Raw genomic sequence first — 56,708 nt, forward strand, 5'->3', positions numbered from 1 at the left:
TACAGCGTGTGCTTTGTGCCGCAAAACGGAGGGCTAAGACACCGTAATAAAGCGATATCTCGTCCGGATTGGATACTCTCAGAGTAGCGATTCGAGATGAGCAAGTAGGAGATATAAATGTTTGCATGGCTAACCGGCTTGTTTAAGAAAGAAACGATCAAGTCGACAGAGTGGGTTAAGAAGCTCATGCAAGCAAACCGTTCGGGTAGTTACAGCAAATACAAAGAATACTACGACAAGCATGTCTTTCGAATTCATAGCTCCTATCACAAGGACTTCTTAAGATTCGAGCGATTCGCTACCCAAAGCTACAAGAAAAATGACCAACGTGCCTTTATGGCGATTAAAACAGCGATGTATGCACTGAAGCTGGGTCAAGTTAAAGTAGCAGCGTGTTTGACTGCATCGGTGATAAACCTAAATAAGACACTGGTGGAAAGCCAGCAGGTTCAGTTACATCCGAGATTGCAAAGGGCAGCACTGGCACTGCATAAGCAGATTGTTGAAACTCATTCGAAATCAAAGAAGCGAAAAACAGAAAAAGCCTGAATATTCAGGCTTTTTTATTGGGAAGTTTAAGGCTAAGTGATGAACGCCCACCTAACTCATTATGTTATTTGGTGCTCTCAGAAAGCAGTCGGTCAATGGCCGTTGTGACTTGAATACTGCCATCTTCCATTCTTCTAAGATGATCAACCATGGTATGAAAATCACCACGTTTACCTGCATCAAGGGCTTGACGGCCTGATTCATGAACTTGTTTGTGTGGCGAATCGATAGCAAGGAAAGAGGGGAGTGATTTAAAGTGCTTCTCGCCTTCGCCTTCAAAGTACCATTTTCCTAGACGACACTCCGTATGACGGTTTACCTGCTGAGAATAGTCGCTATTACTGACAAACTTGTACACTGAGCTTTTCCAAACGGCATGATCCAGCTTCACGGTATTCAGAAAGGAGGAAACTGCGGCGTTTTGGATGACGCGTTGCATGTTTTTTGATTTATCAATGACTTGATAAACAACAGTTTCAATTTGTGCCGAAGAGGTCGCAACATCTTCAGCGCCATGCTGGCTTTCTTCGACCAATGATTGAATATCACGGTTTTGAATGATCACCTTCTTTACTAGCGCTTCGATCTGGCTGCTTGCTTCGCCGGCTTTTCCCGCCAGTTGTCTGACTTCATCTGCAACAACCGCAAAACCACGGCCTGCCGAACCTGCGCGCGCAGCTTCGATGGCAGCATTGAGGGCGAGCAGGTTGGTTTGTTCTGAGATCTCTTTTACCGCTGCAACAAATCGATTAATCGAGGTGGTGGTTTCTGTCAGTTCAGCCACCGCTGATTGGTTCCGTTGTGCTTCTTGGGTGATGCGATTTGCTCGTGTAGAAAGATTGGATATCGCAGAGAGGGTTTGCACGAACATGTCATCAAGAGCGGCTAACTCGTTTTTTTCAGCAACCAGGGTGTCGGCACTGCTGAGTAGGCCTTCACGAATTCTCTCCAACATTTGCGTACCCTGCTGTTGGCATTGGCTGGTTTTTAGGAGATCGTTGATACGATCTTCTAGTGTGGAAACTTGTGCATTTTTTTCTTCGAGCTGTTGTTCCAACGCGGTTAGCTTTTCTTGATAATTGGTCTCAAGCTGATCGATCTTGGCGGTAAGCGCCATTTCACGCTCTTTGTTATTCCAAAAAGCCATTTTTATTTCCTTTGAGTAGAAATTTTCGTGTCAATGATTTCGTAATTGTATTGCTGTTCTGGTCGCAAAACACGATAAATAACGGAATTATTCCATTTTAAATAGTCGTTGACTCGGTTGGTTGCTGCTAAGTGAAATTGGTGAATTTGTGACAGGGAAGATGTTGATTTTAATCATAATTGCCGCGCTGATATTGTATTGATAGTGTTGGTTGGTTGTGGTTAATTATGTTGTAGTTTTGTTCTGTGGTGGTGGATTATGGATTATCTCGTCAAGCTTTACCAAAACCCGTTTTTAGAAAAGAATTCAAATGAACAAACGGTGACGGTGAGAAAACCAATAGGGCCAGAAAAACACATAGTGCTGAGTTGGATTGAAACGCATTTTAACCAAAAGTGGAGAAGCGAAGCGGATACTGCCTATTCGCGCAATAACAGTCTTTTTGTCGCCGTTGAAAATAACAAGATACTGGGATTTTGTTGCTTTGATGGCACAGCAAAAGGCTTCTTCGGGCCTCTGGGGGTGGTAGACAGTTAGTGTATACAACGCTCGTTGCGATGAAAGATGCTGGCTACGGGTATGCGGTGATCCCCACCACAAGCGTGGATTATTACCGTAAATACTTAGATCTCATTGAAATCAGCGGCTCTGAAAAAAGTGTTTACCATGACATGCTGATGAATTAGTCTTTTAAAACAGTGTGTTGTGTTTGTTTTTTGTGTTTTTAGTGGTCTTTTGTGTAACGAAAATTCATTAGTACACGAATAAAGTGATGGAGATCACTCAATTGTGCTGGTAGAGTTCCATCCCTCACGCCCATAGTGAGAGCAGCATGACTTTTAAATCTCTAATTTCTAGCGATAAACTCGTATCAACATTGACCATTGGTTTCTTTTCCCTATTTCTATTGGCAGCGACGATGGATATCTCGCGCTTTTCTGAAATCATCAACACACTGTTCGCAAAATCCGCGCATTTCTTTGGCCCATTTTGGCAGTGGCTGATGGTTGGTAATTTTTTATTGGCGCTTTTCATTGCCATCTCGCCGGCAGGTCGTTTGACATTGGGGAACAAGAAAAAACCTGACATCAGCACATTTCGTTGGCTATCGATGATCATGTGTACCTTGCTCGCAGGTGGCGGTGTTTTTTGGTCTGCGGCCGAGCCCGTCTACCACTACATCTCTGCACCGCCAGCATTTTCAGAACTAAGCAAGACCACTGATGGTGCAGTGTCTAGCGCATTAGGACAGAGCTTTTTCCATTGGGGCTTTCTGGCTTGGGCAGTACTCGGTACCTTATCGACCATTATTTTGATGCATGCTCACCACAAGAAAGGGTTGAAACTCCGCCCAAGAGCCCTGCTTTATCCCTTGTTTGGCAACAAATTAGAAAACCATTGGTTTGGTGCCGTGGTAGACACCTTTTCCATTGTGGGTGTGGCAGCCGGTACGATTGGACCTATCGGTTTTCTAGCCAGTCAATTGGGTTACAGCATAGATTCTTTGTTTGGCGTAGATAACACGCTAACGCTTCAGATTGGCATCTTGTTCGCCGTTGTCGCTGTCTATTCCATATCCGCTTTTACAGGTATGGACAAAGGGTTGCAGTGGCTGTCAAAAATGAATGTGATTGGTGCTGTTGCGCTCTTGGTTGCGGTGCTTGTTTTAGGGCCCACAATATTCATCTTTAAGCATTTCGGTTCTGCATTCGCTAGCTACATTGTGAGTTTCCCAGCGTTAAGCTTGGGCGATCACGGAACAGGTTGGATGACGGGATGGACCTGGTTCTTCTGGGGATGGTTTATTGGCTTTGCGCCGATGATGGCGATTTTCATTGCTAAAATTTCTGACGGAAGAAGCATTCGAAATCTGGTGTTTGCTGTGGCTATCTGCGCGCCGATTGCAACGAATTTTTGGTTTAGCGCATTGGGTGGTACGGGGATTTTCTTCGAGCTAACACAGCCGGGCACTATTTCGGGGCCTCTTGCTGAAGCGGGATTACCAGCAGTGCTGATTGCCATGCTCCAACAACTGCCGCTTCAAGCGATCTTGGTGCCAGCATTCTTGTTGCTGACAACCACATTTGTCGCAACAACAGGCGACTCAATGGCCTATTCGATTGCGGTGGTTACGTCGCAAGATTCGACGCCATCGAAATATCACCGTTTGTTTTGGGCTGTCATGTTGGGGGTTGTCGCGGCGGTATTGTTGCTGGCAGGTGAGGGGGGCTTAGGTGCACTTCAGTCATTCATTGTTATCACCGCCGTGCCCGTTTCCTTCTTGGTAGCGTCTACATTGATCTGTGCGCCGATCACTATTCGACAGATGATGCTTCAAAAGAAACGTGCAGAGACGCGCAGTCTGACCTCGGCAACCTCTTACTCTTAACGTTGTCATATCCGCACCCTATTAGCGGGCTTACACCTAAAGTAAGCGGTAATGCTCGTTAATAGGAACAAAAAGCCATCCGCTTAGGATGGTTTTTTTTGTTGTCTAGTCATCCCGCTAGCGCGAATTCAAATCACCAATACGATGACATGTTGTTGAGGTAGTGAACGTAGTTATCGAGATCTTCTTGTGTGTCGATATCAATGTTGCATTGGTCTAGCACCAGCTTATCAATTAAGTGCGCTTTATCCATGAGCAATGCCTTTGCGCCTAGGTCACCTTTCAGTGCTTTCAGTTCACTAAACACAGTAGCGCTAATAATAGCGGGCACGCCAATGGTATCTGGATATTGGCAGCAAGCTGCATCAGAGCTATGGCGTTCATAGACCTGACAAAGCAATGCAAGGTTGTCGCCTGTAATAGCGGGCTGATCGGCAAGAAGAAAAAGTAGCGCTTCGTAATCCTCTCCCAGCGTATTTGTCACGCTGGCTATCACGTCACCGATGCCATTTTTCCATTGCTTAATGTAGAGAAGTTGAGCATTCCAGTTGTTGTGTTCGGCGGCCTGAGCGATCTCGTTATGCCAATAACCAGTTGCAACGTAAACGTCTGTTGTGGCTGCGTTCGCTGCTTTGATAGCTGACTCGATTAGGGGGCGTTCGTTAATGAGGGCAAGGGCTTTACAACTGCCAAACCTCGACGCACTCCCCGCAGCAAGAATGACGGCTGCGATTTTTTTCATTCTGATACGGCACCACTGAACGACAAAGCGTTCGCGTTATTAATGATTGCGATACATTCTGAAAGCATAGAGATTGCAATACCTTCTGGCAATGCTGCACCCAGTTGCAATCCTGCTGGGCCATGAAGTTTGCAGGGAAACTGTGACAAAGATAACTTGGCCACAGTAAGGACTTCATCTCGACGATGAGCAGGGCCAAGCATTGCTAGGTAGCGAATGGTTGAGTCTTTTAACGCGTTCAGAGCCCTGGCATCAAGCGTCACACTGTGTGTCATGACTATCGCCGCATCGACATTGTGTTTGTGGCAGTAGGTTCCAAGTGATTCGGCAGGTGAACGCAGAATCGTTTCGACCTGTTTGAAATGTTCTCGACGAGCGTTAGCAGGCCGAGGATCCCATAATGTGATGTTCCAGCCGAGTTGATGGGCGAGGTTTGCCAGTGGTATGGCGTCAAACCCCCCGCCTGCAATCATCAGATGAACGGGCGGTTGAACGAAGGTTTTCAGCCATGTTTGCTCGCCTTCTTTTACCCATTCACCAATGGTGTCTTTATCGCTGCGAAGACGGTGAGTGGCAGCAGAGGGGACAAATGAGGCGTCAATTTCATCACCGTGTCGCGGAATCCTCTGCAAATAATGCCCTGATTTTCTTGTGGAGAGCTGTTGATATAGTGTGTCTAAAGCAAGGTAGTCGTTATCGGCTGCGATTGGCTGAAGCATGATGTGGACAGTTCCACCGCACCCAATACCGAGTTGAAAAGAAAGATCATCTTCGTCCTGACTGTCGTAAACCGTTGTCATGGCTTGACCTGTTGCCATTACCTTTTTTGCATGGCGCTGAATATCAGATTCCAGGCATCCGCCACTCAGCATACCCAATTGCTGTCCATAGCGGTTGAACAACATCATGGCCCCTGCTTTTCGATAGCAAGGGCCTTCTGTTTTGAAGACAGTGCCGAGTACCCACTCGGTATTGTCTTTTTCGGGGTACCACTGACTCAGTAAAGAAAGAAGGTGGTTTGACATGTCTTATGCTTCCGTACGTTGGACGACGATGATCTGTGTTTACACTTTTTCTGCGTTACCGCTGTGGGGAACGGCCTACGACAGTTTCATTGGTAAGTCATAGAGACGTTTACCTGTTGCGGCAAACACGGCATTGGCAACTGCAGGTGCAATTGGCGGCGTTCCCGGCTCCCCGACACCTGTGGGTGCTTCCGCAGAAGGCACAATATGCACTTCAATTTCTGGCATTTGCGGTTCTCTTAGCACCAAATAGTCGTGGAAGTTGGATTGCACCACCGCACCGTCTTGCAAGGTGATTTCACTCATAAGCGCGGGTGATAAACCGAAGCCAATACCACCCTGCATTTGGGTTTTGATGATGTCAGGGTTAATGGCCACCCCACAGTCAACGGCGCAGACCACGCGATCGACTTGAATCTTCCCATTCTCAACGGTGACTTCAACCACTTGCGCGACGTAACTGTTGAACGACTCATGGACAGCCACACCACGTCCACGACCTGTCGGAAGTGGCGTTCCCCAACCCGCTTTTTCTGCTGCGAGTTTGAGCACACCGAGATGGCGAGGATGATTTTTCAATAATCCCATTCTCAGTTCGACAGGGTCTTTGCCGGCCGCGTGGGCGAGTTCATCAAAAAATGTTTCGGTGGAGTAGGCGGTATGAGTATGGCCAACTGAACGCCACCACAATACGGGCACAGGTAATTCAACCGTATGAAGCTGAACAGAAAGGTTAGGAATGGTGTAAGGCAGTGTGGATGCACCCTCAACCGATGTCGAGTCTACGCCATCTTTGACCATAAAGGCTTCGAACGCTGTACCTGCGGCAATGGATTGTCCAACGATGCGTTGTTCCCACGCTTCAATATTGCCATTTTCATCCAGCGATCCGCGAATCTTGTGCACATACATGGGGCGATAGTAGCCCGCTGTCATGTCGTCTTCTCGTGTCCAAACCAGTTTGATGGGCACGCCTTTGTGCGATTTAGCAATATGCGCGGCTTCTTTGACATAGTCTGATTGTGAACAGGCTCTGCGTCCGAAACTTCCGCCAGCAAACAGAGTGTTAATGCTAATGTTTTGCGGTTTTAACCCAAGAACTGTTGCTACGGCAACTTGGTCGATGGTTTGGATCTGCGCACCATACCAAAGCTCTGCTTTTTCGCTATCTGCAAGGATCACGCAGTTCATGGGCTCCATCGGCGCATGGGCGAGGTACGGAAAATAGTAGGTTGCTTCAACGACATTTTTGGCCTTGGACAGCACATCAGGGGCATCGCCATCATTGCGCGCAGGCAAACCGGGTTTGTTGGCTAAAGCGGCATATTCTGTTTTCATTTCGGTGGTGTTTTTCTTGAACGCCGAACGATCCCATTCGATCTTCAATTTGTCACGGCCAACCTTAGCACTCCAGAAATCTTTGGCGATCACGGCGACGCCCGAAGGAATTTGTAACACATCAACAACGCCGGGTGATTGCTTGGCAGCCGTTGAGTCAAATGAAACCACTGTGGCGCCGAATGCTGGCGGGTGGGCAACCAAGGCAGTTAGCATACCTTCAAGCTGGACATCTAGGGTGTAAACCGCGGTGCCGTTGCTTTTTCCTTTGTCTTTTCGCGGCGTGCCTGTTTTTCCAATGAGCGTAAATTGGCCGGGCGTTTTCAGTGTTATCTGCTCATCTGTGGGCACGGTTTGCAGTGCAGCGAGTTCAGCCATTTGACCAAAGGTCGCCGATTGACCTGATGCTGCATGGGAAATGACACCTTGGCTGACAACGATTTCATTGGCAGGGACTTCCCATACTTTCGATGCTGCGTTGACTAACATGGCTCGTGCTTTCGCACCTGCATATCGCATCTGCATGAAAGAGTTTGCGATGGCAGTACTGCCACCTGTGCCTTGAACCGGTCCAAATAAGAGGTTGTTGTATTCCTGTGCATTGGCTGGCGCTGCTTCGGTGGCTACTCTTGCCCAGTCTGCATCCAGCTCATCTGCTGCGATGGTCGCTAAACCAGTCGTGACACCTTGTCCCATATCGAGGTGTTTGATGACAATGGTGACGGTATCATCAGCGCCAATGCGCACGAAGGCGTTCGGCGAGAAAGATGTTCCCGTTGTTTCTTTGCCTATTTCTGCGCTGATAGAGGGTAAATGAATGCCTAGCGTTAATCCCGCACCTGCGGTTGAGAGCAGTTTTATAAAGCCTCTGCGGCTAGCCCCGCCTGCGCGATTGTTTTCCGTCTGCAGCGGGTCATATCCATTAAAAAAATCTCTCATGTTATGCGACCCCTTTTAGTTCGTTAGCAGCATCTTTAATTGCTTGGCGAATGCGAACATACGTCGCGCAGCGGCAGATATTTCCTGACATGGCGGCATCGATGTCGGCATCGGAAGGGGACGCATTATTGGCGATCAATGCACTTGCCGCCATGATTTGCCCGGATTGGCAATAACCGCACTGTGGCACTTCCATTTTTTCCCAAGCAGTTTGAATCAGTTCAGCGGCTTTGGACTCAATGCCTTCAATGGTGGTGATTTTTTGCCCAGCCACTGCCGACACTGGCGTGACGCATGACCGTATGGGTTGGCCTGCCATGTGCACGGTACAAGCGCCACATTGCGCCAGACCACAGCCAAATTTAGTTCCTGTGAGTTTTAGGTTGTCGCGGATGGCCCACAGCAGCGGCGTATCGGCGGGAACATCGAGATCGTAATCTTGTCCGTTAATATTGACGGAAACGGCCATGTTTATCTCCTTCCTGAAGTCGGCGGCGTTGATTTTGTCCTGTTACGAAACAGGGTGGTATTGCTGCAAGTTTTCACTATGGTTGTTATTTCTTGTTTTTGTTATCAAGATGTTCCAAAGTTCTTGCCTAAAACTACGGATGTTCGCGTTAGTTTCACATTAGATGCTCGTTGGATGTCATAATTGTCCGACTATAACCAAACAACCTCACAATACTTGTTCAACGAAAATGTGTTGGTGATGAATCCGATTATTGAGGTTGCTTTGGTATATGAGGAGCAGTAGTACTTATGGAATTTACATCTTCACTTGCCAATCACGTCGTTGAAAGAATGAGCTGCGAAGGCAGTCATCCCACTTCGATTGAAGGGATGAAACTGTATTCATGTTCGTCGAATATCCCGTTGATCCCGCTTGTCCTTCAGCCAACAATTTGTTTTGTGCTTCAAGGGGAAAAGCGTGTCGCGACGGGTAAATCTGTTTATGTTTACGATGCAAACACGTATTTGATCAACTCTGTTACCCGTCCGGTTGAAGCGACCCTCTCCAACGTAAGTAAAGAAAAACCTTATGTGGGGCTGAGTTTGGCAATTGACCAGCATTTGGTGGGGCGATTGATGATGGAGATGGCACCCTGGCAGCGTGATTCGAGCAATGAACAACAAATGGCATTAACCCAATCAACCGAGCTAACCGCACCCATTGCCGATTTGATTAGTCGTTTGGTAGATACATTGGATAGTCCGATGGATCAGAAAATCCTGGCAGATTCACTTCGTCGTGAATTGTATTACCAAGTTCTGAAGGGGCCTTGTGGTGGCTTGCTGAGAAATAGTGTGAGTAATCATGCCGGTGCTAACCGTATTGCCCCTGTCGTGCATTACTTGGAAGAGAATTTTGAACGGAGCTTGGATATTGATGAGATTGCCAGTGTGGCGGGTATGAGTTCGTCGACCTTGCATGAACATTTTAGGAAGGTGACCTCTGTATCACCGATTCAGTATGTGAAATCACTAAGATTGCATAAAGCCCGTTCCATGCTGTCATCGGGGTTTCAAGTCGCGGAAGTATGTTATGGGGTAGGGTACAGCAGTCCTTCACAGTTCAGCCGAGAGTTTAAACGCTATTTTGGATTTACACCGAGCGAAGCGCGTTCGTCTGTCAGCACGTTAAGTTGATTTAAAAAAGGCGGTGTTTACCAACCCGCCGCTTCTGTTTTTTATGAATGTGTTGCTATCACCCTTCGGCTTTGGGCCCGTTTGGATGATGCTATATTGCTTAAAACTCGAATCTTACATTAAAGTAAAACTGCTCTTTGTATAAGCCATTTGCGCGATAGGTTGCACCAACTGATAAGGCTTCTGTTGAATGAAAACGCCCACCTATTTCAACAATACTTCGAGTATCATCAGAATCAAATGCGACCTGCCCAACTGAAGCATTTGCCTCAATTTGCGGCAATATCCAAGCCCTTACACCCACGTTCACGCCGTACGCGAGTTCACCGAAATCGTGTTTGTCATCTTGTGGGAATTTCACTGTATAGATACGAGCGTCCCCATGAATATCGACAAAACCGTTGATTGGCGCATGAAAACCCGCTCCACCTGAAGCGATCCAATCACCTTCGAATTGACTACTTCCGTTCACCACAAAATGGGCGCCATCCATAAAGACCACCCTGCCTGTCGCCGACAAGCCGGACGGATTGCCGGTAAAGCCAATTTCTAAATTGGTGTAGTTAAAGTTAGTCGCCATTGTTGATGCAGAAAAAAGGCTGATCAACATCGCTGCCCAATGTAGGTTTCTTATTTTCTTGATTATTTTCACAGCAATCCTTGCCTTGTTTACAATATTTACACTTTTGAGAGTGTATGAGTTGCGGGTCTAAAAATTTAGTGACGATTCAAATAACTTTGACAGTGATTGCAAACAATTTCTTAGCAACGGATTGCGCTAGCATTTTTTTGCAAACAGTGTGATATCTTTGCATTTCTCGTCGGTGACTCGCGTGCCGAAAAATTAAATAGGTCTTTCCATGCTTTCAACTTCAAAAGCGCTCATGGTCCAGGGCACGACATCCGATGCCGGAAAAAGTGTCCTTGTCGCTGGTCTCGGTCGTGTACTCGCGCGTCGTGGTATTTCTGTTGCTCCTTTTAAATCTCAAAACATGGCGCTGAATAGCGCAGTCACGTCCGATGGTGGAGAAATTGGGCGTGCACAGGCATTCCAAGCATTTGCGTGTGGTGTTGAACCCACGGTGCACATGAATCCTATCCTGCTTAAGCCGAATTCCGACTGTGGTGCTCAAATCATCGTGCAGGGTAAAGCGGGCGAATCCATGAATGCGATTGGCTTTAAATCTTACAAGCAATTCGCCATGAAACCCGTTATGGAATCTTTTTCCATACTTCAACGGCAATTTGAGTGTGTGTTGATTGAGGGGGCGGGTAGCCCTGCTGAAGTGAATCTTCGGGAAAATGACATTGCCAATATGGGGTTTGCAGAAGAAGCCGATGTGCCTGTGATCATTGTCGCTGACATCGACAGAGGCGGTGTGTTCGCTCACCTTATCGGAACGTTGGACTGCCTGTCTCAATCTGAGCGTGATCGCGTCATTGGGTTCGTCATCAATCGCTTCCGCGGTGATATTTCATTGCTTGAGCCGGGTCTTGATTGGCTGGAAGAAAGAACAGGCAAACCTGTAATTGGCGTTGTGCCTTATCTTCAAGGGTTAATGCTTGATGCGGAAGATGCGATAGATGTGAGTCAGGTTGCGTTGGAATCAGGCAAACCATTGAATGTTGTTGTTCCTGTGGTGCCTCGTATTAGTAACCACACGGATTTCGACGTGCTTCGAATGCATCCGCAGGTAAACCTTCAATTTGCTGCTCCGGGAAAGCCACTCCCCGCGTGTGATCTTATCATTCTGCCCGGTAGTAAGAGTGTCATTTCAGATTTGGCCTCGCTGCGCGAATATGGCTGGGATCAACAGATTGAGAAGCACTTGCGATATGGTGGGAAGGTGATGGGGATTTGTGGCGGTTATCAGATGCTAGGGCGTGTGATTGAAGATCCGCATGGCATCGAAGGTACATGCTTACGTGCTGAAGGACTTGGCTATTTAGACACGCATACCATTATTGAGTGTGAAAAAGTGCTGACACACAGCGAAGGGCAATTGCACCTTGGGGGGAAAGTTGCGCCTATTTTTGGCTACGAAATCCATATGGGTGTCACTGAAGCGGTTGGGGATCACCTCATTTCATCAGTAACAGGCTTTGATGGCTTGGTAAATCAGGACAAAAATGTGATTGGTTCATACTGGCATGGGTTATTTGATTCTACTGAAGCGTGTTCATTGCTCCTGGAGTGGGCAGGGCTAGATGGTGCCAAACAGATTGACCTCGTTAAAGAAAGAGAAAGAAGTATCAATGTGTTAGCAGACGCACTAGAAGCCTCCCTAGATCTTGAAAAGCTGTGGCCACTTAACTGACTTGATAGGAATCGCACTTTCATTAGCACATATATTTACTGAGTCAATATAGCATGCGCATAAAATTTTCATTATATCTGTAAAAATAGGTTTGCACTCTGTGTGGAATGGCGATAAGTTAACAACCAACGTGTAGGGAAACACATTGCTCAGCCTCTGGTAGGAGCAATGGTTAGCGAGTAGCAAGGTGAAAAAATGAGCATTTATCAAACAGACGACGTAAGAATTAGCAACATTAAAGAACTCCTGCCACCAGTGGCAATTTTGGAGAAGTTTTCGGCCACTGAAAAAGCGTCTGAAACGGTTTTTAATGCTCGTCAGGCTATCCACAATATTCTAAACGACAATGATGATCGTCTTTTGGTCATCATTGGTCCATGTTCTATCCATGATCCAGAAGCGGCAGTCGAATACGCTAAGAAGCTCAAAGCACTTCGTGATCAACATGCAGACAAACTTGAAGTGGTTATGCGTGTTTATTTCGAAAAACCACGTACAACGGTTGGCTGGAAAGGCTTAATCAACGACCCGTATATGGACAACAGCTTTAAACTGAACGACGGTTTGCGCATTGGACGTAAATTGCTGCTCGATATCACCGATATGGGTCTACCTACTGCAGGTGAGTTTCTTGACATGATCACACCTCAGTACATGGGGGATTTGATCAGTTGGGGTGCTATTGGGGCACGTACGACGGAGTCACAAGTACACCGCGAACTTTCATCTGGTTTGTCATGTCCTGTCGGTTTCAAAAATGGCACGGATGGCAACATCAAGATTGCGACGGATGCTATTCGTTCAGCAGAATCGCCACACCATTTCTTGTCAGTCACCAAGTATGGTCACTCTGCGATTGTTGAAACGGCAGGCAATGAAGATTGCCACATCATTCTTCGTGGCGGTAAAGAGCCGAATTACTCAGCAGAGCACGTTGCAGCCATCACGGAGCAACTCAATTCGGCAAAACTTCGCAATAAGTTGATGATTGATTTCAGTCATGCCAACAGCAGTAAAGACTTCAAACGCCAAGTTGTGGTTGCTGACGATGTCGCCAATCAAGTCGCTGCGGGTAACGATGCTATCTTTGGTGTGATGATTGAAAGTCATCTTGTTGAAGGCCGCCAAGATTTGGTCGATGGCAAAGCACCAGTCTACGGCCAGAGCATCACCGATGCATGTATTGGGTGGAGCGATACTGAGCAAGTGCTCCAGCGTCTTGCCGATGCTGTTCAAGAGCGTCGCGCGTCAAAGTAAGTACATCACTAAATACGACGTAATCTCAAAGCCAGTGGGACATCCTCTGGCTTTTTCTTTGTCTATTGTTCTTGGGTAAAATTAGGGACTTAGTGATAGGTCATCGTGAGAAAATGAAGCCCAAATATTCGCACTACTATGTTGCAGTCATGCACAATATCGAATCACTTATGAAAGCGCTTTCGTTACATTTCTCGGACTGTTCCTAATGACTGCGTTTTTCATGGTTTGATGTAAAATATTGAAATAAAAATAATTTAATAGAATTCTAAAAACATGAATTGCGATGCACAAATCTGTCTTCATATTGATACTCATTGCATTTTCACTCAAATATCTGTTGGTCACATCACTTCTGAGAAACTTACCGTATTGACCTATCAATTTAGTGGATAATCATGTTAAGCGCCCGAAAATCGCGGCTTTGGTGGTGGATGTTCTCATGGGTGGTATATAAAACCAAAGAAAGCGCTTTCAAAATGATTTTTTATGGTCGAGTGTTCTTCGCTGGCAATTTGATGTGTATCGCAACACCTAGTTAATATTGCAATACCAAATTCACAATCGGTTAACAAGTGGAACGATGTCACAGATAGAAGCTACAGAAAGTCCAAAAATGGAAGCGAAAATCAGCGTCCCCACGCCCCAAAAAGGGGCATATGGTGCCGGTACGCTTGTACTCAACCTGCTACCCGGAGCATTGGGTGTTTTCTCGTTCTTCCTCATTACGGCATTTGGTATTGATCCTTTTCTAGCAGGTTTGCTAGGCGGACTCCCAAGGCTGTTTGATGCCCTAACGGATCCCATCATGGGGTTCATTACCGATAACACAAAATCACGTTGGGGCAGAAGACGGCCATACATCGTGGTCGGTGCAATACTAAGTGGTGTGTTTTTTGCCTTACTTTGGCAACTCGATCCTGAAGCATCTCAAGCGTATAACTTTTGGTATTTCCTCATTTTCTCGCTGATCTTCACTATCGGTAACACCATGTTTGCGACACCTTTCGTTGCACTTGGCTATGAAATGACCTCAGACTATAACGAGCGTACTCGGCTGATGGCGTTTGCACAGACAATGGGACAGATAGCATGGATGATCGTACCGTGGTTTTGGGTCCTCATTGCTGACCCCGATCTTTTTCCATCACAAGCTGATGGCGTTCGAGAGCTTTCACTGTATGTGGCAGGTGCATGTATTGTTTTGGGCATCTTACCCGGTTTATTTTGTAAGGGTATCGATGACAGCAAAATGGAAAACCGAGCTGAGATTTCATTCGCAACGCTTTGGACGAATTTGATTGCCGTGTTTGCAGGCATAAGAAAGGTATCTAAGAATAAGCCTTTTGTGAAGTTGTGCGGCGCGACCTTCCTAGTATTCAATGGCTTCCAACTTGTTGCTTCATTTAGCTTCTTTATCATTGTTTTCCATATGTTTGATGGCAACTACGGTGCGACGGGCAGTTGGCCTGCTTGGTTTGCGACGGTTAGTGCTATGACTACGGCATTTTTGGTTATTCCAATTATTAGTTGGATGGCGAGAAAGTTTGGTAAGCGCAATGCTTTCATCATTTCTACCATGATTTCAATCGTCGGTTATTGTTTGAAATGGTGGAGCTTTGATCCGTCTAACCCATGGCTCATCTTTATGCCAATCCCGCTTATGTCGTTTGGTATTGGTGGTTTGTTTACTCTGATGATGAGCATGACTGCTGATGTGTGTGACATGGACGAATTAGACAATGGTATGCCGCGTCGAGAAGGTACGTTTGGTGCTATCTATTGGCTGATGGTTAAGCTAGGTCAGGCATTGGCACTTATTTTGGGTGGCTTAGTGATTAAAATGGTCGGTTTTGACCCTGGCGCAGCAAGCCAGTCCGCTGAAACACTGATTCAATTGCGTCTTGCCGATATTCTTATTCCTGCGTCTACCGCCGCACTCGCTATTTTGGTGATGTGGAAATATGACTTGTCAGAAGAAAAAGCGCGTGCAATCAAAGCGAAGTTGGTTGAACTTCGTGGTGAATTGTAAGTGCTAGATCTTATCTAGATTTAACGTATGACCACGTGAAAGGGATGAACATCTATGTTCATCCCTTTTCTTTATTACTGAGTTGTCAGAGAAGAAAAAGCTATATTGCCTGTCAGTGGTTATTTGAGCCCATTCATATCACGAATGATCTGTTCGAAGATTTTACTTGAGATGTCGATCAGCGTGTCAGGGAAGTCATAACGAGGATCATGAAGAGGCGGATGCTCAGCCCCACTGCCAATGCCAAAAAATGCCGATGGCCATGTTTTAGCGTATTCAGCAAAATCTTCAGACCATCGCATTGGCTGATCAAGGTCGAGAAAATCAAACCCGAGATCTTTACATGCTTGTTTCAACAACATGTTGGCTTCGCTATGGTTGATGGTGGCGCTAAATGAATCAATCCATTCAATGCCTAATGTGAGCCCATCTCGCTTTGCGTAATACTCAGCACGTTCTTTTACCTGCGAACAAAGTATTGAAAAGCTTTTATTGCTATCGCTCCTCAACGTTGCCATTAATTCGCCTGACTCTGGTGTCGTACCAAACGTCGCTTTCCCTAAATTGATGTGAACAATGGTTGACATGGCAAACCCTTGGTTTATTTCGGTAGGGAGCGTTTCAATGTCTCGCATCAGTTGTCTAATTGCTCGAGAGGGATTAACCGCTGTTTCAGGGTAGGCCGCATGTGCCGTCGTGCCCTTGAATGAGATAGACACGCCCGTTGATGCACACGAGAAAGTGTTGTCGCGACACAGTATTTGTCCGAGTGGATAGCCGGGTATATTGTGATAACCAAATGCGTAATCAATGGGCGCTTTCTCCCACGCGTTATCGTTTAGCATCGCCAGTGCACCGAGTCCATTTTCTTCAGAGGGTTGGAAAATGAGCGTGACGGAGCCTCGCTGTAATTGCTGCGAAGACAGACGATGTGCAAGTGCCATTAAGCTTGCTGAGTGACCATCATGTCCACAGGCATGCATGGCACCGTAGCGTCGAGAAGCATGACCATGTTTTGCGAACTCATTAATTGGCAGGGCGTCTGTGTCTGCTCTAAATAGGAGATGGGGGCCTGCCAAACCGGTTGTGATTTTTACAACAACACCATGCCCTCCAACACCTTCTATGGGGGTGAAACCAAATGAACGTAGCTTTTCAGCAATGACGGCTTGCGTTTTGTGCTCAAAACCAGATAGTTCTGGCATTTGATGCAATTGGTGACGAAACAGTATTGGGTTGAACATTGTACCGCCAAGTTTGCAGAAATAAGCCCCACACTGTACGCGCACCCAAGGACGTGTTTTGTGATATATATCTTTTTTTGTGGGGTTGCAGATCAGAGTTGTTATTCCGTAGATTTGTGTATATTGAGATGTAAAAAAACGGGCAAACTTAATGTCTGCCCGTTTGATAGGGGGAATTTTTTCTGAAGTTAGTTAAGGATCTACTTACGAATACCTTCGACATGAAGTTCTAGGTCTACATAGCTAGATGCACCCATGACAGCGATACCATAGTCTTTCAACTCAAGACGTGTTGCACCTTCAAACCCTGCACGGTAACCACCCCATGGGTCTTCACCTGCGCCGATGAAATTCGCTTGAATAGCAATTGGGTTTGTCTTGCCATGCAATGTGAGATCACCATTTACCGTCAAAGTACCATCAGCGTTTTCTTCAACTGATGTGCTCTTAAAAGTCGCGGTAGAGAACTTAGATGCATTGATAAAATCATCGCTTCGTAAGTGTTTATCGCGTTCAGCGTGGTTGGAATCAAGACTGGTGGTATCAATGTTTACAACGACAACAGAGTCGGTGACATTTGCTGGGTCGTAAGAAAATTCACCACCAAAATCGTTGAAACGACCTTTGATAAAGCTATAACCCAAATGTGGCACTTTGAAGTTGATTGACGCGTGCGCACCATTGGTATCAATGACGTAGTCATCTGCTAACGTTGCAGTAGAAAATACTGTCGCTGCACCGAGTCCTAGAGCTAGAAGTGTCTTTTTCATTACGATTTGCCTCCAATCATTTTGCGTAACGTATCGTCTTTGTCGATAAAGTGGTGCTTGAGTGCGGCGGCGGCATGTAAAACAGCCAAGCCGATCAGTACAAAAGCAGCATAGTAGTGAATGGCTCCAGCAATATCCGACTGATCAGGGAAGAGTTCTCCCAATGCCGGCACTGCAAACCAGTTAAAAACGTCGATGGGGCGTCCATCTGATGTGGAAATTAAGTAGCCTGACGCGAATATCACGAACAAGAGAAGGTACAGAGTATGGTGTGCGGCATGCGCTGCAGTTCTTTCGAAACGACTGCCTTCAATGTTTGGCGTACCTTTAACAGCGCGCCAGATAAGGCGAAACACAGTCAGTGCGGCAATACAAATTCCCACTGATTTGTGCCAATGAGGCGCAGTTTTATACCAGCTGCTGTAGTAAGTAAGGTCAACCATCCATAAACCTGCAGCAAACATGCCAATGACAAGCACAGCACTGAGCCAGTGGATAAGGCGGAGTGTAAGACCATACTTAGCGGTTCTTTCCATTTCAGCGACGCGTCCAGTTGATTAGTGTTAATGAGAATTATAATCAATAAAATGCGCAGGTTAAGCACTGACAACTGAACAACTTGTTCGAAAAAATAGAAGGAACCTTACTATTTATGCATGAAGATTCATTCTTCCTGCTGCCAACTTAGGCTCAATGAGACTGAATCAGCAAATCGTAGTGCGTGAGGTTTATCAATAGTTACACGGGCAAACGTGACCCAATGGTGCCCTTTCGCAATATCTAAAACACTAGACACTAATTTTTCGAGCAATAAGAAGCGACCATTTTCGACGTGATCAATAATAGATTTCGTGATCACTTTATAGTTCAGAGCTTCATCAACCACATCACTTGAACAGGCTTTATCGCCGGGATAATGAATTTCAATGTTCAATACCACATCCTGCTTCTTTTCTTGCTCGTCAGGATTAAAGCCAATGTATGTGCGTAGGCGAAGATTGGTAATAGTGATAATCGCATTTTGCATAGCTATGGTTCCGTTTGGTTATTTTAATGCTCGGCCACCATCAAGGTTGACGCTTTGGCCCGTCATGTAATTGCTATTCAGGATGAATTCTACGGCGTTCAATACTTCTGTTTCACCGGGGGCGAGGCACATTAATGATTTTGCCAATGCTTTCCGCTTGTAGTCGTCATCATCGCGCTCGTTAAACATGATCAGTGCTGGAGCAATGCTGTTTACTTTAACATGTGGTGCAAGTTTCTGCGCGAAGGAGAGGGTGAGGTTATCCAGCGCGGCTTTACTGGCAGCATAGGCGATGTGCTTCGCGCTTCCTTTTTTTACAACGTAATCGGTAAAGTGAATGATGTCACTGCCCGCGTTCTTGTCATTGCGCATAAACGGCGCCAGCGCTTGATTTAGCAGGTATGGCGCTTTCACGTGCACTTGCATCATTTGGTCAAGCAGGGCTGCATAATCGTCTGTGTGCTTTTCAGCGTTCCAATCTGACGCATTGTGAATGAGAGCGCGAATCGTTAGATTTTTTTCAGCCAGTGAACGGGCAAATTGATGAATCCCGCCGTCTGTAGCAAAATCTGCTTGAATGCACTCTACACCCAGCTCTCGTAAGAGTGATATCCCCTTTCTTTCCGTACGATAGGACACAATCACAAGATTCCCGCTTTTAACGAAATGCTTCGCGAGCGAAAAACCTATTCTTTGTGCAGCACCAGTGATCACAATGGTGTCTTGAGTCATATAAATTTATTCCAAGGTCAGTACTTTTGTTCGCACCGAACGCAATACGTTTAAATGAGTGAAAAGATCACGATAATCATCAAATCAGAGATTTACATGATATTAGCAGAACAAATTAAGGAGAGATGATGCAGAGGACGGTATTGGTGGCTGGCTCACATGGAACGATTGGCTGCTCACTCACAAAGGTATTGAGTCAAAAAGGGTATGACGTCATCACGATCAGTCGTTCTGACTCTCATGATGGTTTACCGTCGAAGGCTCACTTGATTTGCGATATTACACAACCGCATAGCGTGAATACGATTCGAGAGTGGGTGACACCATTCTGGCCTGAACTTGCTGGTATTGTTCAATGCACTGGCATATTGCACGATGAACAGCACTCGCCAGAAAAGCATGTGGGCCAAGTGTCTGCGCATTGGCTTGATAAATCGATGTCGGTAAACGTCTTACCGCATGTCCATTTGGCGCAGGCTGTCTCTCCTCTGCTTAACTCTCATTCGTTCCTAAAATGGATTTCGCTGAGCGCCAAAGTGGGCAGTATTGAAGACAACCAACTGGGGGGCTGGTATAGCTACCGTATGTCGAAGGCAGCGTTAAACATGTTTATCAAAACGCTTTCGATTGAATGGGGTAGAAGGGCAAAAAATTGTTCGGTGATTGCGATGCATCCTGGAACGACACCAAGTATTCTTTCTGAGCCTTTTACCCAGAATTGGCCTGCTGAAAAGCTCTATTCGCCTTCGGTAACAGCTAATCGGATACTGGCACAGTTTGAACGGATGACAGCGGAAGAATCAGGGCATCTTTTTCATCATGATGGGACGATTGTTCCTTGGTAAAAACGTAAAAGCAATTAGCGCTGATCTGGCAAATAGCTGCGGACCTGCCAAACACGCGCAGACCAATAGGGATTATCTAACGTTGATATGATGACACCTTTAGACGAAGAAGCATGCATGAACTGCTTATCGCCGATATAGATACCTACGTGATAGCGACGGGAGCCCGTTTTGAAAAAGACTAAATCGCCAAAGTTCGCAGCATGAAGAGGGGTTTCCTTTCCCCTGGTGACTTGCTGTCTCGTGGTGCGGGGCAGTGGGTGTTGGAACACGGCTTGATAGGCCTGCTGAGTAAAAGCAGAGCAGTCTATCCCCTTTTTAGACGCCCCGCCCCAACGATAGGGCGTACCTTTCCACTCTTCAAAGTAGGTCACAAGTGCGTCACTGAAAGGTTCGTCTGCTTGAACGTTCGGAGCGAGTGAGTTTGGTCTCTCGGTTTTATAATACGCGTTAGTGGCATTTAGCGATTCTGCCGTCTGACTGGATTCACACCCCGTGAGGATCAGGGTGGCAACAGAGATCGCTTTTAATGTGATGATGTCGCGCATCGGTAGAGAAAACACCTAATTAGCCGTAAACATTTCGAGTCTAAGTGCCAGCCTACTTCCGCGCAATATATAGCCAATCATAGTGTTTAATCATTCTCACAAATCAGTCAGTTTGTCTGTTCCCTTTATGGGCTTTTAGGCGACATTTCTATTTCGGTGACCGTACCATTCAGTAATGTAATCAGCCAATGCCAAAATTGCTGGCTCGCTCGCTCCGGGTTTCAGGCTTAGCCCACTGGCAATGGACGTTTCTACCAAATTGGTGTTTAACCATCCGAGCAAGTCCATATTCTCTGTCACTGAACAAGCGGCGATCAGTGAAACCGCCATTCCAGATTCAATCGCTGCGTTTAAACCATGGAAGTCCGCAGCAGAAAGCACGACTTGATAAGGGATACTCGCTCGGTCAAGGATCTCCATAGCAAGTCGTCCCCAACGGCAATCTACTTCAATAGCAAGCGGTAATGGTCTGTCTTTGCAATAGGTAACATTTTTGGCTTTTGCCCAAACCAGTTTTTCAGTGAAAAGGTGCGTCGCAGGGTAACTTTGGTCGTGAATATTGATCAATGCAAGATCTAAGCGTCCGTCCAATACTTGCTTGAGCAGTCGTTGGCTGCTGTTACTTTGGACCGAAAGTTGTAGATTGGGATACCGCTCAGAAAAACCGGTCAATATTCGACGAAACACGAGATTCACATAATCGTCGCATACGCCGAGTTTGACCATGCCATTCATTTCTGGGCTATGAAAATGCGCCATGGCTTCGTCGTTGAGTATCAACATTTGCCGGGCATAACTGACCAGTGTCATGCCGTGTGATGTCAATACATGACGGCGTCCTTGTTTCTGAAAAAGGGCAACGCCTGCAACTTCTTCAAGCTTTTTCATTTGCATACTCACAGCAGATTGCGTTCTGTGAACGCTATTCGCTGCCGCAGCAAAGTTCCCACAGTCAACGATCGCAACGAGTGTTCTGAGCTGGTCGATATCGAAGTTAGTCATACTTCAACTCCTTTGAAGTTTAGCCTAAGAAATATTGGCTTTTCTTAACAATTAAATTGTTTAAATATTGAACTGTCAAGTGGGATGGCAAAAGAGACACAAATAAAGGGGAAACGTCATGAGAAGTAAAGTGAGCAGAACAACAAACTCTCGGTATGGCATCGACATCGATCAAATGCCAACCAAGCTTCATGGCGGTTTCATTGCAAATCTGGTCAACAAAATTTGGAGCTTATGGCGGCGTTATCAGTTACGAAGTGAACTTGAAATGAAGCTTGAAGACGAGAGCTTTCTGAATGACGTGGGTATATCTCGCGCTGAAGTTGAGAAAGAAATTGAGTCACTGAAGAAGCCATAAACTCAGTAAGGAACGAGTCCTTTGGCAATATGCTCTGCATATCCAGCCGCATCTCCTGATGAAGATGCGGTTTTTTTTTGCTCATCGATTGAGTATCTATTGCCAATTTGACGAATGAGTTGGTGCAAATCGATAATATTTCTGTCATCGAAATATGTTTTGATCAGCCTTATCCGTGAAAGAGATGTTTGTAGACATTTTTCGTATAAAAACTTAGACGAAGAGTTGGCAAGTTTTCGTAGTGCGGTCTACGCTTTAACTAACTCAATGAGTAATAAGGTTATTTTACATCCGGCATGTGATTCCAATTTTCACATGAAGTTTACATCACGCCTTGTTTTTTGCGAGTATTATCACTATATTAGTGCATCGCTTTAGATGAATTGCACTCTGTTTAGACAGGCTGCGTTCAGAATGAGGTTTGAAACACGTTGATCGATGAGCGTTGGAGAAGAGAGTGTTTCTCCTTTAGGTTTCAGTCAGCGTAGCAACATAAAACATCGTTTTGATTTATACATTGAATAACAATAAGGTTTGCAAAGAGCAAACTGGTTTGGACAATAAACAATCATAAGGATTTGGTTTGGCCGCCGACAACCTAATGATTGGTCCAATTTTGGCGTTACTGCATAGCTGGACTTTACGTTGCTTCGGCATTGAAAAGTTAAAAAGGTAACCTGACCCGGCTCCATGGACCGGGTTTTTTATTGCCCGCATTTTACTCAATCCGATGAAGCGAAACGCATACGATCAAAAAACGCCAGACACTTCACAGTGTCTGGCGTTTTTAGTTTTTTGTCGCTTTTCGGCGTTTAGCTGTAACTACGTGATTAGCAGTAACTACTTGATTACCGACAGCTATTAGAACAGAAATAATGCAGTAGATTATTCGCTTTTTGCAGCGACTTGTTCTGCTTCTGCTACTACTTCAGCTTTTGTTTCTGTTTCAATTTTTTCTGCAACCACCGCAAACTCTCTTGTGGGTCTGCCAACAATTGAGCGGGTAGGCTCTTTGATATCCGTGATAATCACTTCTATTTGGTCGCCTAGCTGAAACTCTTTATTGCCGTCGACAGAGATGATGCCCATGTCAGCGTTGCACTCTACACGCTTTTTGTTTTCACAAATCAATGAGCCAGGAATGAAGGTCATTGCGCCATTTTCAAGAAGACGAACACGCATGCCCGCACGGTTGATGTCGAAAATTTCTGCCAAGAACGTTTTCTTCTCACTGACGGCGTTCTTAAGAAGACGAACATACAGCCAATCGGAAACATCGCGCTCAGCCATACGATGATGCTTACGGTGCAGCGCGAGCTCTTCACCAATGAGATCATCCGGTGTTTGTGCGGCTGTTTCGCCGCGCACAATCGCTTTAAGTAGACGATGGTTCACCATGTCCCCATATTTGCGGATCGGAGAAGTCCATGTCGCATAAACGTCGAGGCCCATGGCGAAGTGTGGGGCTGGCGTGTTGCCAATCTCGCTGTATGCCTGGTATTTACGAATCCGGTTGTCCAAGAACGTCGTTTCTTGCGTGTTCAACCAGCGGCGTAGTGCACTGAAACCTTCAATCGTTGCCAGTGTTTCGGCGTTTACTTCACCACCATGTTGGTTGATCAGCTCAACCACATCGGCCATTTTCTCTGGCGAAAAACCTGCATGGGTATTGAATACACCAAAGCCAAAATGTTCGCGTAGGGCACGGCCTGCACAAATGTTCGCTGTGATCATCGCTTCTTCAACCATGCGGTTTGCGATGCGGCGAGGTTCTACGTGGATAGCGACAACGTCGTTGTCTTCGCTGAGTTCAAAGCGGTAATCAGGACGGTCAGGGAAGGTCACAGCATTGGTTTCGCGCCAGTTAACGCGTGCTTTAGCAAGGTGATGAAGTGTATTCACCTGCTCAGCAATCACATCTGATGGCTGCCAGCCTTCACAATGTCCGTTTTCAATCCAATCTGACACATTGTCGTAGGCCAAACGCGCTTGCGACTTAATAGTGGCTGAAAAGAAGGTTGCATCATCGGAGATAGTACCGTCTGCTTGAATGGTGACACGACAGCAAAGTGCAGGGCGAATTTCGCCTTCACGTAGTGAGCAAAGGTCGTCGCTCAACTCACGTGGCAACATTGGAATGTTGCGACCCGGCAGATAAATAGTGAAGCCACGCTCGCGCGCTTGCTTATCTAGTTCTGTCCCTTCTGCAACGTAGGCTGTTGGGTCAGCAATCGCAATGGTTAAGGTAAATGTGCCGTCTTCATTTGCAACAGTGTGCAGCGCATCATCCATATCTTTGGTTGATGCGTTGTCGATAGTAATAAATGGCACATCAGTCAGGTCTTCGCGGACAAGCGACTCATCCAGCATTTCCCAGTTTTCCTGAGGAGCTGGCTCCTGGTTTGGTAAGTCATGTTTTGCCAACGTTACCCACCAAGGGGCGATCTTGTCATTTGCATCAGTGATTTTTTCACTGATCTCACAGAAGAAGCCGTTTTCACCGTTTAAAGGGTGGCGGATAAGCTTGGCGACAACCCAATCACCTTCAGACAAAGCGTCATGGCTAAGTCCTTTACGTGTTTTTGCGCGAATAGCGTCTTTGAGTTGAGGACTATCTGGCACCACATTAAGGTTGCCACGAACTAGCTTTACACGACCAATAAATCGCGTAATGGATTGTTCAACCAGTTCATCGGGTTCCGCTACTTCTTTCTCTTTTTCCGTACGGATCAGTGCGATAACCTTGTCACCATGCATGACTTTCTTCATGTAGACAGGTGGAATGAAGTAGCTGGTTTTGCTATCAACTTCAAGAAAGCCGAAGCCTTTTTCGGTGGCCTTAACGGTACCTTCTTTCTTGGGGATGTTTTCTTTAATTTGCTGTTTTAGCTGTGCAAGTAGCGGATTGTCTTGAAACATTAGCCTGATCTCAGAATGTGAACCGCAACACTATACGTATTCGACGCGTCAAAACCAAGGAATGCGTCGGCACAACTGCAAACAATTCACTCAGTAATGCAGACTAAAAGTTCGTGGCGCATCTCAAAGTTGATGTAACAGCAATGCGTAAATTTATTCGGATGACAGAATAAGCGCTGTTGATATTGTGTGAGCGGATGTGCACATGGAAAGTGCTGAATTAGAGCGTCAGATTGAAAAGACCATTGAAACCGATGACACCCTTGAATCTTGGTGTGAAAGTGTTTTCGATCGACTAATAAAACACAATGGCATTAAGAATATCGCGTTATTCCTTTATGAAAATAATGTGCTTCGTCTTGCTGCTAGTCAGACTCAACATGTGTTCAAGTTTTACCCCGATTTTAAGCCCGTCGAAGCGTACAGCGGCTACTTCATTGATTTACCATTTCTGACCAAAAAGCATCATCACGATTTCTCATTCATCTCTGATTTGTCACTAAATGCGGGCTGGCAAAAAAATGATGTCAAATGGGAGCACGCGGTGATCCCTTTAACGAAAAGTAGGGCATCGCTTGGCTATGTGCTGGTAGAGACAGACATCACTGGCCACACTAGAAAGCTTCGCTCTGAGCAGTTTGACTGGCTGAGACAAGATGCTGCGTTTCAATTGAAATGTAAGGTGCTCACGCATCAAATCACTCAGTTCCAACTTTCTAGAAAACAAAACGAATTGGACTTAGCGTTAAACAATCGCACGTTATCTTCTCAACTCACTTACCTTAAAAGCCTTCACGAAATATCACTTCGATTTACGAAAGCCACGTCTATCCATTCTCTGTGTCGCATTGCCATTGAGCTTGGAAGAGATCGCTTACAGATCGATAGGATGGGTATTTTCCTTTGTGATATGGAAACGTCAAAAATGTGGGGGACTTGGGGAACAGATCCTCATGGCAATGTGGTCGACCGTTCAGATTTTTGTCAGGAAATGCCCAATACCATTTTTATGGAAGAAGCCTTTTCACGAAAAAATGAGCTGATCGTTAAAGAGAATGTTCCGCTCTATTTCGGGCTTGAAGAAGTTGGGATCGGCTGGAACATCATGATGGCGATGTGGGACCAAGATGAATGTATCGGTTGGTTTGCGGCAGACAACCTGCTTTATGCTTCGGTATTAGATGAACCAAAGAAAGAAGCGATAAAGCTGCTTGCTGCATCTGTTTGTCAGAAAATCATAAAATTGCGTGAGACGGAGTCTGCGAATTCTAAATTGTCTCAACTGCAGATTGCGCACAAGCAACAAGCGCAAGAGTTAATATTGTTAAGACGAAAATTGGCCGAAAGTAAAAGACAGGGTATGTGGGCCAATGTCATCGATAGTGTCACTGGCTTACCTAATGCAAAGCACCTTTCGCTCAGTTTTGCTGGGGTGGTTTCTCATGCTCGAAAGCAAAAAGCATCTTTAGCGGTAATATCTATAGCGATTGATTTTTTCCATGGGTATCAGAAAAAATATGGTGCAGATTCTGCCAAGCATATCTTGCGTTCAATCACTTCATCGATTGAAGACAATTTGGCGGGAATCGATGCTTACTCTTTAGTGACAACGTCACCTGGAGAGTTTGTACTTTTGTTGCAATATGACGATGAAATTCAGTTGCGCGAGCGGGCTGAAACTCTCGTTAATTCTGTGTACCACCTTAATATTCGAAATTGCGCATCAACGGTTTATCAGAGGATAACCCTAAGTATCGGTGTCAATCTTAACGGTATTTCTCTTTTTACCAAGCAAAGTTCACTGCTTAAAAAAGCGGAAAAACAACGAATGATGGCGGAAAGATTGGGGCAGAATCGGGTGTGCGTAGACTAAAAAGGCAGACGAGTTCTGCAGTGTCGTGTCTAAAATAACGACAATTTGCTAGCGAATTAGGCTATTGCAGTCAAAATGTCATCAGTCGTAGAAAAAATTGTGAACTTGTTCAATTTTTTCTGGCTTTTTTTAGTTTAATAGCGCAGAATTCTGACCCTTATTTGTCGAGGCCCGTAGCGTTAGTTACTGTTGCAGAGAGTAGGACGTCATTGTCGTAAACAATAATGACCCTGCATCAGTAAAATATAACAGTACGAAACCGCTAGCAGGGGCCCCGTTACTTTAGTCTATATATTGGGATCCCAATGCAAGATACCGTTACTGAATTTCGTCAGTTAGATCTGTCTGAAAACCTTCTTTCCGCTTTAGATTCAATCGGCTTTGTTTCACCAACGCCAATCCAAGCGGCTTCGATTCCTCTTCTATTGACTGGTGCTGATGCACTGGGCAAGGCACAAACCGGTACGGGTAAAACCGCAGCGTTCTCACTGCCAGTTCTGAATAAAATCGATCTGAACCAACACAAGCCACAAGCTATTGTTATGGCGCCTACTCGTGAATTGGCCATTCAGGTTGCTGCAGAAGTTAAACTTCTGGGTAAAAACATCGCTGGTCTGAAAGTGCTAGAGATCTACGGTGGAGCTTCTATCGTTGATCAAATGCGTGCACTTCGTTCAGGTGCTCACGTTGTTGTTGGTACGCCTGGTCGTGTTAAAGACCTTATCAACCGTGAGCGTCTACAACTGGACGAAGTGAAAACTTTCGTTCTAGATGAAGCTGACGAAATGTTGAAGATGGGTTTCGTTGACGACGTAACTTGGATCATGGAACAAGCGCCAGAAAGTGCACAACGTGTATTGTTCTCTGCAACCATGCCTCCAATCGTTAAAGAAATCGTTGACCGTTTCCTACGTAACCCTGCACGCATTGACGTTGCTGGTAGCAACCGTACTGTTGAGAAAGTAGAGCAACAATACTGGGTTGTTAAAGGCGTAGAAAAAGACGAAGCAATGTCACGTCTTCTGGAAACTGAAGAAACTGACGCATCAATCGTATTCGTTCGTACCCGTCAGGATACTGAGCGTCTGGCTGATTGGTTGCAAGCGCGTGGCTTTAAAGCTGCTGCCTTGCACGGTGATATCCCTCAGTCACTGCGTGAGCGTACTGTTGATCACATCAAACGTGGTGTTATCGATATTCTGGTTGCAACTGACGTTGTTGCTCGTGGTCTTGATGTTCCACGTATCACGCACGTTTTCAACTACGATATCCCATTCGACGTTGAATCATACATTCACCGTATCGGCCGTACAGGTCGTGCTGGTCGTGCTGGTAAAGCGATTCTGTTGGTTCGTACCAACCAAATCCGCATGCTGCGCACCATTGAGCGTGTCACTTCTACTCGTATGGAAGAAATCCAACTTCCAATGCGTGACAAAGTGGCAGAAGCGCGTCTTGCTGCACTGGCTGCTGACCTGCTTGAGCAGAAAGAGTCTGAAAGCCTAGAAGCGTTTGTTGGTCTTATCGAGAAGCTTCAAGAACAGATCGAAGTTGATACTGTGACGCTTGCTGCGATGCTGCTTCAGCGTCAACAAGGTAAGCGCCCGTTGTTCTACACCGGTCCTGACCCAATGATCTCTGCGATTGAGCGTGAGAACAAACGCCGTGAATCACGTCGTGATGAGCGTCCTCGTGACGGTAGCCGTCCTGAGCGTGGTGCTGATCGTGGTGAGCGTCGTAGCTACAACGCTGCTGATTGGGATACTTACCAATTGCAAGTTGGCCGTGACCAAGGTGTTCAGGTTAAAGATATCGTTGGTGCTATCGCAAACGAACTTGGCCTAGAGAAGCAATTCATCGGTTCTATCAAGTTGGCTACTGGCCACACTTACGTTCAATTGCCGAAGAAAATGCCTAACGAAATCATGGCTCAACTGAAGCAATTGCGTATTCGTCAGAAAGCGACAGATGCACAATTGGTTGAAGGTCACGTGAACATGGAGCCACCACGTCGTCGTACTGGCGGTGATCGCAACGGTGGCGCTAATGCTGGTGGTGCACGTCGTTTTGATGAGCGCGGACCTCGCGGTGGTAACGGTGGCAAACCTTCTGGTGAGCGTCGTTTCAACCGTGACCGTGGTGGTAACGGTCGTCCAGCTGCAGCTCGCACTGACCGTCGTCCAGCAGACGCATAATCTGTTGTGAAATGACCATAGAAAAAGCCGACGAAAGTCGGCTTTTTTGTGCCTGTTATTTTTTAGAATAATAATATACCCGGCAAGACTTTTGAGGTTACATGGGTATCCGCATTAATCAATGAGTTCCAACGATTGGGACGGCTAGTCTCTGACGGTATGACTATATTATTGAAACAGCAAGCCTAAATTGGGAGGGACAAGTGTTTCCCTGCTTGAGGAATGTCTTATGCTGAACATGCAGTATGATAAACGGGTAGTGATCAACACCAATGAACTCAATTGGCAGCCTTCACCCGCACAAGGTGTACTTCGGAAACCTCTGGCACGCGAAGAGGCAGAACGAGGACACGCGACAAGTATCGTAAAATATGCACCTAAGAGTGTTTTCAAGCGCCATGAGCACCCGCTTGGCGAAGAAATACTGGTTCTCGATGGTGTCTTCTCAGATGAATTTGGCGATTATCCTGCCGGAACCTACATACGAAACCCTCCTGGAAGTGCTCACGCGCCATTTAGCGAAGTTGGCTGCACCTTGTTAGTGAAACTGCATCAGTTTTCTGCAAACGACCACCATCAGATACGTATAGACACGGGCGACGAAAAGAAATGGATTGATGGGCAGGGGCGCTTAAAAATGTTGCCACTTCATGAATTCAACGGCGAGCAGGTTGCCATGATACGTTGGCCTGCGGGTCAGCACTTTTTCTCGATCTCTCACTTTTGTGGAGAGGAGATCTTGGTACTAAGTGGAGAGTATCGAGATGAATATGGGAAGTACCCGGCAGGAACCTGGATTCGTAATCCGCACATGTTTGAATACAACCCGTTCGCTGAAGAAGACACTTTGTTGTGGGTGAAAGTTGGCCATCTTCCTTATCCGGGTGCATTGTAGTTTATTACACTTCGAAAGCGCTTTCTTTATGTCTGGCTTGAAAGTGATACAAATGTCTGTCCACCATACCGCTAGTATATTGCTTGAGTGCTTAGCTCTATAGTTCGAGCGCTTTCTTGATTGTGCCTCGGCAACACTAGGATATGACGGACTCGGATGTTTCAGACTCAAAATAAATCGCAGATGCTCTATTTTGATATTGCACCTGTCCCCATGCTGATACTTGATGAGCAGGGCGATATTGTCCATATCAATCGCGAATGCCAAAAACTATTGCGGTTGCCACAAACTCGTCATCACATCGATGACTTTACGTCTTCGGCTGTTTGGCAGGAAATTAAGCAGCACTTTTCGACAACGATCGCTTTCACATCTCCTGAGCCTTTTAGCAAGGTCATCACATTTGGCGCTTCCTCCTGCACTTATACATTGAACGTGAGCGCAGAAATATCTTCGCCTTCACTGACATACATTGCTGCGTTTTCGTTGAATCAAGAAGCCGTTAATATCGGGGGTTTTTCAATAGATAGACTGCCGTGCGGAATGGCTGTTGTTGACGCCGATGGTTATTTTCTCGATGTTAATAGCGCGTTTTACTCATTGCTTGGTTACGACACAGAAGAATTAAAAACGAAGACAGACTTCGAACTGACTTATTCCTCAGATGCCAACTGCGAGCACCCCCTAAGACAGCGCTTAGCGTTGCATGGGGCGGGGGGAGGCCACTATCACGTCGATAAAAGATACATTCATAAGCATGGACATCAACTGTGGGTAAGAACGTTTGTTTCTGCTGTAGAAGATGATCATACCGGCAGCGTTTGTTTTATTATCTCTGTGTTTGATATTCATGAAGAGAAACAACTTCAAGACGTGATTGCGACTTCTGAACGACGATTCCGCGTAATTGCAGAAAATGTCAGCTCTGTTGTTTGGATATCGGGTGCTGATCCGATGCGGCTTTTCTACGTGAACAAATGCTACGAAACGGTGTGGGAAGAACCCTCAGAGTCACTTTATGGAGATCCTCGCGCGTTCTTGAACAAAATTCATCCATCGGAAAGAGAGATTGCTGCGGAGACCAGATTTTCTTCGTCTACGGACTCGTGGTTTATGAACTACCGTTTATTGTTCCCAGATGGCCGAATCAAGCACATCCGTGATAGCGGACATTGTGTATTCGATGGCAATGATGAGCTGATCTATCGTGTTGGCACGCTAACCGATATTACGGCGGAAATTGTCCAACGGGACACCGTGGTAAACATGGCTCAGAAGCTGCGTCAATTGGTGGAGTATGACTCCCTGACGGGGATTAAATCACGCCATGCGATCATGAATGACATTCGAGAAACGTATGAGACCTTCTCGATGACGGGAGATCCCTCTCTGCTTGTCTATATTGATGCGGATGGATTCAAAGGGATCAACGATACGTTTGGCCATGACGTGGGTGATCAAGTATTGGTTAAGATTGCCGAGCATCTAACCCGTAATATCCGTGATTCAGATGTGGCCGGACGAATAGGCGGCGATGAATTTGTTGTACTTTTTCGCCATACCGCCAAATCAGAAGTGCCTCAAATATTAGAAAGGCTTTGTCAGGATATCAATAGTGAAGGATTACCTAACAACATTACGGTGACCTTGAGCTTAGGTGAGAAAGAACTCACTCCAGATGTATTGTCTGCAGAACAATGGCTTAGTGATGCAGACCAAACTATGTATCAAAATAAACGTAGAAAGAAGCAAGCACAAAGCCATCAAATCAGTACTTTGTGACAAGTCAAGTACTAGCACTTTAAGCTGATACAGTTCAGTTGTTGTTAAAATGAGACACATCTCTGTATTGCATCGGCGTATTCTCTTAGTTGAATAACAGGGGGATTGGTCATGCAGAGCGTTGTTGAAGTATTTGGTACCGCATTAGCCAGCTATTACAACGGCAATAAATCAGGGAAACTCATTGTAAGGGAAAGCAATGGAACGTCAGTGATACCGACGTCCGACTTTTTCCGTCGCCCTGAGGATGTTGCTACAGATAGGATTGCACTTTCGTATTGTCGACGAAGTGTTTTAAACATTGGGGCGAGTGGTGGTGAGCATTCACTGTTTCTGGTCGCGAAAGGAATCAAAGTCATTTCTGTCGACAGCTCTCCGATTGCGTGTGCCATCATGCATCAGCGTGGGGTGCCGTCAGTTATCTGTGGTCATTTGTTTGATCAGCACCCGATGTTTGACCGCACTTTTACGTGGTTGGCGCTGCGTGGCGTGATAGGGCAACTGGGTAATATTAGAAACTTTTTCCACTTCCTTGATTTGGCGCATCGGAATCTCTATCCCGGTGGGCGCTTAATCCTCAGTTCTGAAAACCTCAAATATGAAGGCTATCGAACACGTCATTTAACCTTTGAGTTCGATGGTAGAGTGAGTGAAGAAGTGCCGTGGTTTGACGTCGGCATGTCGACGTTGCGACGCGTTGCGGAAAGTAAGAACTTCAATTGTCGCGTTGTCTATTGTGATGACAGCAATAAGTACGTGGCGTTACTGACCAAGAAATAGAAACGCGGCATCGTCATTTCTATGGTTGTACGAACAACAATTTGCATGAGAAAAATGACAGGTATTAGACAGAAAAATGGGGCTGTTTACAGCCCCATTATTTTTGAATATTTTTCTACGCAATCAACGAAATGTGCGCGCTCGTTTTCATCGCTCAATGCTTGTGCTTGCTGCGCAAAGGTACTTCTCTCTGCTAACGCATTTTTCACCTGCCAAACCGCGAAAGATGCCTGTTTGTCTAATTCGATTTTTTGTTTTTCATCTGCTGGGAGCAGGGCTAGGTTATAGCTCATGGTAAATCTCGTAGTCTGATTAACGGCGCTACCATATCGAAGAGTGTGGAGTGAGACAAGTGCTTACGCAGCCCTTACGATTAACTGACAAAGAAAATGCCTGATTCCTTACTATAACGCTATCGATTTGGTAGGTAGCAGAGGGGAATAATGGAATTTACCTATCACGACAGGCAAACACTTTACGATGCGTGGATGTCTTATAAAGCAAAATTGCGTATCACGCAGATTGATATGGCGAAGCGATTGGGCGTCAGTCAACTTGAGTTATCGAAAGCACTGCGTGGTGATGTTCCAATGGAACAGAGTTTCGTTTTTCGTTTGTGTAAAGAGATTGGCTTAGATCCTCATCAGGCATTGCCCAGCTTGAGAAGTCGCAGTGAAAACATGTCTGGAGGAAGTGTGACAGTGAGAACATCTTTAACCGTGGATGGTAAAGTCACCAAGGTTGAATATTCAGACAATCAGGTATTCATTGAGTTTCTGAAAGAGACATAAGAAAAGCCATCCCGTGAAATGATTCATTGAGGATGGCTTTTTTGATCATGCTTTTTAAAGCCGACATGTATACCCAAGCATCTTGAGCTTGTTTAGGTATAAGCGTCATCAATTCCGTTTTTATCGGCGTGACTTACCTAAGTGTCATCAAGATGCTTGTACCGCAATAAATGCAGGGCGTTTACTTAATTTCTGCTGCCAAGCGAGAATGGAAGGCAGTGATTCATCAATATGAATGTCCATATTTTTAATGAAACCACACATCACATATGCGGTAATATCGGCCACTGAAAAACGATCGCCTGCCAGGTAAGGGGATTGTGCTAAGCGATTTTCCATTAGCGGTAAAAACTCGATAACGCGTTGTTTTGATTCCTCTCCCCATGCATCGACACAGCGCTCTCTGTCGTTGTAGATACCAGTAAGGTTGCGAAATGCTTGAAACGCAGTAAATAGCCCTTGCAGCTCAGCAATACGATTCCACATTTCGACTTGACCAATAGTCACTGCACTATCTCCAAAAAGGGCGTGATCAGTGGGAAATGCCACGTCGAGATACCTGCAGATCGCGATGGATTCACACAGGGTTGTGCCATCATCAAGTTCAAGCGCGGGGATCCTGCCAGTTACGCTGATCGCTTTGAACGCATCGGAGATGTTTTCTCCGCCACGAATGTCGACGTCAACTCTTGGGATCTCGATGCCCTTTTCTGCCATAAACAGGCTAACGCGTCGTGCACTCGGTGCAGGACCTTTTTCATATAATTTCATAACAACTCCATGTTTTTGGGCTGACACTAAGTTTAAGCTAAAGGCAGCCAAACGGTAACAACAACACCATCGCCGCTTGCACGGTTGGCAATAGCAAGTTCACCGCCGTGAAACTCTGCCACTAAGCGAGCAATATACAATCCTAGCCCCAAGTGGGGTTTGTCGGATTTTTGCTTTTCATCCCGTACAGAGACCATGGAAGCCAATAATTGATTTCCCATATTTTCTGGTAATTTAGGGCCAAGGTTTGAAACCGTGATCTGAGCCTGCTTATCATCTTGTGTCAGTTGAATATCAATAGCAGTTTCGGGTGTGTGAAATTCCACGGCGTTTGCGATTAATTTATCGAGCAACTGCGCAATGTATTCGGGTACACCGACCATGTCATAGTGTCCATTATTCATGATCAGTGTGAAGGATTGCGTAGAATACGCGTATTCGTATCCTTGGACGCAACCTGAGACCACTTTGTCGAGTGGGAAATGGGTTTTCTCTGCATGTTCAAAACTCTGTTCAAGCCTCGTGGCTTCGGTCATGCTAGTTAAAATAGTCGCAAGTCGAGCAACGCCTTCTTGAGCGCGATCGATGTAACGATGCTGGTCGGCATCTGCGGTAACAAATGCAAGATTCTCTAACGATGAACGAACAACAGCGACAGGCGTTCTCAATTCGTGAGAGAGGCTTGAAGACATTTTCTCCAAGTAGCTGTTGTAGTCAGACAGGCGCGTCACCATGGTAGACATGGTGCGAGAGAGATCGCCGATTTCGTCTCTGCTTTCAGCGGGTTCGAGCTGGTGTCTCACTCGGCCTTGTGGGTCAATAGCGCTTTCCGCATCATCACGTAATTTGCGCACACGCTTTGATATGTGCGAACCAAATAAGAGAAGCACCACCACGCCAATAATAATCACCGCAAGCAGCACATTGAACAGTTGCTCAAGCGCTTTGTTTCGCAATGTTGTAATACCATTCGTTGTTTCTTCAACCACCACAGCACCCACAATATCGCCATTGACTTTAATGGGGTAGGCGGCAGACAAAATCATCGCCCCTTGATCGGGGGTGATACGCCAATTGGCATAGGGTCTACCAATCAAGGCTTGCTGAACTTCGACCCCTCTTACGACGGCGGCGTGCTGCATGGCATCGACAATCTTTTCGGGTGGCCGATCAAGTAATTGATAGTAAAAAGGGTTGAGGATGTTGGTTTGTATCCAGCCCATGATGCCGGAGGGCGGGTCTTGGTATTTGATCGTCGTTTCCCACACCCCGTTGGCGGATTGCAAATCACCGGTTTTGGCCAGAACGCGCCCGTGTTTATCAACCACCCAAACTCTTGAGTTACCGTCGTTGATCTTGGTTAATACACGCTCAAGATCAGGCGAAGGCACAAGCAGCGTGCCGAGCGTCTCTGCGTTGCGAGAATTCGAAGTAGTGAGGATCGTTTCGACGTCACGGTTAAATGGGTCTTTAACGTTGTAGTAAGTTATACCGAGTTTTTCGCCCACGAGCCAATCAGGTATGGCGAGCTCGATGACATAGCCTTGCGCCGTTTCTTGCCACCAGCCACGAATGACTTCTGAGGGAAAGTTGTGCCCAGTGTCTGAAATTGTGGTTTCGATTAGAGACACATCAGCAGGCCCGCTTTTAGTGGCGAAGATCGCATAGCGTTTGAGTTCACCATTCGGTGTGGTTAACGAGAGAACAATATGGTCATTTCGGTCGATGCGATGAGTGTTATCACGTTTTAATATTGGGGATTTGTCGATGACATCGATCATGGCAAAGATCTCATCACCATCGCTGGCAAGAATAAGATCGAAATTGAGATCTTCTGACTGATAAGGAGATCGGCTAAAGATAACATCGCTATCGCTGTAGCGTGTCCGATGGGAATTGTATCGCTCCCAGTCAAGCGTTGAGCCATCAATGTCTATCGGGGTCTGTAACGCGACGGCGTACAGGTCTTTGCCTTTTTCCAAGCGGGGCTTAGTGGCTAACTGGCGTTCAAAAAGCTCAGGCTGCTGATTGAGTGACATAGAAAACGCACGCGCAGAGCCCATGAGCGTTTGTTCTTGCCCTTGTCGTAAAACGTTTTCCAATTCCCACACATAGTTGTAACCAATAAAGGGAAGCAGTAAAAGCAAACCTGACAGCAGTACAACTTTGGTGCGAATACCCGCTACCCAGCGCCAGACTGGCTCAAAAACGCGTTTCATTTGCTGCTATCCCAGCGATAGCCCATGCCATAAACCGTATCGATATAATCAAATTCAGCATCAAGAGCGATAAACTTCTTTCTAATACGCTTGATGTGGGAAGTAATGGTGCTGTCATCCACCACCACATGCGCCTCGTGCATCAGATCTTGGCGACTGCGCACATGCCCCGGACGTTTTGCCATGGCATGAACTAGCCAAAACTCGGTCACGGTGAGGTCTACCGTCTGTTCGCCCCACTTGACCTGCATACGATTGAGATCAAGCGTTAGCTGTCCCCGCTCAAGCAAAGACTCTGTGTCAGTCGCTGCGAGGCTTAAAAGTTCACTGCGGCGAAAAAGCGCGGCAATGCGTGCCATGAGGTGGGGCAAACTAATGTCTTTGGTTAAGTAGTCATCCGCGCCCATCCGAAGACCAACGACAGTATCAATATCACTGTCACGTGCGGTCAGAAAAATCACGGGTAAGGTGGCTGACATAGCACGAACAGTCTGGCATAGCTGAAAACCGCCATCAATTTCATGGGCAAGACCAATATCAATGATCGCCAGATCGGGCAAACGTTGTTTAAAGCCATCTTCGGCATCTTGGCGATTGGCATAGGTTGAGACGGCATATCCTTGCTTTCTCAACACATCAGCATAGTTTTCACGGATGGCGGGTTCGTCTTCTACGATGGCAATACGTTTCATTTTTACTCAGATAATCAACCACAAGATGATTTGACTATACCCGAAAATACACGGGGTAAAAGGGCAGAAAAGCGATTCGAGGCAAAAGCCATATTTTTGCCACATTTGCTCGTTACATTGCCATTTTTGCTCCCAGTCAGTGCCATTTTGCCTTGTTTTAATGACCTCATCGAAACAACAAACGGGTTTATACCCAATCCCTACTTAGGATGAGGAAAACACAATGAAAAAATTCAACAAGACACTGGTAACGATTTCTCTGGTTATTCCAATGGCGGTTTCTACTGTTTATGCAGGCGAGCAAGCGGTGAATGCTGAACGTGACACCACGGTAGAAATGATGGGTTTTGGTGGTGGAGCTGCATTTGGCGCGGTGATTGGTGGGCCAGTCGGTGCAGTTGCTGGTGCACTGGTGGGTGGGTTGATTGGTCAAATTGCCAGTTCCGATAAGCAAAATGCTGCGCAGGAGCAAATCATCGCAGATATTCAAGACGAAAACGTGCAGCTCACCACGTACCGAGATAGGTATGTGCAAAATGAACTCGAGTTGGCGAACCTAAAAGCGGCAATAAAAGACAAAGAGGTCAATCTAGATCTGGCGATGGATATTCAATTTCGAACCAACTCGGCCGAGATCGAGCCGCATTTCAAACAACAGCTAAATGAAGTGGCTGAATGGATGCGCAGTCAACCAGGCGTACGTTGGGATTTGGAAGGGCACGCTGATGTCCGTGGTAATTCAGAATACAATTTGCAGCTTTCACAACAGCGTTCTCAAGCCGTATTTGACTACTTGATTGAGCAAGGTGTCACCCCTGAGCAATTGCTTCAAACCGCTTACGGAAATCAGCTGGCCATTGAAACCGAAGGCGATCGTGAAGGCTATTTTTTCGACCGTCGTGTGAGCTTACGCTCGGTGTCCGCCAGTCAAGCAACAGCAAACAATTAAAGGCGCAGTTATGATTATTCGTCCTGCCACCTTGGAAGACGCGGAGCGCATTAATGCGCTCTGCCGATCTCTCGGATATCACGCTGATCTCGACCAAACAGCAGTACAGCTTGAACGGATCATGAAGCAAGAAAGAGATACATTGTTTGTCGCAGAGATATGCGATTTAGTGGTTGGTTTTATCACCTTACATACAGTAGATGTCGTCCATGATGATATGCCATGGGGAAGAATTTCCGCCATCGTGGTGGATGATAACTTCCGTGACATGAGCATAGGCAAACAATTGCTCGATCATGCGGAGCAATACCTCAAGCATCGGCGTTGTATGCGCATTGAAGTCACCAGTCATATCAGTAGAGAAGAAGCACATGGTTTTTATCTGCATCTTGGTTATCGTATAACACCAATGCGCTTTATAAAGCTATTGGCTCATCGTGTACTGGTGGCTGCATCTTGAGGTTCTTTGGGTATATTCGCCGCCATCGCTTGTTCGTGGTTGAGCAACCAAGCTTTGGCGTCGAGCCCTCCCGCATATCCCGTGAGTTTACCGCTTTTTCCAATCACACGATGGCAAGGCACGATGATCGCAATGGGGTTTTGACCATTGGCGGCCCCTACGGCCCGAGAAGCTGAAGGCTTACCAATGTCAGCCGCGAGATCCCCATAGCAACGCGTTTCACCTGCCGGAATGGTTTGTAACGCCGCCCAGACTTGCTGTTGAAATACTGTTCCTAATAAATCTAACGACACTGAAAACTCAACATGTTCTCCCGCAAAGTAACGGTCCAATTGTTCAATCACATCATTGAAAGGCACACGTGTCGTTATCTCGTGTTCAGAAACTGGAATGTCATATTTGTAGGTGGGTAAAGATAACGACGTCAGACCTTTTTCTGATGCGGTCAGCGTGATGACACCCAGCGGTGAATCGTAGTGGTAGCGATACTGTTTCATCATAAGTCCTTATGTTCTTCATGCCTGCGAAAGGGGACGATTGAATGCGGGGTCTGCTGCTCATAGGTTTGACGCAATGCAACATAACTTCGCCAAGGAGCACCTTGGTGTGAATCGGCAATTAATCCTTCCGACGTATTGAGTAGGCCTGCAAGATCAGGTGAACCCGCACCGCGGAGACAGGCGTAGTCAAACTGTGTCGTGCTGAGTGGAGGCGTTCTGTTATCTCGAGTATTAATATTATTTGTGTTGTGATCGCCATGGTCTTGTGTAGTTTGTCCTAAGAGACAAAATTTAGCCCATGCTGACAACATCTGCTTCATGACATCCGGTAGTGTTGATGATTCAACATCCGATAGCCATGCTTCAGCGTTTGGAAAATAGGCGGTATGGGTAGTTACATCACGGATCAACAACCGTTCAATCGATGGCTTTAGCACCTCTGAGCTTTGTATTAATTCATCACACTTCGATTTACCCAGCATCGACTCAGCAAGCATCGATTCGCCAAAGATCGCGCGCACACCTGCTTCGAACATATCCCATGTGCCAGGAATGCGTGTTCCACTCAACAAAGCGTGGTTGGGATCTTCACCCATCGCTTGAGTCATTCCATCTGGGTTAGCATCGAGATCTAAGAGTTTGCGGATTCGATTGAGAATCGGATACAAATGCTTGGGCTCAGCCAATTGGATCTCAACCCGAAATCGGTTTCTGTCTGGTTCACACGTTGCCGTAAATTGGCCTTTCTCAATCCCATGAAGGAAGGTTCTCCCATAACTTATTTCACTCAGCCATTCGACATTGGGAATGAGTCTTGCTTCCACAAACGCATGAAATTGCAGCCAATCATAAGGCGGGCGATAACTGAGGGTGACGAAGAGTGAATTGGACGGTGATGTTCTCTTTCCTCGCACTTGGCTAGGAGACAGAGCGAGTTGTCGCTGAAAGCAATCGTTAAAGCGCCGCACACTGTTAAAGCCAGAAGCAAAAGCAATGTCAGCGATAGATAAGGTGGTTTCATGGAGCAGTTTCTTAGCGAATAGAATTTGCTGATACTGTGCAAATTGCTTTGGGGAGCAGCCTAAAGATTCAGTGAATAACTTTCTTACGTAACGATCCGTAACGCCTAATCTTTCTGCCAAATCGGGAATGCTATTTTCCTGTAAATAGCCATCCTGAATGAGTTCAAGCGCACGTTTTAAGGTGGTTTTCTTGCCTAGCCATGCGGGTGAGCCTGGTGCGCTATCGGGTCGACAACGTAAACAAGGACGAAACCCCTGGGAGGCCGCTTCATATGCGCTTGAAAAGTAACGTACGTTCTCTTCTTTTGGTGGCGGAGCAGGGCAAATGGAACGGCAATAGATACCCGTAGTCAGCACTGCGGTGTAAAACAGCCCATCAAAACGCGCATCACGCGAAAGCCGTGCTTGTTGGAAGAGTGAAGGGTTTGTATCCATGACGTTCTACACCGTTAGTCTATCTGATGTCACTTTAGCATTTGTTGGGGGCTTGATTCGCCAGAATCGGAACTGAATAGTAAAAGGTAAAATATGAAGCGCATGCCCAAGCATCTTGAGTTTGTTTAGGTATATAGCGAAGCGAGGAAATGAAAGCGCGAGAAACTGGAAGCAGTCGAGCAGTGGAGGGGGAAGTGAAACAGAAAAGAAAACAGGCTGCTTGATTGCAGCCTGTTATCGTCGTTACTTGTTCAAGTACGCACACGCAGTGGTAAACGCCAGTTCTTGGAACTGCTTTAGGCCCACTTCTTTTAGTGAAACCATTACTGGGCTGCGTTTTAGTGATTCTTTCATGGCTGAAGATGAAAACACCTCACAGTCCATGCCTTGAATAAGCTGAAGCGCCGCTTCTAACTTGAAGCCAATTGCACTACCCGCAAATTTGCCTTTCATTGGGCGTTCACGGATAACAATCTTGTCTACTTTGTAGTCAGTCATCAGCTGCGCGAATTGCTTTTGGAAGTGACGGATTTGTTCAGTGCTTGATCCATCAGTGATGGTAAATTTACGTGCACGACAATCAGGCACATCGAACAGTCCTTCTTTAAGTTCCAACAGACAGATGTTCGCCTCATTGCTTTTAAAATCGACAGCACAAATTCGCATTTTTCTTATTCCACGAGTTAATGAACCAAGCATTATAGGCAATAGTGGGTCACGGGTCATGGAGAAAGATGGTAACTCTGGCTGAATGCTGCTGTTTAAGGCAAAAAAATGTGAGTTTTCGTATTCTCAGAAGAAAATTTAGGAGGGATTATCGAAATTCGCTGAAATTGGTTTTGAGTTTTGCTTCCGTCAAACCCCGAACGATCTTCAAATCAGGGCGCTTTCTCATGTCAATGTACTCAACTTCGCGAAAAGCATCTGTGCGTGCAGAGTAGAAAAGCTTTACGGTCGGCGTCATGAGATCTTCTGGATTTTCTTTGCACACTAAACCGACACGACCATTACTTAGTTCAACGACAGAGCCGACAGGGTAAAACCCAATACATCGGATAAATTTCTTGAGCAAATCGGCGTCAAGATGAAAGGGCGTTAAACCTATCATGATTTTAAACGCTTCAGAGGGAGAAAGTGCGGGTTTATAGCAGCGCTCAGCAGTCAGTGCATCGTAGATATCAACAATACAAGACATCCGGCCAATGAGGGGAAGCTCATCACCTTTCAGGCCATTTGGATAACCATTCCCGTCGATCTTCTCGTGATGCATTAAACTCACGTTTTTACTGATTGTCGGCAGGTCTGTCATGTTATCGAGCACGGGTTGAGAAAGCGTTTGATGTTCTTTCATGTGCACAAACTCTTCGTCAGTAAGCTTACCCGGTTTGTTTAGCACTTCATCTCGAACCAAAATCTTGCCGATGTCATGAACCAAGCCACCCACAGCTAAATCTTCGAGGGTTGCTCGGTCTAGTTCCAAAAAGCGCCCAAAATTCACCAAATGAAAAGCAACGTTCATGGAGTGTTCAAGCAGATATGCGCTTTTCTCACGAATACCACTTATCCAAAGCACAGCTTCTCGGCGCTCAAAAATATTTTCCACGATGTCGGCGCTGATTTCTTTTACTGGCTCGATATCGACTGGCTTATTTTCGTAGACATCCCTAAGCAATTTGCTGAGCTGTTTTTTAGATTTATCGACGAGCTCTTTGGCTATTGCAAACTCATCGTTGCCAGTTATTGAGGAGTGTTTGCCGACTTTGGTTTCTTTGTAACGAATATCTTCGTCCGATGTAATCTGATCGGCATCGATGTAAACGAACATCACGCCCTTTGCGCGCAGGTTATCGATGGTGTCCTGTCTTCGGATAAAGCCCGGTTTTTTCATTTTGGTACGTGCACTTTGAGATTCGATCTGCTCGACATACATTCCAATCTCAACGTTATCAATGTCGACTTTTTGCAGCATTGATGTGGGCTCCGTATCAATGTTCTAATCGTTGTTGTTCAAAGGTGAAAAAGACCAATGTTTAAAGCGTGGCAGATGATGATGAACAAAAATTGCTTCTAATGATGAGTATAACTATATACAAAATACGAGAATTTGGTTCAATTAAGAGACAAAATGCTCTTTTTTGCAGGGTATTAGCAGTACAGCATTCTGAAAAACGGTGTTTCAATGGTCTAATACACACTCGATAGGTTCATGATAACAAGTGGCTTTTGAACAAAACACGGCTATGTCGCGAATGCCAGCACAATGAAGATTCATGACGCCTTTCTAAAGGGTCACCGTATTCTAAGTGAAGTGATTCAAAAGCAAAGTACGAGTTGATATGACACGACAAATTAATGTGAGCAATCTCACGTATTTGGTTTGATTCGTGTTCATAGTCTCTATAGAGTGCGTGTTCGATTTGGCGCAGTGGTCGCCTTTTTTTGATTTTTGGGCTTAATCAATGCGAACACTTAAAACCGCAACTCACCCAGACGTGCACACGCTTGAAGACAAATCTGTGTTTCATCGACTCGCCTCAAGAGCGATTGTCGTTCGTGGCACTGACATTTTGTTGCTGTTTACTGAGCGATACCACGATTATTCTTTGCCGGGGGGTGGCGTTGACTCAGGCGAGAATGAAGTTGATGGTCTAATCCGTGAATTGAAAGAAGAAACAGGCGCTCAGAACGTTCGCAATATTCGTCCTTTTGGTGCTTATGAAGAATTTCGACCATGGCACAAACCGGATTACGACGTCATGCACATGGTGTCTAAGTGCTTTTGGTGTGATATTGATGAAGAGCTTGGTGAGGTGTCGCTAGAGGACTATGAAGTTAAAAACGGCATGCGTCCTGTTTGGGTGAATATTCATGAAGCGATAACCCATAACAAGGAAACGATGGCGAAAAGCGATAAGCAGGGGCTGTCGGTTGAACGTGAAACATTTTTGCTAGAACGTATTGCTCGCGAGATTGCGTGCTAACACGATCAAAAAGGCTGGGAGACCCAGCCTAAATCGTTACCACATGCGTGGGCAACTAGTAGCGATAGAAAAGCGTAAAGCTACCATAGCCATGCACATCAAGACGCGATGTCTCAAACTGCTTGCTATATCCAGTCACAGAAGCCACTGCTCCCCATTGTTGCGAATACCAAGAAAAACCGCCCGAGATAGCAGCCTGATTGGTCTCAATACTCAATTCATCATTTTCTGGCGGCTTATCACCTTCAATGGTGATATCGCTAAAGCGATAGCGAGCCTCAACCGTTGTGAAGAAGAAAAAGCCATTGTTACTGTGGCTCAGCATGCCGATATCTACTGCGTTTTGTGCGATGACAGAGGTCGATCCAAAAGTATTCCCAAGGTCCAAACCGATGCGATAGGTGCCACCCACTGCAACCTCGCTTTGAAAGTTACCGCCTTGACCTCGGCCAAACACACTGAATTCACCAATATGGCTGCGCGAAACCAATTGGTGTGCTTCAACGGCGACTTGATAGACGAATTCGTCTTCAATTTGGTACTCCCAACCTTGAGGGTCGGTCGAGCCGACTGTTTTGTGCACAAATGATTGAGCGGAGTCTGCTGCAGAGCTAGGGCCAACAGTGCCTAGCATCAAGCTGCTTTTGTAGGCCGTCCTGTCAGTTTGGTGATACGCCCGACCTTGCGCATAGAGTAAACCAGCGTATGGACGTTCATTTGGTTGTGGCGTTTTGAACTCAATGTCCGTTGGCGTCCACATCTGGGACGCGATTTCGACACTATAGCCGATTGTTGCCGGATCTGATGACCAACGCAGTCCGAGGCCACTGGTGTAGTCTCTGTCCGTGCCCAGTGCGCCATCGTTATCAAAAGTTAAAGAAATGCTGGCCGCATGAACTGAAAAGCTAAGCAAAGGGGCTGCTACGATCGCAGCACCTAAAATTCGGCGTGATAACATAAAATCCTTATTGTCGTGTTGGCGGAAGTAATACCGTCAATTTAGCGACTTATACTCGTTTTACCTCTTATGCTATATCATTCAGCGTATTCTGACGATGCTGGTTTCCAAGGAGAGTGATTTGCTACAGATAAATGATGTACTCATTAATGCCGAGTGGTTGCGGAATAACCTAGGCGCACCGAACCTTAGAGTGATAGATGCCAGTACCTTTATGCCGGGCAGTCCGAGAAACGGAGAGCAAGAATGGGCAACAAAGCGTATTCCTGGCGCGGTTTACTTCGATTTTGATAAAAAAATCGTCGATAAAAGTTCGTCAGTTCCTCACACATTGCCAACGCCAGCTCACTTTGAGGCATGCGTGAGCGAGCTCGGCATCAAAAACACTGATGCGTTAGTGGTGTATGACAGTGCAGGGATCTTCTCTGCGCCACGTGTGTGGTGGATGTTTAAAATCATGGGGCATCAGTCAGTGGCGGTGCTTGATGGTGGGCTTCCTGCTTGGGAATCAATTGGCGGTTCACTCGACACGAAAGCACCGGCGGTGCCAGAATCAACCGTTTACAAAGCCAACTTTCAACCCGAACGTGTGATAGACAAAACAGCGCTTCTGGCGGGTATTGAGTCGTCGTCGCTCAATGTCATTGATGTTCGACCAAGCGATCGCTTTAGTGGGCGTGTGACCGAGCCTAGAGCTGGTGTTCGAAGTGGTCATATGCCTAACGCAAAGAATCTGCCATTTGGTGCGTTACTTGAAAATGGCAAATACAAAAACAAGGCGCAGCTACAAACGATCTTGAATTCGGTGCTTTCTTCAGACTTACCTAACGTATCATCCTGTGGTTCTGGTGTGACGGCATGCATACTGACTTTAGCGAGTGAATTCGCGTTAAATGTGCCCGTGATTGTTTATGACGGTTCATGGACGGAATGGGGCAGTGATGCATCGCTTCCGATTGTGTCAGATAGCCACTAGATATTTGCTTAGTGCGTGTTAACCGTATTTAAAACCTCCTAATCAGGAGGTTTTTTTGTTTGCATTCATGCAAGAAGCAGCAAGAAAAATTGGCAATTTCTTGTGCTACAAAACTGAAAACTTAGTTTTTAGGGTGGATTAGATCAAAGATGAAGTGGTATACAGTTTGTAAGCAAGTATTAATGGTTACAATGCATTAACAATATGTTATGACTGGACTCATGTTGTTGATTAATCAAAATGGAGCAGCAACTTGACGAATCAAATCGCGATGACAACAAACAATGTTTTACTCCCTGAGCGAATTCAAAAGCTTGTTCAAGCGTTATCGAGTGGCGTTTATGAACGAGAGAACACCATTCGTCTGTGTCTGCTCGCTGCGCTAAGTGGTGAAAGTGTCTTTTTGCTAGGCCCGCCGGGAATAGCCAAAAGCTACATCGCTAAAAGGTTGATTCAAGCCTTTGATGACAGCACTTTCTTTGAGTACCTGATGACCCGCTTCTCCACGCCGGAAGAAGTGTTTGGGCCGCTTTCGATTCAAGAGCTAAAAGACAACGGGAAGTATGTCCGCTTAACGGAAGGCTATTTGCCATCGGCAGACGTGGTGTTTCTGGATGAGATCTGGAAAGCCGGCCCAGCGATCTTGAACACCTTATTGACCGTTGTAAATGAAAGGGTGTTTAGAAATGGTAGCGAAGTGCTACCTGTCCCTATGCGTTTACTCGTTACCGCATCGAATGAACTGCCAGAACCCGATAGTGGCCTTGATGCGCTATACGATCGCATGCTGGTGCGTATTTTTGTCAACCGAATTCAAGAGAAAAGCAATTTCAAACGCCTTTTGACCGGCGACACTGGCGAGGCGGCTATTGAGATTGGGGCGGACATCTCCATCAAAGCGCATGAATACATGCAATGGCAGCGTCAAATCGATCAGATTTCACTTTCTGATGACGTATTCGAAAAAATCTACGCATTGAAAATGTTGCTGGAAACAGAAGCTGAGGATGCCACCCATTCCTTCCCTGTAGAAGAGCTCTATATTTCTGACAGACGCTGGAAAAAGGCCGTGCGCTTGCTCAAAGCCAGTGCGTTCTTTAATGGGCGTAAGGATGTTAATCCTGTTGATCTATTGCTGCTGCAGGAGTGCTTATGGCATAGCCCCGAATCTCGTATTGTTGTCGGCAAAGTGATGCGTCAGTTCGCCGAACAAATCTGTTTAAACCAACAGGAATCGTTGGCGATAGCAATGGAAGCGAGTGAAGACGTGAAAATATTGGCTGAAGAAATCGTCGAAACGATTGGTCATGCGGTCGACACAGAACTCTCCATGCGCAAAGAGAAATACAAAGTTGACCTGAGTAAAGCGCGTCGTTATTCCGTCAATACGGCCAATGATTTAATCAAACTGGTGATGTTGGACAGTAACCCTTCAGTCTCTGAGAAAGAGAAGGGGGACAGTCGGTGGGTGTATGTTGACGCGACAGAGTTTGAGAAGAAGATTAAGAACGGTCCTTGTGACGTTTACGGGTACGTAAATAAAAACCCAAATCTGTGTATGCTAAAATTTGATGTAGATGGTGAACACAGCTTGATGATTAAAGACATCGCTAATCGCCCTGTCCCTGTGGCGATTGCGGGTGTAGATGATAACGATCAGCAAGCTTTTGCTGAATGGCAGAGCAAAAATGAAGCGGCAATCAAAAAGATTGAGAATGCGAAACACCTGATCCGTATTGCACGGGTTCAGCTAAACGCCGCGTTACCGCATCATTTCGCTAATTCTGAGCTTTTAGAGCTTCTCGCAAGCAGCATTACCGATGCGGAAGAGTCGTTGCAGCGCCAGACGACAAAATTCGATAAGAGTGCATTTCGAGTTCGAATGCTTGCCGAATACTTCGCTTAAGGAGGCATGATGATCAGTCCAGAAAGTTTGCAGTTGGGGATGATGCTCGCCGAAACAGGTATGTTGGAGCATGCTGTCACTGAGGTGATGGCTAAGCCACAACTCCTACTTATGACCGAGGCCAGCCCTTCAGCGAAAACAGCGGTTCGTCGCCACATTCGTAAGTGGCGACATTCTGTAAAACGTCGACTAAGTAACGATTGTATTACGGAAGAACTCAAGCAGGAGATCGCGCTATACCAAGAGGCGGTTCAGCTCACGCAGCATGAGTTCACGCAAAATTCCAAAGGCATTATCAAGCAGCTTGAGGGGAAGTCTGAATTTTATCTGCAAGCGCGCCGGATGCTGGAAAAAAACATTTCTCAAGAAACGCCCATGTTTCAGTCGTACTTCTGCAATAAATGGTATGAGCATCTCGCTGCGTCGATTAAAAACGCACAGCATAAAGAACTTGAAGCGCATACCGATAAATTGCTGAATGAGCTTTATCAGCGGATTGAAACCTACAAAACGTTAGAGAACGTTGAAGAGCGTGGCACATTAGAAAAAGTGGGCCGACTGTGGGACTTGGCATCATCAAAGGTCACTCAGTCTGATGTCGAATTGCTAAAGCAATTTGTCGCTTTCCTCAAAGACAATCAAGATTTACAAGAGATAGCACAAACACTCGGTCGAATGGCCAATGACGTGGATGATCCTTCACTGCATCGATCGCCTGCTGAAGAGCTGAAAATGGTGGAAGAGCCTGCAGACAACGTCGCAGACGACATTGTGGGTATTCACCAAAGTGACAATCTGGAAAAGTTGGTTCCCAATGAAATTATCTATTTGGCGGAACCAGCACTCGAAATTCTGTTTTACAAACATTTCGCCGATAAGCGATTACTGACCTACCGTATGCAAGGCATGCAGCGATCGCTTCGCAAGATCAAAGCATTCAAGCCAGAAAGCAAAAAGGTTGAGATCGAAAAAGGGCCCTTTTTGATTTGTGTCGATGCATCTGGCTCGATGAGCGGTTTTCCGGAGCAGTGCGCCAAAGCCATGGCTTATGCATTGATGCAGATTGCCGTGAAAGAAGATCGTGATTGCACCGTGATGATTTTCTCTACTGATCACATTTGCTATGAATTGACGGGTGAGGGCGGCTTGAAAGAAGCCCTCAATTTTCTCTCTTACAGTTTTCATGGTGGGACGGATCTAGCGCCAGTATTGACGCATTCTATTGACCTTATGGGTACTGACAAATACCGTAATGCTGATCTGGTTGTGATTTCAGACTTTATAGCACCTGAGCAGCCTAGAGAAGTGCAAAAGCAAGTCAGCGCACTGAAGCAGCAGCACAATCGCTTTCATGCGGTTAACTTGTCTAAATACGGCAACCCAAAACTGATGAGCATGTTTGATCATGTATGGGATTATCATCCGTCACTGATGGGACGTTTGTTGAAGCGCTTCTAAGTTCGAACACAAAATGTAATCGATAAAGCCCCATGATTAGCACATGGGGCTTTTTTACTGCCCTCTCTTCCTTGCTCTTTACGATTTCCCCTGTGCAAATTTATGGCCGCTTACGTCATCCGATTGGCATTACTGCTTATCTGACAGAGCCAATTTCAGACCAAGTGCCGCAAAGCTACCCGCAAAAATGCGTTGCAGAAATGTAGAGACGCGTTTTGAATGGATAACAATATCCCTAACACTTACCGCCAGTGCACCATATAGGATGAATACAAAAAAGGTCATGGCCATAAAAATGCTGCCCAAAAGCAGCATGTGGTCGGTTGGGTCTGCGACATTTTGGGGAACAAATTGTGGCAAGAATGCCATGAAAAACACCGTTAGCTTTGGGTTAAGAATGTTCATCAAGCAGCCTTTTAAGGCAATGTTGTACATGCTTTTCTTTTCGGCGCTTTCATCTATTGTGAGTGCACCACTGGCGCGCCACATAGAGATCGCCAAATACAATAAGTAGGCAACACCCGCATACTTCACGATTTGAAAAGCCAATGCACTAGTGTGGAGAATGATCGCAAGGCCAGTGATACTCGCTATGAGTGATGGGATAATACCAAATGTGCATCCTACTGACGCCCAGATACTTGCGCGTAAGCCCAAGAGTAGACCAGTAGAAACGGTATATAAGACACCGGTACCTGGTATCAGGACAACGACTAAAGATGTTATAAGAAATTCGAGACTGACCATCATCATGCCTTTGTTAATCTTGTTTAATTCAGACTATCGTCTTTGCATGCCCGAAGACACGTCCTGAGCCGCGTATTGACACCATTATCAAAAATGCGTCATTGAGAATGCGTAAAACGAAAAAAGCGGCCTAAGCCGCTTTGGTGTTCGCTGGTTCAAAAAACAAGTCGTTGTTAGCTGAGAAGCAAGCTGTCATCGGCCAGTTCTTCACCACGCACTTTACTGAACATTTCCAGTAGATCTGGCACACCCATGTTAGCGCGTTTGCTTCCTGCAACATCAAGCACGATTTCACCTTGGTGAAGCATGACAGTGCGATCGCCACAGGCAAGGGCATCTTTCATTGAGTGAGTAACCATTAAGGCTGTCAACCCGAACTCGGTGATGACCTTCTTGGTTAAGTCGATGACAAATGCAGCCATGCGTGGATCGAGCGCAGCAGTGTGTTCATCAAGCAACAACAGCTTACTGTCAGACAGTGTTGCCATGACGAGGCTCACTGCTTGACGTTGACCGCCAGAAAGTAAACCGATGCTGTCGCCAAGGCGATCTTCGAGTCCCAATCCAAGAATGGAAATACGATCTCTAAAGATCTCGCGTCGACTTTTCGTCAGCGCTTTATGCCATCCGCGATAAGCGCCTCGCTTAAATGCAAGCGCGAGATTTTCCTCAATCGTTAAAGACGCACATGTTCCCGCTAACGGATCCTGAAAAACGCGAGCCGCTAAACTGGCACGCTGGTGGACGTGTTGCTTAGTGACATCAATACCATCAATGATGACGTGACCACCAACCATCGGTGTTTCACCGCTGACAGCGCCAAGTAACGTCGATTTACCTGCACCATTTGAACCAATAATGGTAAGAAACTGATTTTTAGGGACGGTGAGTGACACGCTACGAAGCGCACGGTTTTCCAGCACAGTTCCAGGATTAAAAGTGACTTGAATGTCTTTTAGTTCAATCATTTCGCCACCCCAGCGTCTTTCATTTTCTTATTTTTTTGGTATTGCTGACGCGCTTTTGGCGCAATCAATGCCAGTGCAACTAACAACGCAGTCACCAGATTAAGATCAGACGCTTTCAAACCAAACATGCCAGAGCTTAAGGCGAAAGCAACAGCAAGACGGTAGAGCACTGAACCCAATATAACTGCCACAACTGCCACCCACACTTTGCGCCCTGGGATCAGGGTTTGACCCAAGATGACAGAGGCGAGGCCAACAACAATGGTACCGACGCCTGAAGTGACATCAGCAAAGCTGTTCGTTTGCGCAAATAGCGCACCGGAAAAGCCGACAAAACCATTAGAGATGGCGAGACCAAAATAGGTGTAAAAAGCAGTGCTACCGCCTTGTGCCATTACCATGCGCGCATTAACACCTGTCGCTCGCAGACCCAAGCCGAAGTCACTCGCCAGTAAGCGAATGACGAACAGGGCACTGAGGAGAACAAGAATGAAAACCACCAGTGGACGGGCATAGACTGGGTCGATGCCCATATTCTCAAACGGCGTTAGAATCGTATCGACACCGAGAAGTGCAATATTGGGGCGGCCCATGATGCGGATGTTGATAGAAAACGCCGCGATCATGGTAAGAATACTGGCGAGCAGGTTCAGAATGCCGCATTTCACGGTAAGAAACGCCGTGATAAGCCCTGTTGCTGCACCAGCCAGAATGGCCGCGAATGTCGCGATCCAAGGGTCAATTCCGGAAATGATAAGCGTGGCTGCAACAGCAGCTCCCATAGGGAAGCTGCCATCTACAGTCAGATCCGGAAAATCGAGAACCCGAAAGGTAAGATATACGCCTAGAGCGACTAGGCCATAAACCAGACCTACTTCCAGCGTGCCAAAAAAGGCAATAGAGGTCATGTACTACTCCTACCTAATTACTTTTCTATCGTCGTTGCGCGATCAAGCAGAGCCTGAGGTACGGTAATACCAAGCTTTTCTGCCGCTTTCAGATTGATCACTAGATCAGAACCAACGGCCACTTTCGCTGGCAATGCTGCGATTTCTTTGCCATCAAGCAGAGCGGCAACATAGTCAGCGGTTTGAACGCCTATTTGGTAGTAGTCAAAACCAAGTGCAGCCACTGCGCCATTGGGGATGTAAGACGTCGCGCCGCCAATGACGGGCTTTTTGGCTTGGTTTGCTGCGCCTACAAGGCCATCAATAGCGCTTGCCACTGTGTTATCCGTCGGTGCATAGATAACATCTGCTTTTGAAGCCACAATTTGTGCCGCTGATTGAACGTCAGCACTTCTCAAAGCCGTACCTTCAACCACAGTTAGGCCTTCTTTGTCTGCGGCTTCACGCAGCAATTCAACCAATGCCACAGCGTTTGATTCGCCAGGGTTATACACCACACCAATGGTGGTCATGTTGGGAAGTAACTCTTTTGCCAAAGCCACATGCTGTGCAACTGGAGAAAGATCAGACAAACCGGTGACGTTTGCGCTAGGTTTCGCCATATCTTTAATTAGCTTCGCGCCAACTGGGTCAGTCACAGCGGTGAATACAACCGGAATAGATTTGGTGGCAGCAACCAATGCTTGAGCGGAAGGCGTTGCGATACCGACAAGCACATCAGGGCTTTCACCAACATACTGACGAGCGATTTGCACGGCAATAGCAGGGTTGCCTTGTGCGGTTTGATAAGAGAACTCCAGGTTTTCGCCATCGACATAACCTTTCGCTTTGAGGCCATCAAGCAGCCCTTGACGGGTAGCATCAAGCGCAGGGTGTTCCACAATTTGTGAAACGGCAACTTTGGCTGTTTCTGCTGAAACCACAAGAGGTGCAGTTAAAAGTGAAGTGGCACAGCAAGCCGATAAAAGTAGTTTGGAAATGTTCATCTCGTTCTCCCTGATAAGTGACAATTGGTGGTGCACCAATCTAGCTGTCACGTGTTAATCCATTGTTATATCCAAAATTTCGCGTTAAATCAGTCACTAAAGTTGCAATCTAAGAGCAAGAGTGACGGTGGTGAAATGCGCTGCAATGCATATTTCCCGTTAACCTTATGAATAAAATAAGGATTTCAATATTGGTCAAACTATACCCAAATAGATGCAATGTCGAGTTTTTAACCGGTTTCAAATGGAATTGTAGGCATATAAATATATAAAAAGTTAAAAAATAGTGAATAATTTGTCAGGGCTCGTGATTATAGGATGAGTATTCTTTTTATGAAAAAGTTTGATCTTTGCATGATAGGAGCGCAATTTTTACACTGTAAACCGAGGCTGATTTTGCGTCGCTTTCATGAATCGTCTTTCGGCTGGTATCACCTTTTGGATTTGAAATGGAAGATCCTGCTCTCATTTAGCAACACGCTCTACGTCATTGGCGGAATTATAAGCAGGTTTGTGGGGCAAGCCAAAAAGCAAGAAATTTACCCTGCAATTATCTCATTCTGCATATATTATTTTTCGCGATAGCCTGTCTCTGCACTTAGCTCTCACCCGTTAGGTGACATTACTACACTTCAATAAAATTGAGATTTGGCCGAAGGGGATAATGCGCTGATGAGAATGAGATACGAGCTCGTACGCATGTCATTTCCCCCTGCATTGGAATAATTCTGGTTCGCTCGGAGGCACAAGGATGAAGCTTTTACTCGCGTTAACATTGCTATTTTCTAGCAATGTGTTCGCCACTGGCAGTGATGCTAACTATCTTGATTTAACACACTCATCGGTGGGTTATATTTCTCTTTTCATATTCGCAGCCGCATACACGTTAGTCATGTTGGAAGAACGGTTGCACCTACGAAAATCCAAGCCAGTTCTACTCGCTGCTGGCCTGATATGGCTTCTTATCGGTTTTGCTTATACCCAATCTGGGGACATTGAGGTTGCCAAGGCCGCCATTGAACACAATCTGTTGGAATATGCAGAACTGATGCTCTTTTTGTTGGTGGCGATGACCTACATATCTGCGATGGAAGAGAGGCGATTATTTGATGGGCTAAAATCGTGGATCCTTGGTAAAGGCTACGATCTTCGTCAGTTGTTTTGGATTACCGGCATTCTCTCATTCTTTATTTCCCCTATTGCCGATAATTTAACCACGGCGCTTCTTATGTGTACTGTGGTCATGAAAATAGGGGCTGACAATCCTCGCTTTATTAACCTTGCATGTATCAACATTGTCATCGCTGCTAATGCTGGTGGGGCATTTAGCCCCTTTGGCGACATTACGACCTTGATGGTATGGCAGGCTGGCATCGTTAAGTTCAGTGCTTTTGGTAGTTTGTTTGTTCCTTCAGTGGTCAATTATGTATTGCCTGCATTTATCATGTCACTGTTCATTCCGAAAGAGCAGCCAAATGTTGTGCAGGAGTTTGTAGAGGTAAAGCGCGGTGCCAAACGTATTGTCGTGTTGTTTCTATTTACGATTGTGACTGCTGTTGGTTTCCATGGTCTTGTTCATTTTCCACCTGTCATCGGTATGATGATGGGATTGGCCTATTTACAATTTTTTGGCTTCTACCTTCGCAAAACACTACCGCGTTCATTGGCAAGAAAACGAGCAGAGGCGCAAGCCAAGCATGATGAAGCTGCACTGAAACGTTTGGGGTCAGTGGTTCCGTTTGATGTATTTAGAAGAGTGTCCCATGCAGAGTGGGATACCTTACTGTTTTTTTACGGTGTTGTTATGTGTGTCGGTGGTTTAAGTCTGATTGGTTACTTGAGTTTGGTATCCAACGTTATGTACCTGCAATGGGATCCAATTTGGGCCAACACCATCGTAGGCTTGCTTTCTGCCGTTGTAGATAATATTCCTGTCATGTTTGCCGTGCTCACCATGCAACCCGATATGTCACTTGGTAACTGGCTATTGGTTACCTTAACAGCGGGTGTGGGTGGCAGTTTATTGTCACTGGGTTCGGCAGCAGGCGTTGCGTTGATGGGGCAAGCGAGAGGTATGTATACCTTCTTCGGCCACCTGAAATGGTCGCCTGTCATCTTGCTTGGGTATGTTGCTTCTATCCTTACGCACCTAGTGATAAACAGCGCGTATTTCTAGAAATACGCGAATTAATCAAATAGCGACCGAATAAGGTCGCTTTTTTGTGTTGAGCTATTGCCAGCAGTTTTGCAGAATAGACCCATCACGAATGGGTAACATATTGGAAATACAATGATCTCGAAGTGGGCTGTACGTTTCTATCAAATGGCGGAACTTGTTGGTTCATGGAGTAAAGATCCATCAACGCAAGTCGGCGCAGTAATTACCAAGGGCAATCGCATCGTTTCAGTGGGCTTCAATGGCTACCCTCATGGGATTTCTGACAGTGCTGATACTGATGATCGTGAAATGAAGCTGTTAAAAACACTCCATGCCGAAGAGAACGCTATCTTGTTCGCCAAACGTGACCTGTTTGAATGCGAAATATGGGTGACCCATTTTCCCTGTCCAAATTGCGCAGCGAAAATAATCCAAACGGGGATGACCAAAGTTTTTTGCCCAGAGCAAAGTGAAGATTTTCTATCGCGATGGGGAGAGAAAATTAAAGTCAGCGCTGAGATGTTCGAACAAGCAGGGGTTGAAGTGAACTGGTTACCGTTAGCCGAGCTTCCACCAACACGCGACGTGTGACAGCGAGCGGGATATCGGTATAATCAGCGCCCATATCGAAACAGCAGTAGAATAGGGGTGCGTTATGGCCAGCACTGCACATGCACTTCACATTTTGGTGAAGCACAAAGAACAAGCTGATGACATCATAGCCCAGCTTAAAAAAGGCGCAAAATTTCAAACGCTTGCGAAGAAATACTCAACATGTCCATCCGGCAAAAAAGGGGGCGATTTAGGTGAGTTTCGCAAAGGCCAAATGGTGCCACAGTTTGATAAAATTTGCTTTACGGGTGAGGTGCTGACACCTCACTTAGTGAAAACCAAGTTTGGTTGGCATGTTGTGAAGGTACTTTTTAGAACATAGTATTTTTAAAACATGGTATTTTTAAAACAACGCATTTTTAAAAGCATGGCATTTTTAAACGTAGCATTCGGTGTTAGCTGATTCGCTGACGTTGGATAGAAAAAGAGGTGACAGCGTCACCTCTTTTTTGTATGCAATTCGTACTGTTTATTTAAAAGCTGAATTACTTCGTGAAGATTTCGCGGAATTCACGCTTCATTGCTGGTTTCAAGCGCGCTTGCTTAAGCTGTTTTGCTAAATCTTTCACGCAGTTGTGAAGAAGTTTGTCTAGCAAGCCAGCTTTGTAATCTTGCGTTTGCTCGTCAGTCATGTCATCAAACTTCATGTCCTGAGCTTCGGTCAAGAAATCAATACCAGCGTAGCTTTGGCTCAGGCTAACTAGGGCATGGAATTGCTCAAAGTTATCAAGAATGTTTTGTGCACTTGCTGGTAGGGTGTTCCACGTTTCGCGAACAACGTCTTCTGATGCTTCATGAACAGACGCTAGCATGGTGAACAGTTCAACTGGCACTTTTTCATATTTAATGACTTGCTGCAGCTCTGCAGACAGATCTTCCAGTTTTACAGTTTCTAGAGTTGGGTTAGCTTGTTCTGACATCTTTAAAATTCCCGATAATGCACAAAACTGCGCATCCTATCTCGCTTGTGGGTTAAGTCAACAGAAGATAGCCGAATCGACCATCGTTTGTCGACGATGTAGCCTACTAGGCAGAAGCTTGCGCTTTTTTAGACTCAGATGATGGCTTAGCCTTTGTCGAGCTCTCTTCATTGACAACTTTCAGTGACGGCTCATCTTTGAGCTTGTTTTCGCCCATCAGGCAGCCACCTTTTTCGATGGTGAGCTGTTCACTTTCGATTCGGCCTTTCATTTTGCCATTGCCGAGAATATTCACTTCACGCGCAACACATGTACCTTCAACATACCCATTAATCGTGAGGTGTTCAGCGTAAATGTCGCCTTTGAAATGACCCGTTGAGGAGATGACAACATTGCGGGCACGGATGATCGTGCCTTCACCTTGTCCGTCAAATTGAATATCACCATCCAAATCAAACTCGCCAAAAACTCGGCATTGTTTGGCGACCAATGACATTGACGGCATAGACGCAGTGCTTTTACCAAAAAGCCCCATTTTCATCTCCTTAAATCGCTTCCACAACGGTTTGTGGGATGCGACTACTACTGAATTAGAATATTGGTCGGATTTTATATGAATTTTGGTAAACGGCGTGACAAAAATATTCTCCATTGAGGCTAAATCACATCGTTGCGACAAACTTACAGAGGTGTGTTCGGTATATGTGACGATTTCGCCACGTCTTTAGGCGGATTGATAACGTTTATCTTTCACGCCATTCACAATAATACTCTCTCGCTAAAACATGGGATCTCGCAAATAAACACTGGGTGCAGGGCGTTTTCTTTTACCCAGATAAGGGGGCTGGATTCATATAAATTCCTCACAAAGAGTGGCTTACAAGGCCGATTGGTGAAAGATCTATCAGTCGTTTGTGTCTTTTACGCGTTTATCGACA

Annotated in this window: 54 protein-coding genes and 1 pseudogene; 25 read left to right on the top strand and 30 right to left on the bottom strand. The window is 46.0% G+C overall.

Annotated features, from left to right (window positions below; genetic code table 11):
- Nucleotides 1-117: 117 nt before the first annotated feature.
- The gene (locus tag AB8599_RS21290; protein WP_407333730.1) at nucleotides 118-549 is read left to right on the top strand and encodes a hypothetical protein; all 432 of its coding nucleotides are present in this window, start codon (nucleotides 118-120) and stop codon (nucleotides 547-549) included.
- A 64-nt stretch (nucleotides 550-613) separates the two neighbouring features.
- On the opposite strand, the gene AB8599_RS21295 is transcribed toward AB8599_RS21290, so the two are convergent.
- Nucleotides 614-988, bottom strand: a complete 375-nt coding sequence (locus tag AB8599_RS21295) for a CZB domain-containing protein (RefSeq protein WP_407334446.1) — start codon at nucleotides 986-988, stop codon at nucleotides 614-616.
- A gap of 24 nt (nucleotides 989-1,012) precedes the next feature.
- A pseudogene (locus AB8599_RS21300) lies at nucleotides 1,013-1,696 on the bottom strand (methyl-accepting chemotaxis protein); the annotation flags it as partial.
- A 258-nt stretch (nucleotides 1,697-1,954) separates the two neighbouring features.
- Here AB8599_RS21300 and AB8599_RS21305 point away from each other — a divergent pair.
- The 3 genes from AB8599_RS21305 (at nucleotide 1,955) to AB8599_RS21315 (ending at nucleotide 4,085) form a co-directional block, all read left to right on the top strand.
- The gene (locus AB8599_RS21305) at nucleotides 1,955-2,233 is read left to right on the top strand and encodes a hypothetical protein (RefSeq protein WP_407333731.1); all 279 of its coding nucleotides are present in this window, start codon (nucleotides 1,955-1,957) and stop codon (nucleotides 2,231-2,233) included.
- Nucleotides 2,233-2,382: a hypothetical protein gene (locus AB8599_RS21310; protein WP_407333732.1), complete on the top strand. Its 150-nt coding sequence runs from the start codon at nucleotides 2,233-2,235 to the stop codon at nucleotides 2,380-2,382. The genes AB8599_RS21305 and AB8599_RS21310 overlap by 1 nt, the downstream gene beginning before the upstream one ends.
- Before the next feature lie 146 nt (nucleotides 2,383-2,528).
- Complete coding sequence (locus AB8599_RS21315; RefSeq protein WP_407333733.1) at nucleotides 2,529-4,085, top strand: BCCT family transporter; 1,557 nt, start codon at nucleotides 2,529-2,531, stop codon at nucleotides 4,083-4,085.
- 133 nt (nucleotides 4,086-4,218) lie between these two features.
- Here AB8599_RS21315 and AB8599_RS21320 read toward each other — a convergent pair whose 3' ends face one another.
- From AB8599_RS21320 to AB8599_RS21335, 4 genes are all read right to left on the bottom strand, one after another.
- Nucleotides 4,219-4,827, bottom strand: coding sequence for an NTP transferase domain-containing protein (locus AB8599_RS21320; protein ID WP_407333734.1), 609 nt, complete (start codon nucleotides 4,825-4,827; stop codon nucleotides 4,219-4,221).
- Nucleotides 4,824-5,852, bottom strand: a complete 1,029-nt coding sequence (locus tag AB8599_RS21325; RefSeq protein WP_407333735.1) for an XdhC family protein — start codon at nucleotides 5,850-5,852, stop codon at nucleotides 4,824-4,826. The genes AB8599_RS21320 and AB8599_RS21325 overlap by 4 nt, the downstream gene beginning before the upstream one ends.
- A gap of 75 nt (nucleotides 5,853-5,927) precedes the next feature.
- A complete protein-coding gene (locus tag AB8599_RS21330; RefSeq protein WP_407333736.1) occupies nucleotides 5,928-8,129 on the bottom strand; it encodes a molybdopterin cofactor-binding domain-containing protein in 2,202 nt (733 codons plus the stop codon).
- Between the two features lies 1 nt (nucleotide 8,130).
- Nucleotides 8,131-8,598, bottom strand: a complete 468-nt coding sequence (locus AB8599_RS21335) for a (2Fe-2S)-binding protein (RefSeq protein ID WP_407333737.1) — start codon at nucleotides 8,596-8,598, stop codon at nucleotides 8,131-8,133.
- Between the two features lie 290 nt (nucleotides 8,599-8,888).
- On the opposite strand from AB8599_RS21335, the gene AB8599_RS21340 reads away from it, so the two are divergent.
- A complete protein-coding gene (locus AB8599_RS21340; RefSeq protein ID WP_407333738.1) occupies nucleotides 8,889-9,776 on the top strand; it encodes an AraC family transcriptional regulator N-terminal domain-containing protein in 888 nt (295 codons plus the stop codon).
- 100 nt (nucleotides 9,777-9,876) lie between these two features.
- Here the strand turns inward: AB8599_RS21340 and AB8599_RS21345 are convergent, their stop codons facing one another.
- Nucleotides 9,877-10,428, bottom strand: coding sequence for a hypothetical protein (locus tag AB8599_RS21345; protein ID WP_407333739.1), 552 nt, complete (start codon nucleotides 10,426-10,428; stop codon nucleotides 9,877-9,879).
- Between the two features lie 208 nt (nucleotides 10,429-10,636).
- Between AB8599_RS21345 and AB8599_RS21350 the strand changes: the two genes are divergently transcribed.
- From AB8599_RS21350 to AB8599_RS21360, 3 genes are all read left to right on the top strand, one after another.
- Nucleotides 10,637-12,094, top strand: coding sequence for a cobyric acid synthase (locus AB8599_RS21350; RefSeq protein WP_407333740.1), 1,458 nt, complete (start codon nucleotides 10,637-10,639; stop codon nucleotides 12,092-12,094).
- Nucleotides 12,095-12,295: 201 nt separating this feature from the next.
- A complete protein-coding gene (aroG, locus tag AB8599_RS21355) occupies nucleotides 12,296-13,351 on the top strand; it encodes a 3-deoxy-7-phosphoheptulonate synthase AroG (RefSeq protein ID WP_407334447.1) in 1,056 nt (351 codons plus the stop codon).
- A 583-nt stretch (nucleotides 13,352-13,934) separates the two neighbouring features.
- Nucleotides 13,935-15,383, top strand: a complete 1,449-nt coding sequence (locus AB8599_RS21360) for an MFS transporter (RefSeq protein ID WP_407333741.1) — start codon at nucleotides 13,935-13,937, stop codon at nucleotides 15,381-15,383.
- A 119-nt stretch (nucleotides 15,384-15,502) separates the two neighbouring features.
- Here AB8599_RS21360 and AB8599_RS21365 read toward each other — a convergent pair whose 3' ends face one another.
- The 5 genes from AB8599_RS21365 to folM form a co-directional block, all read right to left on the bottom strand.
- Nucleotides 15,503-16,627, bottom strand: a complete 1,125-nt coding sequence (locus tag AB8599_RS21365; protein ID WP_407333742.1) for an amidohydrolase — start codon at nucleotides 16,625-16,627, stop codon at nucleotides 15,503-15,505.
- 200 nt (nucleotides 16,628-16,827) lie between these two features.
- Entirely contained in the window at nucleotides 16,828-17,397 is a 570-nt protein-coding gene (locus tag AB8599_RS21370) for a YceI family protein (protein ID WP_407333743.1), read from the bottom strand.
- Nucleotides 17,397-17,933, bottom strand: coding sequence for a cytochrome b (locus tag AB8599_RS21375; RefSeq protein ID WP_407333744.1), 537 nt, complete (start codon nucleotides 17,931-17,933; stop codon nucleotides 17,397-17,399). Before AB8599_RS21375 ends, AB8599_RS21370 begins: the two co-directional genes overlap by 1 nt.
- 128 nt (nucleotides 17,934-18,061) lie before the next feature.
- A complete protein-coding gene (gene folX, locus AB8599_RS21380; RefSeq protein ID WP_407333745.1) occupies nucleotides 18,062-18,424 on the bottom strand; it encodes a dihydroneopterin triphosphate 2'-epimerase in 363 nt (120 codons plus the stop codon).
- 18 nt (nucleotides 18,425-18,442) lie between these two features.
- Nucleotides 18,443-19,156: a dihydromonapterin reductase gene (gene folM, locus AB8599_RS21385; RefSeq protein ID WP_407333746.1), complete on the bottom strand. Its 714-nt coding sequence runs from the start codon at nucleotides 19,154-19,156 to the stop codon at nucleotides 18,443-18,445.
- Between the two features lie 128 nt (nucleotides 19,157-19,284).
- On the opposite strand from folM, the gene AB8599_RS21390 reads away from it, so the two are divergent.
- Nucleotides 19,285-20,001, top strand: a complete 717-nt coding sequence (locus AB8599_RS21390) for an SDR family NAD(P)-dependent oxidoreductase (protein ID WP_407333747.1) — start codon at nucleotides 19,285-19,287, stop codon at nucleotides 19,999-20,001.
- 14 nt (nucleotides 20,002-20,015) lie between these two features.
- On the opposite strand, the gene AB8599_RS21395 is transcribed toward AB8599_RS21390, so the two are convergent.
- Together AB8599_RS21395 and AB8599_RS21400 are read right to left on the bottom strand one after the other, a co-directional pair.
- On the bottom strand, nucleotides 20,016-20,549 hold the full coding sequence (locus AB8599_RS21395) for a C40 family peptidase (protein ID WP_407333748.1): 534 nt from the start codon (nucleotides 20,547-20,549) through the stop codon (nucleotides 20,016-20,018).
- Between the two features lie 135 nt (nucleotides 20,550-20,684).
- Nucleotides 20,685-21,551 (bottom strand): LysR substrate-binding domain-containing protein, encoded by an 867-nt coding sequence (locus AB8599_RS21400; RefSeq protein ID WP_407333749.1) that lies wholly within the window; start codon nucleotides 21,549-21,551, stop codon nucleotides 20,685-20,687.
- Nucleotides 21,552-21,669: 118 nt separating this feature from the next.
- Between AB8599_RS21400 and AB8599_RS21405 the strand changes: the two genes are divergently transcribed.
- Nucleotides 21,670-21,909 carry a hypothetical protein gene (locus AB8599_RS21405; RefSeq protein WP_407333750.1) on the top strand — a complete coding sequence of 80 codons (240 nt, stop codon included), beginning with the start codon at nucleotides 21,670-21,672 and terminating at the stop codon, nucleotides 21,907-21,909.
- An 885-nt stretch (nucleotides 21,910-22,794) separates the two neighbouring features.
- Here AB8599_RS21405 and AB8599_RS21410 read toward each other — a convergent pair.
- Nucleotides 22,795-24,828 carry an exoribonuclease II gene (locus AB8599_RS21410; protein ID WP_407333751.1) on the bottom strand — a complete coding sequence of 678 codons (2,034 nt, stop codon included), beginning with the start codon at nucleotides 24,826-24,828 and terminating at the stop codon, nucleotides 22,795-22,797.
- 205 nt (nucleotides 24,829-25,033) lie between these two features.
- Here AB8599_RS21410 and AB8599_RS21415 point away from each other — a divergent pair, with 205 nt between their 5' ends.
- The 5 genes from AB8599_RS21415 to AB8599_RS21435 all read left to right on the top strand — a co-directional run bounded on the left by AB8599_RS21415 (nucleotide 25,034) and on the right by AB8599_RS21435 (nucleotide 32,353).
- Entirely contained in the window at nucleotides 25,034-26,701 is a 1,668-nt protein-coding gene (locus AB8599_RS21415) for a GGDEF domain-containing protein (protein WP_407333752.1), read from the top strand.
- 305 nt (nucleotides 26,702-27,006) lie between these two features.
- Nucleotides 27,007-28,896: a DEAD/DEAH box helicase gene (locus tag AB8599_RS21420; RefSeq protein WP_407333753.1), complete on the top strand. Its 1,890-nt coding sequence runs from the start codon at nucleotides 27,007-27,009 to the stop codon at nucleotides 28,894-28,896.
- A gap of 229 nt (nucleotides 28,897-29,125) precedes the next feature.
- The gene (locus tag AB8599_RS21425; RefSeq protein ID WP_407333754.1) at nucleotides 29,126-29,791 is read left to right on the top strand and encodes a cupin domain-containing protein; all 666 of its coding nucleotides are present in this window, start codon (nucleotides 29,126-29,128) and stop codon (nucleotides 29,789-29,791) included.
- 156 nt (nucleotides 29,792-29,947) lie between these two features.
- Nucleotides 29,948-31,573 (top strand): diguanylate cyclase, encoded by a 1,626-nt coding sequence (locus AB8599_RS21430; RefSeq protein WP_407333755.1) that lies wholly within the window; start codon nucleotides 29,948-29,950, stop codon nucleotides 31,571-31,573.
- 111 nt (nucleotides 31,574-31,684) lie between these two features.
- Nucleotides 31,685-32,353, top strand: coding sequence for an SAM-dependent methyltransferase (locus tag AB8599_RS21435; RefSeq protein WP_407333756.1), 669 nt, complete (start codon nucleotides 31,685-31,687; stop codon nucleotides 32,351-32,353).
- Nucleotides 32,354-32,439: 86 nt separating this feature from the next.
- Here AB8599_RS21435 and AB8599_RS21440 read toward each other — a convergent pair whose 3' ends face one another.
- Entirely contained in the window at nucleotides 32,440-32,646 is a 207-nt protein-coding gene (locus AB8599_RS21440) for a DUF3283 family protein (RefSeq protein ID WP_407333757.1), read from the bottom strand.
- Nucleotides 32,647-32,796: 150 nt separating this feature from the next.
- Here AB8599_RS21440 and AB8599_RS21445 point away from each other — a divergent pair, with 150 nt between their 5' ends.
- On the top strand, nucleotides 32,797-33,144 hold the full coding sequence (locus AB8599_RS21445; RefSeq protein WP_407333758.1) for a helix-turn-helix domain-containing protein: 348 nt from the start codon (nucleotides 32,797-32,799) through the stop codon (nucleotides 33,142-33,144).
- Nucleotides 33,145-33,291: 147 nt separating this feature from the next.
- Here the strand turns inward: AB8599_RS21445 and AB8599_RS21450 are convergent, their stop codons facing one another.
- From AB8599_RS21450 to pdsR, 3 genes are read right to left on the bottom strand one after another with little or no spacing between them, the layout of a single operon-like run.
- Entirely contained in the window at nucleotides 33,292-33,915 is a 624-nt protein-coding gene (locus AB8599_RS21450) for a glutathione S-transferase family protein (RefSeq protein ID WP_407333759.1), read from the bottom strand.
- Nucleotides 33,916-33,947: 32 nt separating this feature from the next.
- Nucleotides 33,948-36,134 (bottom strand): proteobacterial dedicated sortase system histidine kinase, encoded by a 2,187-nt coding sequence (gene pdsS / locus AB8599_RS21455; RefSeq protein WP_407333760.1) that lies wholly within the window; start codon nucleotides 36,132-36,134, stop codon nucleotides 33,948-33,950.
- Nucleotides 36,131-36,826, bottom strand: a complete 696-nt coding sequence (gene pdsR, locus AB8599_RS21460) for a proteobacterial dedicated sortase system response regulator (protein WP_407333761.1) — start codon at nucleotides 36,824-36,826, stop codon at nucleotides 36,131-36,133. The genes pdsS and pdsR overlap by 4 nt, the downstream gene beginning before the upstream one ends.
- 223 nt (nucleotides 36,827-37,049) lie before the next feature.
- On the opposite strand from pdsR, the gene pdsO reads away from it, so the two are divergent.
- Nucleotides 37,050-37,775, top strand: a complete 726-nt coding sequence (gene pdsO / locus AB8599_RS21465) for a sortase-associated OmpA-like protein PdsO (protein WP_407333762.1) — start codon at nucleotides 37,050-37,052, stop codon at nucleotides 37,773-37,775.
- Between the two features lie 10 nt (nucleotides 37,776-37,785).
- Nucleotides 37,786-38,235: a GNAT family N-acetyltransferase gene (locus AB8599_RS21470; protein WP_407333763.1), complete on the top strand. Its 450-nt coding sequence runs from the start codon at nucleotides 37,786-37,788 to the stop codon at nucleotides 38,233-38,235.
- On the opposite strand, the gene AB8599_RS21475 is transcribed toward AB8599_RS21470, so the two are convergent.
- The 4 genes from AB8599_RS21475 to AB8599_RS21490 all read right to left on the bottom strand — a co-directional run bounded on the left by AB8599_RS21475 (nucleotide 38,208) and on the right by AB8599_RS21490 (nucleotide 42,161).
- Nucleotides 38,208-38,732, bottom strand: a complete 525-nt coding sequence (locus AB8599_RS21475; RefSeq protein WP_407333764.1) for a methylated-DNA--[protein]-cysteine S-methyltransferase — start codon at nucleotides 38,730-38,732, stop codon at nucleotides 38,208-38,210. The two genes, AB8599_RS21470 and AB8599_RS21475, sit on opposite strands and share 28 nt — an antisense overlap.
- Nucleotides 38,732-40,192: a bifunctional transcriptional activator/DNA repair enzyme AdaA gene (locus tag AB8599_RS21480; RefSeq protein ID WP_407333765.1), complete on the bottom strand. Its 1,461-nt coding sequence runs from the start codon at nucleotides 40,190-40,192 to the stop codon at nucleotides 38,732-38,734. The genes AB8599_RS21475 and AB8599_RS21480 overlap by 1 nt, the downstream gene beginning before the upstream one ends.
- A gap of 243 nt (nucleotides 40,193-40,435) precedes the next feature.
- Nucleotides 40,436-40,858 (bottom strand): DUF3010 family protein, encoded by a 423-nt coding sequence (locus tag AB8599_RS21485; RefSeq protein ID WP_407333766.1) that lies wholly within the window; start codon nucleotides 40,856-40,858, stop codon nucleotides 40,436-40,438.
- A 148-nt stretch (nucleotides 40,859-41,006) separates the two neighbouring features.
- Nucleotides 41,007-42,161, bottom strand: coding sequence for an HD-GYP domain-containing protein (locus tag AB8599_RS21490; protein WP_407333767.1), 1,155 nt, complete (start codon nucleotides 42,159-42,161; stop codon nucleotides 41,007-41,009).
- Nucleotides 42,162-42,651: 490 nt separating this feature from the next.
- Here AB8599_RS21490 and AB8599_RS21495 point away from each other — a divergent pair, with 490 nt between their 5' ends.
- The gene (locus tag AB8599_RS21495) at nucleotides 42,652-43,173 is read left to right on the top strand and encodes an NUDIX domain-containing protein (protein ID WP_407333768.1); all 522 of its coding nucleotides are present in this window, start codon (nucleotides 42,652-42,654) and stop codon (nucleotides 43,171-43,173) included.
- Nucleotides 43,174-43,228: 55 nt separating this feature from the next.
- Here AB8599_RS21495 and AB8599_RS21500 read toward each other — a convergent pair whose 3' ends face one another.
- Nucleotides 43,229-44,131, bottom strand: a complete 903-nt coding sequence (locus tag AB8599_RS21500) for a lipid A deacylase LpxR family protein (RefSeq protein WP_407333769.1) — start codon at nucleotides 44,129-44,131, stop codon at nucleotides 43,229-43,231.
- A gap of 97 nt (nucleotides 44,132-44,228) precedes the next feature.
- On the opposite strand from AB8599_RS21500, the gene AB8599_RS21505 reads away from it, so the two are divergent.
- The 3 genes from AB8599_RS21505 to viaA all read left to right on the top strand — a co-directional run bounded on the left by AB8599_RS21505 (nucleotide 44,229) and on the right by viaA (nucleotide 48,471).
- Nucleotides 44,229-45,107, top strand: coding sequence for a sulfurtransferase (locus AB8599_RS21505; RefSeq protein ID WP_407333770.1), 879 nt, complete (start codon nucleotides 44,229-44,231; stop codon nucleotides 45,105-45,107).
- A 271-nt stretch (nucleotides 45,108-45,378) separates the two neighbouring features.
- Nucleotides 45,379-47,013: an AAA family ATPase gene (locus tag AB8599_RS21510; protein WP_407334448.1), complete on the top strand. Its 1,635-nt coding sequence runs from the start codon at nucleotides 45,379-45,381 to the stop codon at nucleotides 47,011-47,013.
- Nucleotides 47,014-47,022: 9 nt separating this feature from the next.
- Nucleotides 47,023-48,471 (top strand): ATPase RavA stimulator ViaA, encoded by a 1,449-nt coding sequence (gene viaA, locus AB8599_RS21515; protein ID WP_407333771.1) that lies wholly within the window; start codon nucleotides 47,023-47,025, stop codon nucleotides 48,469-48,471.
- Nucleotides 48,472-48,600: 129 nt separating this feature from the next.
- On the opposite strand, the gene AB8599_RS21520 is transcribed toward viaA, so the two are convergent.
- From AB8599_RS21520 to AB8599_RS21535, 4 genes are all read right to left on the bottom strand, one after another.
- Nucleotides 48,601-49,218 (bottom strand): LysE family translocator, encoded by a 618-nt coding sequence (locus tag AB8599_RS21520; RefSeq protein WP_407333772.1) that lies wholly within the window; start codon nucleotides 49,216-49,218, stop codon nucleotides 48,601-48,603.
- A 173-nt stretch (nucleotides 49,219-49,391) separates the two neighbouring features.
- Nucleotides 49,392-50,186: an ABC transporter ATP-binding protein gene (locus AB8599_RS21525; protein ID WP_407333773.1), complete on the bottom strand. Its 795-nt coding sequence runs from the start codon at nucleotides 50,184-50,186 to the stop codon at nucleotides 49,392-49,394.
- Nucleotides 50,183-51,094 carry an ABC transporter permease gene (locus AB8599_RS21530; RefSeq protein WP_407333774.1) on the bottom strand — a complete coding sequence of 304 codons (912 nt, stop codon included), beginning with the start codon at nucleotides 51,092-51,094 and terminating at the stop codon, nucleotides 50,183-50,185. Before AB8599_RS21530 ends, AB8599_RS21525 begins: the two co-directional genes overlap by 4 nt.
- A gap of 17 nt (nucleotides 51,095-51,111) precedes the next feature.
- The gene (locus AB8599_RS21535; RefSeq protein WP_407333775.1) at nucleotides 51,112-52,080 is read right to left on the bottom strand and encodes an ABC transporter substrate binding protein; all 969 of its coding nucleotides are present in this window, start codon (nucleotides 52,078-52,080) and stop codon (nucleotides 51,112-51,114) included.
- A 751-nt stretch (nucleotides 52,081-52,831) separates the two neighbouring features.
- On the opposite strand from AB8599_RS21535, the gene nhaD reads away from it, so the two are divergent.
- The 3 genes from nhaD to AB8599_RS21550 all read left to right on the top strand — a co-directional run bounded on the left by nhaD (nucleotide 52,832) and on the right by AB8599_RS21550 (nucleotide 55,172).
- Entirely contained in the window at nucleotides 52,832-54,256 is a 1,425-nt protein-coding gene (gene nhaD / locus AB8599_RS21540) for a sodium:proton antiporter NhaD (RefSeq protein WP_407333776.1), read from the top strand.
- A gap of 114 nt (nucleotides 54,257-54,370) precedes the next feature.
- Complete coding sequence (locus tag AB8599_RS21545; protein ID WP_407333777.1) at nucleotides 54,371-54,829, top strand: dCMP deaminase family protein; 459 nt, start codon at nucleotides 54,371-54,373, stop codon at nucleotides 54,827-54,829.
- Between the two features lie 64 nt (nucleotides 54,830-54,893).
- Nucleotides 54,894-55,172, top strand: coding sequence for a peptidylprolyl isomerase (locus tag AB8599_RS21550; RefSeq protein ID WP_407333778.1), 279 nt, complete (start codon nucleotides 54,894-54,896; stop codon nucleotides 55,170-55,172).
- A 163-nt stretch (nucleotides 55,173-55,335) separates the two neighbouring features.
- Here the strand turns inward: AB8599_RS21550 and AB8599_RS21555 are convergent, their stop codons facing one another.
- On the bottom strand, nucleotides 55,336-55,770 hold the full coding sequence (locus tag AB8599_RS21555; RefSeq protein ID WP_407333779.1) for a DUF3069 domain-containing protein: 435 nt from the start codon (nucleotides 55,768-55,770) through the stop codon (nucleotides 55,336-55,338).
- Between the two features lie 106 nt (nucleotides 55,771-55,876).
- Nucleotides 55,877-56,305, bottom strand: a complete 429-nt coding sequence (locus AB8599_RS21560; protein WP_407333780.1) for a polymer-forming cytoskeletal protein — start codon at nucleotides 56,303-56,305, stop codon at nucleotides 55,877-55,879.
- Between the last annotated feature and the right edge of the window lie 403 nt (nucleotides 56,306-56,708).

Origin of the sequence: Enterovibrio litoreus (assembly GCF_045679545.1) — a bacterium.
Taxonomy (GTDB): domain Bacteria; phylum Pseudomonadota; class Gammaproteobacteria; order Enterobacterales; family Vibrionaceae; genus Enterovibrio.

Excerpts from the sequence above, each read along its gene's own strand:
- AB8599_RS21340 (WP_407333738.1), top strand. The coding sequence starts at position 8,889 with ATGGAATTTACATCTTCACTTGCCAATCACGTCGTTGAAAGAATGAGC.
- AB8599_RS21545 (WP_407333777.1), top strand. The coding sequence starts at position 54,371 with ATGATCTCGAAGTGGGCTGTACGTTTCTATCAAATGGCGGAACTTGTT.
- AB8599_RS21420 (WP_407333753.1), top strand. The coding sequence starts at position 27,007 with ATGCAAGATACCGTTACTGAATTTCGTCAGTTAGATCTGTCTGAAAAC.
- AB8599_RS21415 (WP_407333752.1), top strand. The coding sequence starts at position 25,034 with ATGGAAAGTGCTGAATTAGAGCGTCAGATTGAAAAGACCATTGAAACC.
- AB8599_RS21405 (WP_407333750.1), top strand. The coding sequence starts at position 21,670 with ATGAGAAGTAAAGTGAGCAGAACAACAAACTCTCGGTATGGCATCGAC.
- AB8599_RS21550 (WP_407333778.1), top strand. The coding sequence starts at position 54,894 with ATGGCCAGCACTGCACATGCACTTCACATTTTGGTGAAGCACAAAGAA.
- AB8599_RS21500 (WP_407333769.1), bottom strand. The coding sequence starts at position 44,131 with ATGTTATCACGCCGAATTTTAGGTGCTGCGATCGTAGCAGCCCCTTTG.
- AB8599_RS21365 (WP_407333742.1), bottom strand. The coding sequence starts at position 16,627 with ATGTTCAACCCAATACTGTTTCGTCACCAATTGCATCAAATGCCAGAA.
- AB8599_RS21475 (WP_407333764.1), bottom strand. The coding sequence starts at position 38,732 with ATGAAACAGTATCGCTACCACTACGATTCACCGCTGGGTGTCATCACG.
- AB8599_RS21510 (WP_407334448.1), top strand. The coding sequence starts at position 45,379 with ATGACAACAAACAATGTTTTACTCCCTGAGCGAATTCAAAAGCTTGTT.
- AB8599_RS21485 (WP_407333766.1), bottom strand. The coding sequence starts at position 40,858 with ATGCGAATTTGTGCTGTCGATTTTAAAAGCAATGAGGCGAACATCTGT.
- AB8599_RS21525 (WP_407333773.1), bottom strand. The coding sequence starts at position 50,186 with ATGATTGAACTAAAAGACATTCAAGTCACTTTTAATCCTGGAACTGTG.
- AB8599_RS21335 (WP_407333737.1), bottom strand. The coding sequence starts at position 8,598 with ATGGCCGTTTCCGTCAATATTAACGGACAAGATTACGATCTCGATGTT.
- AB8599_RS21325 (WP_407333735.1), bottom strand. The coding sequence starts at position 5,852 with ATGTCAAACCACCTTCTTTCTTTACTGAGTCAGTGGTACCCCGAAAAA.
- AB8599_RS21555 (WP_407333779.1), bottom strand. The coding sequence starts at position 55,770 with ATGTCAGAACAAGCTAACCCAACTCTAGAAACTGTAAAACTGGAAGAT.
- AB8599_RS21520 (WP_407333772.1), bottom strand. The coding sequence starts at position 49,218 with ATGGTCAGTCTCGAATTTCTTATAACATCTTTAGTCGTTGTCCTGATA.
- AB8599_RS21535 (WP_407333775.1), bottom strand. The coding sequence starts at position 52,080 with ATGAACATTTCCAAACTACTTTTATCGGCTTGCTGTGCCACTTCACTT.
- AB8599_RS21290 (WP_407333730.1), top strand. The coding sequence starts at position 118 with ATGTTTGCATGGCTAACCGGCTTGTTTAAGAAAGAAACGATCAAGTCG.
- AB8599_RS21400 (WP_407333749.1), bottom strand. The coding sequence starts at position 21,551 with ATGACTAACTTCGATATCGACCAGCTCAGAACACTCGTTGCGATCGTT.
- AB8599_RS21375 (WP_407333744.1), bottom strand. The coding sequence starts at position 17,933 with ATGGAAAGAACCGCTAAGTATGGTCTTACACTCCGCCTTATCCACTGG.
- AB8599_RS21315 (WP_407333733.1), top strand. The coding sequence starts at position 2,529 with ATGACTTTTAAATCTCTAATTTCTAGCGATAAACTCGTATCAACATTG.
- AB8599_RS21390 (WP_407333747.1), top strand. The coding sequence starts at position 19,285 with ATGCAGAGGACGGTATTGGTGGCTGGCTCACATGGAACGATTGGCTGC.
- AB8599_RS21425 (WP_407333754.1), top strand. The coding sequence starts at position 29,126 with ATGCTGAACATGCAGTATGATAAACGGGTAGTGATCAACACCAATGAA.
- pdsO (WP_407333762.1), top strand. The coding sequence starts at position 37,050 with ATGAAAAAATTCAACAAGACACTGGTAACGATTTCTCTGGTTATTCCA.
- AB8599_RS21410 (WP_407333751.1), bottom strand. The coding sequence starts at position 24,828 with ATGTTTCAAGACAATCCGCTACTTGCACAGCTAAAACAGCAAATTAAA.
- AB8599_RS21350 (WP_407333740.1), top strand. The coding sequence starts at position 10,637 with ATGCTTTCAACTTCAAAAGCGCTCATGGTCCAGGGCACGACATCCGAT.
- AB8599_RS21395 (WP_407333748.1), bottom strand. The coding sequence starts at position 20,549 with ATGCGCGACATCATCACATTAAAAGCGATCTCTGTTGCCACCCTGATC.
- nhaD (WP_407333776.1), top strand. The coding sequence starts at position 52,832 with ATGAAGCTTTTACTCGCGTTAACATTGCTATTTTCTAGCAATGTGTTC.
- AB8599_RS21560 (WP_407333780.1), bottom strand. The coding sequence starts at position 56,305 with ATGGGGCTTTTTGGTAAAAGCACTGCGTCTATGCCGTCAATGTCATTG.
- AB8599_RS21295 (WP_407334446.1), bottom strand. The coding sequence starts at position 988 with ATGCAACGCGTCATCCAAAACGCCGCAGTTTCCTCCTTTCTGAATACC.
- AB8599_RS21430 (WP_407333755.1), top strand. The coding sequence starts at position 29,948 with ATGTTTCAGACTCAAAATAAATCGCAGATGCTCTATTTTGATATTGCA.
- AB8599_RS21305 (WP_407333731.1), top strand. The coding sequence starts at position 1,955 with ATGGATTATCTCGTCAAGCTTTACCAAAACCCGTTTTTAGAAAAGAAT.
- AB8599_RS21530 (WP_407333774.1), bottom strand. The coding sequence starts at position 51,094 with ATGACCTCTATTGCCTTTTTTGGCACGCTGGAAGTAGGTCTGGTTTAT.
- folM (WP_407333746.1), bottom strand. The coding sequence starts at position 19,156 with ATGACTCAAGACACCATTGTGATCACTGGTGCTGCACAAAGAATAGGT.
- AB8599_RS21320 (WP_407333734.1), bottom strand. The coding sequence starts at position 4,827 with ATGAAAAAAATCGCAGCCGTCATTCTTGCTGCGGGGAGTGCGTCGAGG.
- pdsS (WP_407333760.1), bottom strand. The coding sequence starts at position 36,134 with ATGAAACGCGTTTTTGAGCCAGTCTGGCGCTGGGTAGCGGGTATTCGC.
- folX (WP_407333745.1), bottom strand. The coding sequence starts at position 18,424 with ATGCAAAATGCGATTATCACTATTACCAATCTTCGCCTACGCACATAC.
- AB8599_RS21445 (WP_407333758.1), top strand. The coding sequence starts at position 32,797 with ATGGAATTTACCTATCACGACAGGCAAACACTTTACGATGCGTGGATG.
- AB8599_RS21450 (WP_407333759.1), bottom strand. The coding sequence starts at position 33,915 with ATGAAATTATATGAAAAAGGTCCTGCACCGAGTGCACGACGCGTTAGC.
- AB8599_RS21505 (WP_407333770.1), top strand. The coding sequence starts at position 44,229 with ATGCTGGTTTCCAAGGAGAGTGATTTGCTACAGATAAATGATGTACTC.
- pdsR (WP_407333761.1), bottom strand. The coding sequence starts at position 36,826 with ATGAAACGTATTGCCATCGTAGAAGACGAACCCGCCATCCGTGAAAAC.
- AB8599_RS21435 (WP_407333756.1), top strand. The coding sequence starts at position 31,685 with ATGCAGAGCGTTGTTGAAGTATTTGGTACCGCATTAGCCAGCTATTAC.
- AB8599_RS21480 (WP_407333765.1), bottom strand. The coding sequence starts at position 40,192 with ATGGATACAAACCCTTCACTCTTCCAACAAGCACGGCTTTCGCGTGAT.
- AB8599_RS21360 (WP_407333741.1), top strand. The coding sequence starts at position 13,935 with ATGTCACAGATAGAAGCTACAGAAAGTCCAAAAATGGAAGCGAAAATC.
- AB8599_RS21370 (WP_407333743.1), bottom strand. The coding sequence starts at position 17,397 with ATGAAAAAGACACTTCTAGCTCTAGGACTCGGTGCAGCGACAGTATTT.
- AB8599_RS21490 (WP_407333767.1), bottom strand. The coding sequence starts at position 42,161 with ATGCTGCAAAAAGTCGACATTGATAACGTTGAGATTGGAATGTATGTC.
- AB8599_RS21495 (WP_407333768.1), top strand. The coding sequence starts at position 42,652 with ATGCGAACACTTAAAACCGCAACTCACCCAGACGTGCACACGCTTGAA.
- AB8599_RS21440 (WP_407333757.1), bottom strand. The coding sequence starts at position 32,646 with ATGAGCTATAACCTAGCCCTGCTCCCAGCAGATGAAAAACAAAAAATC.
- viaA (WP_407333771.1), top strand. The coding sequence starts at position 47,023 with ATGATCAGTCCAGAAAGTTTGCAGTTGGGGATGATGCTCGCCGAAACA.
- AB8599_RS21330 (WP_407333736.1), bottom strand. The coding sequence starts at position 8,129 with ATGAGAGATTTTTTTAATGGATATGACCCGCTGCAGACGGAAAACAAT.
- AB8599_RS21470 (WP_407333763.1), top strand. The coding sequence starts at position 37,786 with ATGATTATTCGTCCTGCCACCTTGGAAGACGCGGAGCGCATTAATGCG.